The 51651-nt window shown below is 65.7% G+C and carries 44 protein-coding genes; 14 read left to right on the plus strand and 30 right to left on the minus strand.

The annotated features are described in order from the left end of the window. A partial coding sequence (locus tag G3N64_RS17970) for an FAD-binding oxidoreductase (RefSeq protein ID WP_205785140.1) occupies positions 1–601 on the plus strand: 601 nt, incomplete at its 5' end. Between the two features lie 83 nt (positions 602–684). After that, on the plus strand, positions 685–1779 hold the full coding sequence (locus G3N64_RS17975) for a potassium channel protein (RefSeq protein ID WP_205785141.1): 1095 nt from the start codon (positions 685–687) through the stop codon (positions 1777–1779). A gap of 481 nt (positions 1780–2260) precedes the next feature. Here G3N64_RS17975 and G3N64_RS39780 read toward each other — a convergent pair whose 3' ends face one another. From G3N64_RS39780 to G3N64_RS18000, 6 genes are all read right to left on the minus strand, one after another. Beyond that, complete coding sequence (locus tag G3N64_RS39780) at positions 2261–2677, minus strand: hypothetical protein (protein ID WP_241021070.1); 417 nt, start codon at positions 2675–2677, stop codon at positions 2261–2263. 17 nt (positions 2678–2694) lie between these two features. Beyond that, the gene (locus G3N64_RS39785) at positions 2695–2844 is read right to left on the minus strand and encodes a hypothetical protein (RefSeq protein WP_241021071.1); all 150 of its coding nucleotides are present in this window, start codon (positions 2842–2844) and stop codon (positions 2695–2697) included. A gap of 632 nt (positions 2845–3476) precedes the next feature. Then, positions 3477–4073, minus strand: a complete 597-nt coding sequence (locus G3N64_RS17985) for an HAD-IA family hydrolase (RefSeq protein WP_205785142.1) — start codon at positions 4071–4073, stop codon at positions 3477–3479. A 298-nt stretch (positions 4074–4371) separates the two neighbouring features. Beyond that, positions 4372–5286 carry an aminoglycoside phosphotransferase family protein gene (locus G3N64_RS17990; protein WP_205785143.1) on the minus strand — a complete coding sequence of 305 codons (915 nt, stop codon included), beginning with the start codon at positions 5284–5286 and terminating at the stop codon, positions 4372–4374. A 902-nt stretch (positions 5287–6188) separates the two neighbouring features. Next, on the minus strand, positions 6189–6947 hold the full coding sequence (locus G3N64_RS17995; protein WP_205785144.1) for an SDR family oxidoreductase: 759 nt from the start codon (positions 6945–6947) through the stop codon (positions 6189–6191). Positions 6948–8738: 1791 nt separating this feature from the next. Further along, positions 8739–9683 (minus strand): LysR family transcriptional regulator, encoded by a 945-nt coding sequence (locus G3N64_RS18000; protein WP_205785145.1) that lies wholly within the window; start codon positions 9681–9683, stop codon positions 8739–8741. Positions 9684–9848: 165 nt separating this feature from the next. Between G3N64_RS18000 and G3N64_RS18005 the strand changes: the two genes are divergently transcribed. Next, positions 9849–11063: an FAD-dependent monooxygenase gene (locus G3N64_RS18005; protein WP_205785146.1), complete on the plus strand. Its 1215-nt coding sequence runs from the start codon at positions 9849–9851 to the stop codon at positions 11061–11063. A 142-nt stretch (positions 11064–11205) separates the two neighbouring features. Here G3N64_RS18005 and G3N64_RS18010 read toward each other — a convergent pair whose 3' ends face one another. After that, positions 11206–12138 carry an alpha/beta hydrolase-fold protein gene (locus G3N64_RS18010; RefSeq protein ID WP_205785147.1) on the minus strand — a complete coding sequence of 311 codons (933 nt, stop codon included), beginning with the start codon at positions 12136–12138 and terminating at the stop codon, positions 11206–11208. Positions 12139–12199: 61 nt separating this feature from the next. Then, entirely contained in the window at positions 12200–13297 is a 1098-nt protein-coding gene (locus G3N64_RS18015; protein WP_205785148.1) for an OpgC domain-containing protein, read from the minus strand. A 382-nt stretch (positions 13298–13679) separates the two neighbouring features. On the opposite strand from G3N64_RS18015, the gene G3N64_RS18020 reads away from it, so the two are divergent. Beyond that, a complete protein-coding gene (locus tag G3N64_RS18020) occupies positions 13680–14834 on the plus strand; it encodes a porin (protein WP_205785149.1) in 1155 nt (384 codons plus the stop codon). A gap of 38 nt (positions 14835–14872) precedes the next feature. On the opposite strand, the gene G3N64_RS18025 is transcribed toward G3N64_RS18020, so the two are convergent. Next, positions 14873–15784 carry a LysR family transcriptional regulator gene (locus G3N64_RS18025; RefSeq protein WP_205785150.1) on the minus strand — a complete coding sequence of 304 codons (912 nt, stop codon included), beginning with the start codon at positions 15782–15784 and terminating at the stop codon, positions 14873–14875. A gap of 140 nt (positions 15785–15924) precedes the next feature. Between G3N64_RS18025 and G3N64_RS18030 the strand changes: the two genes are divergently transcribed. Both G3N64_RS18030 and G3N64_RS18035 read left to right on the plus strand, forming a co-directional pair. Next, positions 15925–16941 carry an aldo/keto reductase gene (locus G3N64_RS18030; protein WP_205785151.1) on the plus strand — a complete coding sequence of 339 codons (1017 nt, stop codon included), beginning with the start codon at positions 15925–15927 and terminating at the stop codon, positions 16939–16941. A gap of 282 nt (positions 16942–17223) precedes the next feature. Beyond that, positions 17224–17964, plus strand: a complete 741-nt coding sequence (locus tag G3N64_RS18035) for a sulfite exporter TauE/SafE family protein (protein ID WP_205785152.1) — start codon at positions 17224–17226, stop codon at positions 17962–17964. Positions 17965–18069: 105 nt separating this feature from the next. Here G3N64_RS18035 and G3N64_RS18040 read toward each other — a convergent pair whose 3' ends face one another. Both G3N64_RS18040 and G3N64_RS18045 read right to left on the minus strand, forming a co-directional pair. Continuing rightward, positions 18070–20238 carry a hypothetical protein gene (locus G3N64_RS18040; protein ID WP_205785153.1) on the minus strand — a complete coding sequence of 723 codons (2169 nt, stop codon included), beginning with the start codon at positions 20236–20238 and terminating at the stop codon, positions 18070–18072. Between the two features lie 487 nt (positions 20239–20725). Continuing rightward, positions 20726–21622 carry a LysR substrate-binding domain-containing protein gene (locus tag G3N64_RS18045; RefSeq protein ID WP_205785154.1) on the minus strand — a complete coding sequence of 299 codons (897 nt, stop codon included), beginning with the start codon at positions 21620–21622 and terminating at the stop codon, positions 20726–20728. 535 nt (positions 21623–22157) lie between these two features. On the opposite strand from G3N64_RS18045, the gene G3N64_RS18050 reads away from it, so the two are divergent. The 3 genes from G3N64_RS18050 (at position 22158) to G3N64_RS18060 (ending at position 25106) form a co-directional block, all read left to right on the plus strand. Continuing rightward, entirely contained in the window at positions 22158–23018 is an 861-nt protein-coding gene (locus tag G3N64_RS18050) for a peptidoglycan DD-metalloendopeptidase family protein (RefSeq protein WP_205785155.1), read from the plus strand. Positions 23019–23227: 209 nt separating this feature from the next. Next, positions 23228–24127, plus strand: coding sequence for a class A beta-lactamase (bla, locus tag G3N64_RS18055; RefSeq protein WP_205785156.1), 900 nt, complete (start codon positions 23228–23230; stop codon positions 24125–24127). A gap of 106 nt (positions 24128–24233) precedes the next feature. After that, positions 24234–25106 carry a LysR substrate-binding domain-containing protein gene (locus G3N64_RS18060; protein ID WP_205785157.1) on the plus strand — a complete coding sequence of 291 codons (873 nt, stop codon included), beginning with the start codon at positions 24234–24236 and terminating at the stop codon, positions 25104–25106. 68 nt (positions 25107–25174) lie between these two features. On the opposite strand, the gene G3N64_RS18065 is transcribed toward G3N64_RS18060, so the two are convergent. The 13 genes from G3N64_RS18065 to G3N64_RS18125 all read right to left on the minus strand — a co-directional run bounded on the left by G3N64_RS18065 (position 25175) and on the right by G3N64_RS18125 (position 38787). Beyond that, positions 25175–25510, minus strand: coding sequence for a type 1 fimbrial protein (locus tag G3N64_RS18065; RefSeq protein ID WP_205785158.1), 336 nt, complete (start codon positions 25508–25510; stop codon positions 25175–25177). Between the two features lie 380 nt (positions 25511–25890). After that, complete coding sequence (locus G3N64_RS18070; RefSeq protein ID WP_205785180.1) at positions 25891–26145, minus strand: GlsB/YeaQ/YmgE family stress response membrane protein; 255 nt, start codon at positions 26143–26145, stop codon at positions 25891–25893. Positions 26146–26305: 160 nt separating this feature from the next. Further along, positions 26306–27304, minus strand: coding sequence for a fimbrial protein (locus G3N64_RS18075; protein WP_205785159.1), 999 nt, complete (start codon positions 27302–27304; stop codon positions 26306–26308). 9 nt (positions 27305–27313) lie between these two features. Beyond that, on the minus strand, positions 27314–29911 hold the full coding sequence (locus G3N64_RS18080) for a fimbria/pilus outer membrane usher protein (RefSeq protein WP_205785160.1): 2598 nt from the start codon (positions 29909–29911) through the stop codon (positions 27314–27316). A 208-nt stretch (positions 29912–30119) separates the two neighbouring features. Then, positions 30120–30860 carry a fimbria/pilus periplasmic chaperone gene (locus G3N64_RS18085; RefSeq protein WP_205785161.1) on the minus strand — a complete coding sequence of 247 codons (741 nt, stop codon included), beginning with the start codon at positions 30858–30860 and terminating at the stop codon, positions 30120–30122. A 111-nt stretch (positions 30861–30971) separates the two neighbouring features. Then, positions 30972–31523, minus strand: coding sequence for a fimbrial protein (locus tag G3N64_RS18090; RefSeq protein WP_089489451.1), 552 nt, complete (start codon positions 31521–31523; stop codon positions 30972–30974). A 395-nt stretch (positions 31524–31918) separates the two neighbouring features. Continuing rightward, the gene (locus G3N64_RS18095) at positions 31919–32695 is read right to left on the minus strand and encodes an ABC transporter ATP-binding protein (protein WP_205785162.1); all 777 of its coding nucleotides are present in this window, start codon (positions 32693–32695) and stop codon (positions 31919–31921) included. Next, the gene (locus tag G3N64_RS18100; RefSeq protein ID WP_205785163.1) at positions 32692–33606 is read right to left on the minus strand and encodes an ABC transporter ATP-binding protein; all 915 of its coding nucleotides are present in this window, start codon (positions 33604–33606) and stop codon (positions 32692–32694) included. Before G3N64_RS18100 ends, G3N64_RS18095 begins: the two co-directional genes overlap by 4 nt. 1 nt (position 33607) lies before the next feature. Then, positions 33608–34522 carry a nickel transporter permease gene (gene nikC, locus G3N64_RS18105; protein WP_205785164.1) on the minus strand — a complete coding sequence of 305 codons (915 nt, stop codon included), beginning with the start codon at positions 34520–34522 and terminating at the stop codon, positions 33608–33610. 66 nt (positions 34523–34588) lie between these two features. Beyond that, the gene (locus G3N64_RS18110; RefSeq protein WP_205785165.1) at positions 34589–35659 is read right to left on the minus strand and encodes an ABC transporter permease; all 1071 of its coding nucleotides are present in this window, start codon (positions 35657–35659) and stop codon (positions 34589–34591) included. A gap of 10 nt (positions 35660–35669) precedes the next feature. Then, positions 35670–37271, minus strand: coding sequence for an ABC transporter substrate-binding protein (locus G3N64_RS18115; protein ID WP_205785166.1), 1602 nt, complete (start codon positions 37269–37271; stop codon positions 35670–35672). A 46-nt stretch (positions 37272–37317) separates the two neighbouring features. After that, positions 37318–37881 carry a D-alanyl-D-alanine dipeptidase gene (gene ddpX, locus G3N64_RS18120; protein WP_205785167.1) on the minus strand — a complete coding sequence of 188 codons (564 nt, stop codon included), beginning with the start codon at positions 37879–37881 and terminating at the stop codon, positions 37318–37320. Positions 37882–37905: 24 nt separating this feature from the next. Next, positions 37906–38787: a MurR/RpiR family transcriptional regulator gene (locus G3N64_RS18125; protein ID WP_205785168.1), complete on the minus strand. Its 882-nt coding sequence runs from the start codon at positions 38785–38787 to the stop codon at positions 37906–37908. 257 nt (positions 38788–39044) lie between these two features. Between G3N64_RS18125 and G3N64_RS18130 the strand changes: the two genes are divergently transcribed. The 4 genes from G3N64_RS18130 to G3N64_RS18145 all read left to right on the plus strand — a co-directional run bounded on the left by G3N64_RS18130 (position 39045) and on the right by G3N64_RS18145 (position 43690). Next, positions 39045–39293, plus strand: a complete 249-nt coding sequence (locus G3N64_RS18130; RefSeq protein ID WP_205785169.1) for a helix-turn-helix transcriptional regulator — start codon at positions 39045–39047, stop codon at positions 39291–39293. A 3-nt stretch (positions 39294–39296) separates the two neighbouring features. Continuing rightward, complete coding sequence (locus G3N64_RS18135) at positions 39297–40631, plus strand: type II toxin-antitoxin system HipA family toxin (protein WP_205785170.1); 1335 nt, start codon at positions 39297–39299, stop codon at positions 40629–40631. 410 nt (positions 40632–41041) lie between these two features. Then, a complete protein-coding gene (locus G3N64_RS18140) occupies positions 41042–42298 on the plus strand; it encodes an oxalate decarboxylase family bicupin (RefSeq protein ID WP_205785171.1) in 1257 nt (418 codons plus the stop codon). Between the two features lie 84 nt (positions 42299–42382). Beyond that, on the plus strand, positions 42383–43690 hold the full coding sequence (locus tag G3N64_RS18145) for an Nramp family divalent metal transporter (RefSeq protein ID WP_205785172.1): 1308 nt from the start codon (positions 42383–42385) through the stop codon (positions 43688–43690). A gap of 18 nt (positions 43691–43708) precedes the next feature. Here the strand turns inward: G3N64_RS18145 and G3N64_RS18150 are convergent, their stop codons facing one another. The 6 genes from G3N64_RS18150 to G3N64_RS18175 all read right to left on the minus strand — a co-directional run bounded on the left by G3N64_RS18150 (position 43709) and on the right by G3N64_RS18175 (position 50791). Next, positions 43709–44962, minus strand: a complete 1254-nt coding sequence (locus tag G3N64_RS18150; RefSeq protein ID WP_205785173.1) for a hypothetical protein — start codon at positions 44960–44962, stop codon at positions 43709–43711. Positions 44963–45108: 146 nt separating this feature from the next. Then, positions 45109–46698, minus strand: a complete 1590-nt coding sequence (locus tag G3N64_RS18155; RefSeq protein WP_205785174.1) for an ABC transporter substrate-binding protein — start codon at positions 46696–46698, stop codon at positions 45109–45111. Positions 46699–46834: 136 nt separating this feature from the next. After that, complete coding sequence (locus G3N64_RS18160; protein ID WP_205785175.1) at positions 46835–47170, minus strand: sugar ABC transporter ATPase; 336 nt, start codon at positions 47168–47170, stop codon at positions 46835–46837. Positions 47171–47426: 256 nt separating this feature from the next. After that, positions 47427–47756 carry a hypothetical protein gene (locus tag G3N64_RS18165; protein ID WP_205785176.1) on the minus strand — a complete coding sequence of 110 codons (330 nt, stop codon included), beginning with the start codon at positions 47754–47756 and terminating at the stop codon, positions 47427–47429. Between the two features lie 175 nt (positions 47757–47931). Then, entirely contained in the window at positions 47932–49491 is a 1560-nt protein-coding gene (locus G3N64_RS18170) for a DHA2 family efflux MFS transporter permease subunit (RefSeq protein ID WP_205785177.1), read from the minus strand. A gap of 397 nt (positions 49492–49888) precedes the next feature. After that, positions 49889–50791 carry a LysR family transcriptional regulator gene (locus G3N64_RS18175; RefSeq protein ID WP_205785178.1) on the minus strand — a complete coding sequence of 301 codons (903 nt, stop codon included), beginning with the start codon at positions 50789–50791 and terminating at the stop codon, positions 49889–49891. A gap of 145 nt (positions 50792–50936) precedes the next feature. Between G3N64_RS18175 and G3N64_RS18180 the strand changes: the two genes are divergently transcribed. After that, on the plus strand, positions 50937–51651 hold a 715-nt coding region (locus tag G3N64_RS18180), incomplete at its 3' end, for an FUSC family protein (protein ID WP_205785179.1).

Genomic DNA, 51651 nt, shown 5'->3' on the forward strand with positions numbered 1-51651 from the left:
TCGCACCAATGTGGTGCCGCCGGTGTCGGCGTCGACGGTCTGGGGGCACGGCCTCGGTATCCGGCAGCGCAAGAACGGCGCGATCAATCTCGCCGACGACATGCAGGTCGACGTCGACCTGACGCTCGGCCACCTGCGCGGGTTGAGCCTGTTCTGGCCGGAGTTCTGGTCGCACCGCGACAAATTCCGGCTGCACGTGAACGGGGCTGCCTGGCGCGATGCGCTTGCCCGCATCAACGGTGCGACCGGGCCGATCGAGCCGCGCGATCCGCAGCCGCAGCCGAATCGCGCACATGCGCCGCGTGCGCTCGCAAAACTCAAGGCGATCTTCCCCGCGCTGAAGGACGTGCAGATCGTCGAGGCCTGGGCCGGCCTGATCGACGTGCTGCCCGACGGCATTCCGGTGATCGATGCGCCGGGCACGCCGTCCGGGCTCGCGATTGCGACGGGGTTCTGCGGCCACGGGTTCGCGATGGGGCCGATCGTCGGGCGGCTGCTTGCCGAATGGATCGACACGGGCGCGCCGTCGCTCGACCTGTCGGCGTTTCGCGCGCAGCGCTTCGTCGACGGGACGATGGTGCGGCCGCGCAGTATGTTGTAACGGACGAATCGTCGTGATGACGTCGGCCGGTCGCGGCCGACCCATCGTAGAATCGAGCCCGCATCCTTCAGGAGATTTCCCCGTTGGCTTCACCCTCCGCCCAGCGCCGCTCGTTGCGTTCCCGCCTGCGCCGCGCCCGCAACCCGTGGCAGGCGCCGCGTACGCGCACGCTGTTCACGCGCCCGGCGACGTCGCCGCGCCGCACGCTGCTGTTCCGTATCGGTGCGGTCGTGCTGCTGTGCATGCTCGCATTCCTCGTGCTGTATCTCGATCGCGACGGGTTGCGCGATTCGACCAAGAGCACGCCGATGACCGTCGCCGATCTCGTGTACTTCACGATGGTCACGGTCGCGACGGTCGGCTACGGCGACATCGTGCCCGTCACCGCGCGGGCGCGCCTGATCGATGCGTTCTTCATCGTGCCGATCCGTATCGTCATCTGGTTCATTTTCCTGGGCACGGCGTATCAGTTCGTGATCCAGCGCGTCGTCGAGGAATTCCGCATGAAACGTCTGCAGAAGCAATTGTCCGATCACATCGTCGTGTGCGGTTACGGGTTGTCGGGCTCGATCGCGGTGCGCGAATTGCTCGAGAGCGGCGTCGATCCGGCTACGGTCATCGTGATCGATTCGCAGCAGCAGGCGCTCGAGGCCGCGACGTCGCTCGGCGTGACGGGGCTGCTCGGCGATCCCGCGCACGAAGACCTGCTGCAGCAGGCGCAGGTGCGCTCGGCGAAGGCCGTGATCATTTCGGTGACCGACGATCCCACCGCGATCCTGCTGACGCTGTCGGTGCGCAGCATCGCGCCCGACACGAAGATCGTCGTGCGGATCCAGGAGAACCTGTACCAGCGGCAACTGCGGCAGGCGGGCGCGGACGTGATCGTGTCGTCGACGAAGATCGGCGCGCTGCTGCTCGCGGACGCCGTGCATAGCCGCTACATCGTGCCGTTCGTGAACGACATGCTGTCGACGCGCGGACGCGCGACGCTGCTGGAGCGCGAGGCCATGCCGCAAGAGATCGGCTGCATGACGAACGTCGTGCCGGGTGCGATCGTCGTCGGGCTCGATCGGTGCGGGAAGATTTTTTCGTTCTACGAGGATCCGCCGTGCAGGATCGAGGCGGGGGACACGCTGGTCGTGATCCAGTCGGCAAGGATTCCGGATCCGGATATTTGAGCACTTTTAATCTGAATGTTCGAAATGCTTCAAAGTATTCGTGGTAAAAATTTTCACCCCCGGATTCGGCGGTTGCAGCGCCGGCTAAATACAGATGTCGCATGTTTCATCGGTCTTTCGGTCATTCAGCGTTGAAGCACCGAGCTTGAAGCAGCAGGGGCGCTACCGTTCATCCGCGAGTCTTGGGGACCGTTGATTCGATTCCGCTTGATGGGTTTGCGAAGGGACCTGCAGGATGGCTGCTTCGATAGCGGCTTCCGTGGGCGCTGGCCGTGTCTTGGCACCCGGCAGCGATGCTTTGGCCCACCTCGGCAGCCACCGATTGGCGTGTGACGATGATCCTGAGATTCACCGGTCGTCGCGCTGTGTGTGCCTGGATCGCTTTAGCCACCTTCAGCGCGCGACTCGGGCGCTTGTGTTCGATGATCGCGCCTTGATCGAGTCCACCAGATTGTCGTAAAGGTGGCATCGCGATACCTCGTCATTGGCTCGTATTTCGATCCGCCCGTCCGTCCGGATACTGCCAGACGTCGATATATCGGTGCATCGGGTTGCGGTTGGTCAGCTTATCGTCCAGCGGATACGGCACGCAGTCGTACAACGCAGTCGGCGACCGCGATACGCGGCGCGTTTCGCGCCGGGTCATCAACCGATCCAGATTCTCGTCGTCCCGCAGTGACCGGTGCGCATTGAAGTCGCTGCGCGGCGGCTTCGTGAAGCGAGCATTATAGGTAGCGGTGAGGGAGGGCGTAGAAGCGTTGGCGTTGGCTACCGTGCTGATCCCGCGTAATCTCAATGCCTTGACGAGCCGGGCCTGCAGCATGAGATGCATACGCTCGAGACGCCCCTTGGGCGAACCGCTGCTTGCGCACAACGTGTCGTTATTCAGTTTATACATGGCCCGACCAACCTGCGTCACGCTTCTGCCCCGGTCATGCCCGCGTACGAGCTGCGGAACACGTTGTACTTGTCGCTGTAGAACGCCACCGGCCGCACGTATCGCTCCAGACACCCCCGCATTGTCTCGACGTAGATAGATTCCGTCGCCGTAAAGTGCAGATGCATCAGCCGGCTCGTCGCGTCGTTCACGTACACCAACAATGTGCAGGCCGGCACCCGTTCCTCGAACCACCGATGGTCGTTGCCATCGATCAGGATCAGTTCGCACGGGGAGGCTCGACATGCTCGCGACTGATAGATATTCGGCGGTCATTGCCGGCGTGGGATCCAAAGCCCGGCCTCTGTCATCATTTCCGGCGTCCGCGTCAATAAAGACATGGGTGGCGTCATCTTGTTAGGTTTCTAGCATCGCAGTCTTTGCAGGGCGAACGGATTGGCCTGCAACAACGGTGGCAAGTCTCGGCATGCACGTTACGGACGGCGTCGGATATCCCGGCCAAACCCCTATCAGCGATTACCAGCCACCCACCAGGCCCGATGACAGCCCTCCGGATCATGACTGCGACTGGTGGCGGGAATCATGCAGGGCCCGGCTGGCCAAAGCCCCGACTATTGGGACGTGAGGATGGTAACGGTGCGTGGGCGGAAAGTCGCAAACATAACCGGTGGTCCTGGTAAAGTCTGCGTGATGCCATATATTGCCATTGCCCGCCCACGTCTCTGCGGTGAATCAGGCTATGACGGAGCGTTAATTTCTATTGGTATGCTAATTTTTGAAAAATTAATAGTCATATATTTTAATGTGTTGGTTTGGGAGTGTAACCCAAGATCCTTGCCAAGTGTTCCATGATTTCGGCGAAATTCATCGCAACGGTAGTGCTGTTTGGAGGGATTTGCGGTTCGCGGACGCGCTGGCAAAGTCCGGCAGCAATGAAATTGCAACCTGCTGCACTCGCGCTGGTTTGATCGTCTAGCGAATTTCCGATAAATATTAGTTGTTTCGCGTTGAGATTTTTCTTCAGTATGTGAAGGCCTGCTGGGTTTGGTTTTGAAGGGGCTTCGTTACGGAAAATGATGGATGAAAATTTGTCGATTAAAGATAAATTTTCCAACTTTGAATGTAGGGATGCGCGATCTCGGCCTGTAAAAATTCCTAAAGGAATATTGATTTCGCGCAGTTGAATGATCGACTCGTGTGCGCCGTCGAAGAGCAGTGCTTCGCTCTCAAGCCTGCGGAATTCTGCGGCGATTTCAGAAATTATTTCGGATCGCTGAGTTTCAGGAAGAGATACCTGCTCCAGGAGAGATCGACCTCTGCGAACGGAGTAGTATCGGATCGATTCTGGTGATCGATGGTATTTTCCTGCGCTGTAGCACTGTTTCGACTGCTGCATCGATAAGGAAATCGCTATTTAATAATGTGCCGTCCCAATCAAATGCGACTGCAAACTCGTGATCGAAATCTTGCATGAATACTCCGCTGTTGATGTGTTTGCTTTATTTCTATAAATACTAATTGTAATGTAGGGCTTATAAAAATTCAGCTCATGGGAGCGGGATCTTGTTTCATATAGGGTTGCTGCCTGCATCTCTGACTTGGGGGCGAGGCGCTCTCCTTTTAATATGCATACCTATTTATATTGACTTCGAGTGGAAATGGCTTGATCATTTCCAATCGGAAATTTAATGAAATTAAAGAATTTCTGTCACGATGCGCAGTGTCTGGATCGCGGCGGATCTGAACGCATTTGCTCCATCAAGAGGTTTATTTTTGTCTGTCCAGGCAATTGCTGCCAAGCATTGTACGCCGACATAGTATAGGAATTCTCTTCTGGGTACTTGTTCCCCGTATGCGTCTTCCCAGCCGGAGAGGAAGGAGTTGCGCAATTCTTCATCGGAAAAATCTATGTCTACCCAAACTAGCTTCGCCAAATCGTAAGCAGCATCTCCAATACGTGCTGCTTCAAAATCTAGAATTCCAGAAACGTGACCTTTGGAGGTTGCTAAGATATTTCTGCCGATGTAGTCGCAATGAAGCAGTTTAAGGTTTGCTGGTTCACGCAAATCGGTGCGCAGTTGAAGAAGCTGATCTAGCTGATTGCTATATTCTAGATAATCCGTGGCTGCTTTATTTAAGCGAGATTTCCACTTCGATACCATTTCTTCAAGATGGGCATTCCACTCGACAGGGCGCTCAGAAACTCCGTCACGCTGTTGCCAGAATTTCATCTCCAACAGACGGGTGGGACTGATCGTGCGGTGAAGCTGCCCCAGCGCAGACCCAGCTGATGAAACTAGTCGCAGTTTTTCTTCACGGTTGACATTTTTTAGTGTGTGGTCGAGTCTGCTTCCTGAAATCGCGCTTAGAACAACAACGGAATAGTCTTCCCAGGCCAGTTTATTCAATATCTTGGGAACCAGAAGGCTTGATTCGAGCTCTTCTAGAATTTCACAATGTCGATCGAAAGCTGCTCTATTCGTCGTGGCTTTGACGAAAAATCTCCCGAGTTGCGAGCTAGCCTCGTACACGACCGTGCCTTCTCGCTCAACAATCGGTCTAAGGTCGTCAGCTCCGACGAGCTTCTTCAATGTGATCGGATCTTTCATCTTTGGAACTCTCTGTTTAAAGGTTGCAGTGATTGCGAGTGCGCCTGTCGCGGAAGTCGATCATTGACCGGGTCCACGGGCGGGATAGTTAAAAACAATTAATATTAAAAATTCCATCAAATATTTTGATTGAATATCGCTCTGTGGGCGATGATGTTCGCCTTGAGGCGCGTCTGCGGGGCTTGCACCTCGTCCCGGGTTGCCTTTTCCGGGCTGGTACCGAATCGCGTGAGTTCCTGGCAGAGTCAGATTGCATTCGATGAAATGTGTAGACATCTTGTCTGATGCGGAAGTTAGGTATGGAGATTCGAGCGGCGGCTGCGATTGTTAGTCACGGGTTATCTAAGTGCCTGTCCAGATCGGTCGGATAGGTTGCTAGTGATATGAACTACCGTTGAAGCCTGAACGATCGCCTACGGTGTGCGGACGGACAGCCCTTGTTGCTGATTAGCGTACAGATCAACGTCAGTTCGTCATAGTCAAGCCGCCGTCGACCGGCAAGAAATCCAAGGCCGGTTGACGGCGCGTGACGGGCGCGTCGCGAGAGACCATGACGACACCGGTTTCGGCTGGGCTTGACCCACCGGCGTCAGCACCGCGAGCAGCGTCGCGCCGTCAGGTGACCGCGCCACGTATGCATGCGGCCGATGCGACGAGAACAATGCGCCGTCGCTGTTCGCGAGCTGGCTCGATACGCCGCGGAACGGCTCATCTGGCGGCCCCTGAAATGGGTGTTCGGCTGCGCGACTGGGTATCGACCAGCGCGCGGTCAGGCAGTGTACGCCGGCATTGGCGCAAGCAGCGCGAAGGCGCACGTCGATCTTCGGGGAGACATCGCGCGCCGGCCTAGCGCGGGTGATGTCTCCCGGCGCGTGTCGGGCAGTCTCCTGCGCGGCGCGCGCTTATCCCCGGCCGACGAACGGCATCGCGGTCGCCATGATCGTCATGTTCAGGATGTTCGTGTCGAGCGGCAGGTTCGCCATCTGGACGATCGCGTTCGCGACATGCGTGACGTCCATGCGCGCCTCGGGCGCGAGGCTGCCGTCGGCTTGCGGGACGCCTTGCGTCATCCGTTCCGTAAGCGACGTCGCCGCGTTGCCGATGTCGATCTGGCCGCACGCGATGTTGTACCGGCGGCCGTCGAGCGCCAGCGACTTGGTGATCCCGGTTACCGCATGCTTCGTGGCCGTGTACGCGATCGTTTCGGGACGCGGCGCGTGCGCCGAGATCGAGCCGTTGTTGATGATCCGGCCGCCCTGCGGCGTTTGCGCTTTCATCAGGCGCCATGCGGCCCGCGCACACAGAAAGACGCCGGTCAGGTTCGTCGCGACGACGCTGTTCCACAGATCGAAATCGTATTCGTCGAGGGAAACCGGGGGCGCGTTGCGGCCGGCATTGTTGAACAGCACGTCGAGCCGGCCGAACTGCTGCGCGATCTGCGCGAACGCGTGGTCGATCGATGCTTCGTCGGTGACGTCTGCAGGAAACACGTGTGCGTCGCCGTTGGCGGCGCGGATCGCGTCCTGCGTTTCGCGCAACGATTCTTCCGTGCGTCCGAGCAGCGCGACGGTGAATCCCGCCTGCGCGAGCGCGATGGCCGCTGCGCGACCGATGCCGGATCCGGCGCCCGTGACGGCTGAGAATTTCTTCGAGACAGACATTAGGTGAATCCGGAGCCTTATCTGGTTTGGCTTCCGGCCATCGTCAAAAACTCTTTCAAAATACTACAGAAGCTACCCTGCCGCAGCGATCTTGATGTCGGTCCAGCCTTGATCGCGACTGTCTCGGTAACGTGCCGTCATCACGGCCGACTCGTAGCCGAGCAATGCTTGCGCGAAATCAGCGTCAAATTGCTCGGTATAGCTTCGTGCGGACAGCGAGCGGATTTCATGCAGTGACGGCGGCTTGCCTCCGCATTTCTGAAAAGACCTGACTCATTCTTGTCAGAGATTCGAGGTCGCCGGGTTTCGACTTTTCCTGCGTCGAGAAGCAACCTCTTGACGCGTCACATCGCGGAAATTCGATTTCATCGTGTCTCCCGGTGAGCGCGGTTGTTACTGGTCCTCACTCCAATACGACATATCGGTGTCCGCCACGTCTTCGGGCGATTCATCGCGCTCGCAATTCTCAAATGCAGCTATCGCCAGTTGGCGCGGGCTTTCTGCTGTGTATCCGCCGCGTTCGACGTAGCGTTTCTCTCAACGGTCAGTCCATTCTCGTTAAGTAAGCGTGAAAATCTCCTTGGTGTGATTGCCCTTTAGCGATAGCAGAGGTTAGGCGGTACGCTCGGAAATCGGCGGCGCGATGGCGCTGCCGATTAGGTGCAGGCTGAACAGGGAAACGAGCCGCGCCTATACAGGACCGCTGACCGATCGGGACGCTATATTTTAATTCGTAATGCTTGGCATTAAGGCTTATTCAATGACAGGGAAGAGAATATCAAGATTGGGTTCAGGAAAGGAGTTGTAATCTAACTGAAAAGACTAGAACAACATGAGGGCCGAAATGTTTTCCCGAGTGATATACAGAGACGACGAGTTGACGCTTGCCGTACGGTGGTTCGGGCTGGGGCGTGTCTATGCCGAGTCTCGCGGATATGCAATGAGCGCACATCCGGCACAAGCACGCTTCTTGACTCGAGTGACGATGCGGTTGCGGCAGCATGGCCACGAGGTGAGGCCACCTGACTGCGTGGCACGTCTGTTCTATCGCTCGTACGCCGACGTGCTGATGAAAGGGCAATCCCACAGCTATCCGTGGATAAACTGGTTCGAGCGCGGTTCAGAACGTGTTGCGAATGACTTCATCGCACAGAGCCGGACAATGTCCGCGCGCGCTGAGCCGTAGGGCGGTGCCACGGTTCCTTTCCTGAATCCCGTCTCGTAAAAGAGCGAGCCCGACCTGGCTGCGGCTGGCAGCGGGCGTTCGTGTGCTTCCGTGCCCGTCAGTTGCATGACACGAATAATCCATTCGCGTATTTCCAGTTTCAATAAATAGCGATCACCTGCAAGGCGTCGCGGCGGATTTCCGCTGTCCGGACTATGGGCCTGCGCTCGCGGTGTGCCGGCGCCTTGCCGCGTCGGACCTGCCGGTCAATCAACTTATCAACGAAGGGATGTGGACGCACATTGGCATTGCGCCGCGGGGAACGCTCGCGCGCCGTGAAGTGCTTGCCGCGCACTTTGCGAATGGTGAGTCAACGTATACGCGCGGTCTGCCGGCGCTGCCCTGATTGTGTTCAACGACCTAACGCCACTCGCGCGGGTGGGCGTTGCGTCAACGATAGGGGGCATGGGGCAGCAGGCGTTAGCAGACCCGTGCAGTGGATCATCGGAAAACCGGCCGACGCCGATGACCAGGGATCATCGCCACATTCGGCAATGTAGTCGAAATGCGCGGCGCACATGTTCAAGCGACATCGTAAGGCACGCTCGATGGCGCGATGACCTCGACTACTTCTTCCGGCCAGGTGCGGCCTTCCGCGCCCGCGTGCCCGTCTCCGCAAACAGATCGACCACCACGTCGCGCAGCCACTTGTTCCCTTCGTCCTGATTGACTCGCGTATGCCAGAGCATGTGAATCGGCGCGCCCGGCAGCGTGACGGGCAGCGCGCGCCAGCCCAGCGAGAACGGTGCGGCGAGCTGCTGCGCGAGATGCTCGGGCACCGTCGCGATCAGGTCGGTGCGCTGCAGGATGTAGCCAACGCTCATGAAATGCGGCACCGTGAGCCGCACCTGGCGCGTCACGCGGCGGCGCTTCAGCCATTCGTCCACCTGCCCGTGGCCGGTGCCGGCCGACACCACGACCAGATGCTCGGCATTGCGCCACGCGTCGACCGTCAGCGGCGCCTCTTCGAGCGGATGCCCGCGCCGGAGCAGGCACACATAGCGCTGATCGAACAGCCGGCGCTGATAGAAGCCGCCCTTGAGCTGCGGCAGCAGGCCGATCGCGAGATCGACGCGGCCGTCGGCCATTTCGTCGCCGAGATTGACGCTGGTATTGCGCACGGTATTGAGCGCGATGCCCGGCGCCGCTTGCGACAGGTGTTCCAGCAGCGCGGGCAGGAACACGACTTCGCCGATATCGGTCATGCCGATCGTCAGCGTGCGCGTGGCGCGCAACGGATCGAAACCGGTCTCCGGGTTCAGCGCGGCGTGCAGCGTCGCGAGCGCGTGCGACACGGGTTCCGCCAGGCGCAGCGCGAACGGCGTCGGCACCACGCCGCCCGGCCCACGCACGAACAGTGGATCGCCGAGCCGGCGGCGCAGTTTCGCGAGTGCGTTGCTCACGCCCGGCTGGCTCATGTTCATCTGCTCGGCGACGCTCGACACGCGCCGCTCCTGCATCAGCTGCTGGAAAAGCAGCAGCAGGTTGAGGTCGATATCGCTCAGTTCCATGGATTGCGCCTTGCCTGGTTCATTGCATCCAGTGATGATGCAGATTCATTTCATTTTATTGCGGGATGAAGGTCCGCTCCAGAAAATACCGATACGGCACATGCAATCGACATGACCGCTGCGCAAGCCGCAGACCCCACATCGGTACATCGGAGACACTTCATCATGCAGACGAACCTGAAGATTGCGATCGTCGGCGCCGGGATCGGCGGCCTGACGCTCGCGCTCGCCTTGCGCGAGCACGGCATCGACGCGCAGCTCTACGAACAGACGGACGTGTTGCGCGAAGTCGGCGCGGCCGTCGCACTGTCGGCCAATGCGACGCGCTTCTACGAACGCATGGGATTGCGTGCGGCGTTCGACGCGGTGTGCGCGGACATCCCGGGGCTCGTCTATCGCGACGGCCGCAGCGGCGCGGTGATCGGCCATCATCGCGGCGCCCCCGACTATCGCCGGCAATTCGGCGGCGCGTACTGGGGCGTGCATCGCGCGGACCTGCAGGCCGTGCTGTCGAAGGCGGTCGGCCTCGAATGCATCCATCTCGGCCATCGGCTGACCGATCTCGCGCAGCACGCCGATCGCGTCACGCTGTCGTTCGACAACGGCGTGCGTGTCGACGCCGATCTCGTGATCGGCGCGGACGGTGCGCGCTCGATCACGCGGCGCTGGATGCTCGGCTACGACGATGCGCTGTATTCGGGCTGTTCGGGGTTTCGCGGCGTGGTGCCGGCCGCGCGGCTGAGCCTGTTGCCCGATCCCGAAACGCTGCAGTACTGGATCGGGCCGCACGGGCATCTGCTGCACTATCCGATCGGCGACAACGGCGACCAGAATTTCCTGCTGGTCGAGCGTCATCCGTCACCGTGGCCGTCGCGCGACTGGGTGATGCCGTCGGAAGAAGGCGAGCAGTTGCGCGCGTTCAGGGATTGGCATCCGGCGGTGGTGCAGATGATCACCGCCGTGCCGATCAGCCAGCGTTGGGGGCTGTTCCATCGGCCGCCGCTCGGCCGCTGGAGCCGCGGACGCGTGACGCTGATCGGCGACGCCGCGCACGCGCTGGTGCCGCACCACGGGCAGGGCGCGAATCAGTCGATCGAGGATGCGGTGGTGCTGGCCGCGCAGCTGGCGCAGGCCGGGCCGGGCAACTGGCGCGAAGCGCAGGAAGCGTACGAGCGGCTGCGCCGCGGCCGCACGCGCAAGGTGCAGTACGCGTCAATCTCCGTGGCCGATGTGCTGCACCTGCCCGACGGGCCGGCTGCGCAGGCGCGCAATGCGCGTCTCGCCGAGCGCGACAGCGTGCAGCATCACCTGGACTGGATTCACGATTTCGACGCGCTGGCCGGGGAGCCGAGCGAACGGCAGGGCGGCACGTGGCTTTGAGCGTGCCATCTTGAGCCCGCCATCAGGCGCGACAGGTGTGCCGGGGTGGCGTTCGCAGGGCAGGTGATTCGGGGCGACGGCCTGCGGCCCGCCGGTCACCGGCCGGCCTGACGAAAACGGGCGGGGCAACACCCGCCCGCCGTCACTTCACGCAGTCGAGCGCGTACTTCAACCCCTGCCCGAGCAGCCCGCGCCACACGTCCCAGGTATGCCCACCGTCGACGATGCGCAGTTCGGCAGGGTTCTGCGCGCGGCGCAGGTGCGTGTACAGCACGCTCGATTCCGCCTGGATCGTCAGGTCGTCGTCGCCGGCCGCGATGAACATCGGAATGCGCCAGCTGCGCGCGAAATAGCCGCGCATCAGCGCCGGGTAGTTGAGCTCGTGCCACACGCGCGGGTCGAACTGCCGGTCGCCGAACACGCCGACGTAGCGCGCGGCGGAATTGAGCGGCGGCTCGTTCGCGTAGATCGCGGGGCTCAGCAGCATCGCGCCGCAGAACAGGCCGGGTTCGAGCAGCGAGAAGCGCAGCGCGCCGAAGCCGCCCATCGACACGCCGCCGATCGCGCGGCCCGCACGCTGGTTCGATACCGCGAAGTGCGCTTCGACTTCGGGCAGCAGGTCGTTGAGGAATGCGCTCTGCATCTTCTCCTTGCGGTCGACGTACCAGTCGGTGCCGCCCTGCGGCATCACGATCACGACGGGCGGGATCTCGCGGTGCTCGATCAGCGTGTCGGCGGTGGCCTGCAGCCGGCCCTGCGTGACCCAGTCGTTCGCGTTGCCGGCATTGCCGTGCAGCAGGTACATCACCGGGTAGCGCGCGCCTTCCGGGTTGTAGCCCGGCGGCAGGTAGACCGTGTACGACCAGTCGCGCTTCAGCGACGCCGACCGGAACGTGCGCAGCACGACGCTGCTGCCCGGATTGAGCGCGGGCTCCTGGGCGGTCGACGGGGTCGTCGCGGTCTGGACGGCCGGCGGCTGCGCGGGCGATACCGCCGGCACGGGCGGCGTGGCGCCGGCGGTGGCGATGGAGCCGGCGATCAGGGCGAAGGCGAACGGAAGGGCGAGTCGGCGCATGTCGAATCGTTTCAGGAGAGGCGCCGGCTATCGTAGCAGCGGCGCATGACGGCGCGGCGCGTCATCGCCGCGAACGGAACGGCAGCCGCGCGACGAGCGGCCCGTAGAGTTTGGCGACGAGATACAGCAGGCCTATCGCGACGACGTCGGCGGTCAGGCCGAGCTTTACGTCGAGATAGCCTTCGGTCGCCTGGTAAAGCAGCGAATCGACCGCGAGCGAGATGCCGGTGCCCGCGACGAAGCACAGCAGCCCCTGCCGGCCGATCGTGCCGATCCACGGCATCGCGTGCGCGACCTTCTTCATCCACCCGAGGTGCACGAGCTTGGCCGCGAGCCATGCGATCGCGAGGAAGTTCGCGAGCCGCAGCGCGCCGAGGTTCTGCTTGATCGACGGATCGGTCGGGAACGGTTCGATGCGCAGCCGGTAGTACGCGCCGGCCGCGACGATCGCGAGCGAGACGGCCGTCAGCAGCCAGCCCTGCGGCTTCGGCGCGAGGGTCTGGTAGACGGGCTGGCAGCGCGCGATCACGCCGAGCACGAACAGGAACTGCCACGCGAACGGGTTGAAATCCCACGGCGCGCCTTCCACGGTCGGCAAAAAGCGCGCGACGTGCGGCGCCGCGTACCACAGCGATCCGCTGAACGCGAGCAGCAGCCACGGCTGCGTGCGGGCGAGCGGCAGCGCGAGCGGGACGAGCAGTGCGAAGAACGCGTACATCGGCAGCACCGACGCGAGGTACGGCTGGCGGCGGAACAGCAGGATGTCGCGCAGCGCGGCGAGCGGCTTGTGGAGCAGGCCGTCGAGATCGTTGGTGGGCATGTTCGGGCCGTCGATCGCGAACGCGTTCAGCGCGGCCGTGATCAGCAGCATCAGGCCGGCCGTCACGAGGAAGGCGCGGTAGATCTCGAATGCGCGCCGGATGAAGCGCTGGCGCGCGGCAGCTTCGTCGTGACGCTCGGCGAGCGAGTTGTACGCGATCGCGGTGGCGAAGCCGCCGAGGAACACGAAGACCTCGGCCGCGTCGCACAGCGCGTACGCGTGCAGCGTCACGCGCGACAGGATGCTGCCGCCGATGTGGTCGACGACGATGACGAGCAGCACGAGGCCGCGGAAGAAATCGAGCTCGGCATAGCGGCCGGCCCGGGCCGGTGCGGTCATCGGACCGCCTCCCGGCGCGGGCCGCTGGCGCGGCCGGCACGCGCCGCGCATGAATCGGGGGGAAGCATGACTTCGTGAAGAAATGACGAACGGATGCGCATTGTGCCACCGATGCGGTGCACATCGGGTTTACGCGAATGGTCGGCCGTCGTGCCGCTGCCGTTAAGCCGGGTCAGGCAGTCTGCGCAACGGAGCAGTTGGACGAGCGCAACGGATTGCGCAGGGTTCAGCTACCCCAATGGACGGACGGTTTGCGACGTGACACCATTTTGACCTCACGCGGCCGCACACCGCGTCGTCCGCCCTGCGGGCCACACATACAACAGACCAAACATTCGCCGGGCGCACGACCATGCCCGGCCCCCGGCTCCGGAGATCCGTCATGAAGAAGCACGTCATTTTTACCGCCGCGCTGGCCGCTTTCGCCGCGCCGGTCTTCGCCCAGAACAGCGTGACGCTGTACGGTGTGATCGACGAAGGCTTCAATTACACGAACAACGTGAACGTCAATGGGGTCGGAAAATCGAATTACCAGCTCGCGAGCGGCTATGCGCAGGGCAGCCGCTGGGGCCTGAAGGGCAGCGAGGATCTCGGCGGCGGGCTGAAGGCGATCTTCACGCTGGAAAACGGTTTTGACGTGAACAACGGCCGGCTCGGCCAGGGTGGCCGCATGTTCGGCCGCCAGGCGTTCGTCGGGCTGAGCGCGCCGCGCTTCGGCACGCTGACCTTCGGCCGCCAGTACGATTCCGTCGTCGACTATCTCGCGCCGCTCACGGCCAACGGCAACTGGGGCGGCACACTGTTCTCGCACCCGTTCGACAACGACAACACGGACAACTCGTTCCGCGTCAACAACACGGTCAAGTACGCGAGCGCCGACTGGAACGGCCTGACGTTCGGCGGCACGTACAGCTTCAGCAACAGCACCGGCTTCTCGAACAACCGTCAGTACAGCCTCGGCGCGCAGTACTCGCTGGCCGGGCTGCAGGTCGCGGCGGCGTACCTGCAGGCGAACAACCCGGGCGTGGGCAGCGCGGGCGCGATCTCGGCGGATGACGCGAACTTCGTCGCCGACCGCCTGCGGATCTTCGGCGGCGGCGTCAACTACACGTTCGGCTCGGCCACGGTCGGCTTCGTCTACACGAAGACGGACGTGAAGAATCCGGTGTCGACCGTCTACCTGCCGGCTTCGACGTTCGCCGGCCTCGGGCTGACCGCGACGAAGTTCCAGAACTTCGAGGTCAACGGCAAGTATCAGCTCACGCCCGATTTCTATCTCGGCGCGCAGTACGTGTACACGGACGGCAAGTACGATGCCGCGGCCGGGACGTTCAAGCCGAAATACCACACGGTCGGCCTGATGGCCGACTACAGCCTGTCGAAGCGCACCGACGTGTACCTGCAGGGCGCATGGCAGAAGGTGGCCGGCGACAAGACCGGCACGGCGGCCGACGGCGGCTACGTGGTCGGGACGGACGGCCCGTCGGCGTCGTCGAACCAGTTCGCGGTGCGCGCCGCGATTCGCCACAAGTTCTGATCGGGCGGCGCCGGGGCCGAGTGCGCCGGCGCCTGCCGTCAATCCGCCCGGGGCGTGGCGCCGAGCGTGTCCGCGAGCCAGTCGACGAAGATCCGCACGCGCGGCGCGAGATGCCGGCCGGTCGGGAACACCACCGACACGGGCAGCGGCTCGGCATTCCATTCCGGCAGCACCTCGACCAGCGAGCCGTCGGCGAGCAGCGGCCCGAGCCCTTCGCGCGGTGCCTGGATCAGCCCGAGGCCCGCAAGACAGCACGCGAGATACGCCTGCGAGCTGTTGACCGACACGACGCTGCGCATCTTGACCGCGTGCAGTTCGCCCGAATCCATGTCCGCATATTCCCAGTCCAGCTCGCGGCCCGTGCGGCTCGAGAAATAGCCGACCGCGACGTGGTCCGGCAACTCGTCCGGCGAGCGCGGCGTGCCGTGCCGCGCGAGATACGCGGGCGCCGCGCAGTTGATCTGCGCCAGTTCGCCGATGCGCCGCGCGACGAGCGACGTGTCGGACATCGCGCCGACCCGCACCGCGCAGTCGATGCCGTCGGCGACGAGGTCGACGAAGCGGTCGGTCGTGCCGATCACGACGCGCAGGTCCGGGTAGCGCGCGTGGAAACCCGGTAGCGCCGGAATCACCTGGTTCAGCGCGAAGCGCTCGGGCAGGTCGACGCGGATCGCGCCGCGCGGCGTCGTGCCGGCGTCCTCGAACAGCGTTTCTGCGTCGTCCAGATCGGCCAGCAACCGCACGCAGCGCTCGTAATAGGTCGCGCCTTCGGCCGTCAGCGCGACGCGCCGCGTCGTGCGCTGCAGCAGGCGGATCTTCAGGTGCTTTTCCAGATACTGGACGGCGTTGCTGACCGTCGGGCGTGGCAGTTGCAGTTGCTCGGCGGCTTTCGTGAAGCTGCCGAGATGGGCGACGCGCGCGAAGATGCGCATTGCTTGCAGATGATCCATGCGGGGCGAGTGCGTGGGTGGAGGGGAGCAGGCTCCATTGTTAATCAGCGTCGAATGGTTTGGTTGAGTGTTTCGCGTTTATCGCGCGTCGCGAGGCGTCCAGAATCCGGCCTGTTGATTCATCACTCAAGGAAACGGACATGGATACGCGTGAACTGGGCCGTACGGGCCCGCGGGTGTCGGCGCTCGCACTCGGCTGCATGGGGATGTCGGACTTCTACGGCCCGGCCGACCGCGACGAAAGCATCGCGACGCTGCACGCGGCGCTCGACCACGGCATCACGATGCTCGACACCGGCGATTTCTACGGCATGGGCGACAACGAGATGCTGATCCGCGATGCGCTGCGCGGCCGGGCACGCGACCAGGTGCTGATCAGCGTGAAATTCGGCGCACTGCGCGATCCGGCCGGCGGGTTTGCCGGCTACGACGCGCGGCCCGCGGCGATCCGCAACTTCGTCGCGTATTCGCTGAAACGGCTCGGCACCGACTACATCGACATCTACCGGCCGGCGCGTGTCGATCCGGCGGTGCCGATCGAGGAGACGATCGGCGCGATCGCCGATCTCGTGAAGGCCGGGTACGTGCGCCATATCGGCCTGTCGGAAGCCGGCGTCGACACGATCCGCCGCGCGGCGGCCGTCGCGCCGATCTCCGACCTGCAGATCGAGTATTCGCTGCTGTCGCGCGGCATCGAGGCCGGGATCCTGCCCGCGTGCCGCGAACTCGGGATCGGCGTGACGGCCTACGGCGTGCTGTCGCGCGGGCTGCTCGGCGGGCGCTGGAGCACGGCGCGGCAGGGCGAGCGCGATTTCCGCGCGGCGAGCCCGCGCTTCCAGGGCGAGAACCTCGCGCACAACCTCGCGCTCGTCGACGCGCTGCGCGCCATCGCCGACGAGAAGGGCAGCAATCCGGCGCAGGTCGCGATCGCGTGGGTGCTGTCGCGCGGCGGCGATATCGTGCCGCTGATCGGCACGCGCAAGCGCACGCAGCTTCAGGACGCGCTTCAGTCTGCTGAAATGCAACTAACGGTCAATGACGTTGCTCGCATCGAAGCGGCGGTTCCCGCCGGGGCGGCTGCCGGTGAGCGTTATTCGGCCGCACAGATGGCGCACCTCGACAGCGAACAGGGACGGGGGGCATCTCACGGGGACTGATCGGCCCGATTCGGCCTTTGTTTCCGAACGGGCCCTGTATTCGGCCCGGATTCGGGTGCCGGGGCGGGATTCGCAACGCAGATGGCGGTGCATCGTCCGGCCCCGCCCGCCTTGACGCCGGCGGCGCGATTTTCGCAGGCCCGAGGCGCGATAGCACATCGGCACAATCGCGCCGCCGGCTTCGTCCGGCAAGCCCTAGCCAGCCTCAGGCAAAACCAGATGGCGGGCGGCGCGATCGGGGTTCACCATCGGCGCCGTACTCAACCGGACGGAATGCCTTTCATGCACATTCATACGCTGACGATCATCGCGTTGGTTTTCCTGCTGGCCGGCGCGGTCAAGGGCATGATCGGGCTTGGCCTGCCGACGATCGCGATGGGGCTGCTGACGCTCGCGATGCCGCCGTCGGCCGCCGCGAGCCTGCTGCTCGTGCCGTCGTTCATCACCAATGTGTGGCAGTTGTGGCTCGGCCCGTCGTTCGGGCCGCTGCTGCGCCGGCTGTGGCCGCTGCTCGCCGGCCTGACGATCGGCACGCTGACGGGCGGGCTGCCCGCGCTCGCGGCCGGCAGCACCTGGACGCATGCGGCGCTCGGCGTGGTGCTGATCCTCTACGGGCTGTGGGGGCTGGCCGCCGCGCGGCTGCCCGCGCCGGGCCGCCATGAAAAATGGCTGTCGGCCGTGGTCGGCTACCTGACGGGTGTCGTGACGGCCGCGACCGGCGTGTTCGTCGTGCCGGCTGTGCCGTACCTGCAGGCGCTGCGGTTGTCGAAGGACGACCTGATCCAGGCGCTCGGGCTGTCGTTCACGGCATCGACGATCGTGCTCGGCCTGCAGTTGCGCGTGACGGGTGCGCTGCAGACGGTCGATCTCGGTGTGTCGGCGCTCGCGCTCGTGCCGGCGCTGGCGGGCATGGCCGGCGGGCAATATGCGCGGCACGTGATGAGCGAGAAGGCGTTCAAGCGCTGCTTCTTCGTCGGGCTGATCGCGCTCGGCGGGTATATGGCGGCTTCGGGGTGGCTGTGAGCGGGCATGGCCGACGAGCGTGATGCCCGCTGTCCGCGACGATCCCGAAGCCGGTTTCGACAACAACCGGCTTCGGGGGCGTTCACCCGACGTGGGTCACACCGCTCAGGCCGGGTCGGCGTACTTCAGCGTCCACCCGAACGTGCGGGTCGCGCCCGCGCCGAGTGCAAACGGATTCGTCGTGCACGCGAAGTTCGAATGCAACTGGCCGATCGGCGTCGTCGACAGCGGATTCGTCGTGCCGTTCACCGTGTCGAAGGCGGACAGCGCGCAGTTGTCGAACCCGGTCGCCGCATAGCCGGTCGCGGCGCTGTTCGCGTACGTCACCGATGCGCCGTCGCCGTTGGCCTGCGTCGACGCGAAATCCGCGAACGACGTGAAGTCCGTCTCGACCGACAGGTTGCCGGTGAGCGTGCCCGTGCTCAGCGTATCGCTGCGTGCGACCGAGCCGTGCGCGAACGTCAGCACCGTGTGTACCTGCAGATCGAGATCCGTCGTGTACGCGGCGTTTTTCGACGCGAGCCGGAACTTCGTGGTGTCGAACGACACGATCACCTGGCCGTTGCTTTGCTGGACGTTCAGGTTCTTGTAGTACGTGACGGGAATATAGGTCTTCCCGTTGTACGACACCTGCGGCACCAGCAGCGCGTAGCCCAGATCGGTCGTGCCGTAGATCAGCTTGTCGGAGAACGGCACCGGGTAGTACGGCGTGTACGAGTTGTAGTCGGGCGCCTGGCTGAGGTTCAGGTTGATCACGCGCCGGCCGTCGCGCACGGTGAGCAGTGCCGCACTGTACGGATGCGCGGTGTCGCCGGGCTGGTTGTACCCGGTGAGCGTGTAGCGCGGCAGCGCATCGAGCCATGCGCCGTAGTCCGCATCGGCCATCGGCGCCTTGCCGCCGAAGCCGAGCTTGTTCCACCACGCGTTCACGTACAGGTACTGGTGCAGCAGGCTGAAGTTCTCGCCCATCACGCGCGGCTTGCCGCGATACGCGTCCGTGCCGCGGCCCTTGACCCACATGTTCACCGACGGCGTCGGCAGCGACGGGTCGTACCAGACCGTGCCGAACCGATGCGCGGCCTGATAGATGAACGCATACGCAACCTGTTTCTCCTGGTCGGTCAGCACGCCGGCATTGGCCGCGGCCGTCAGCACTTCCATGAACGCGGAGTCGCCGTACGGGCCGATCGAGCGGCCGTAGTTGAAGCCCTGGCCGTTCGCGTTCAACTGCGGCAGGATCAGGTCGACCGACTTGCGCAGGTAGCCCTTCAGTTCGGGCGTGAGGTTCGCCTCGTTACCCATCTCGAACGTGCGCTCGGTCACTTCGCCGATCAGTAGCGTGCTGTAGCGGTCGAAGCGCGCCTGGTCGTAGTAGGTCGTGTGCGTGTTCGACGCTTCGTCCGAGAACCCGCCCGACGAGTCGTTGCGGATATGGTTCGTGAGCGTGTACAGCAGCGCGTCGCGTGCGCCCATCGTCGCGACCGACGGATCGGTCTTCGATGCAAACGACGGGCTGCTCCAGCCGAGCTTCTGGCGCAGCCCGGCAATTCCGTAGGACACCGCATAGTAGTTCTGTGCGGTGTTGAGCGACGCGATGTCGATCGGCGTGCCGGCCGCGGGGCACGTATTGGTCTTGCCGCTCGCATCGGGGCCGAACATGTCGCAGAAGGTGAGGCGCTGCTGCAGCGTCGCGAGCATCGCGTCGCTGAAGACTTCGTTGAGCATCCCGTGCGCCTTCAGGTTGTTCAGCGTAACGAGGTAGTAGTACTCGCCCCACGACGTATTCGCATACACGTAGTTGCTGCCCGACTGCGCCATCATCGCGGTCGTGATCGTCTGGTACGTCGCGAGGTAGCTCGCGTATTGCGGATCGTTCTTCGACTTCATGTCGATCAGGATGTACGACAGGCCGAGCGCGAGCTTGCCCGGCAGGAATTTGTCGCCGGTGTTCGTGTCGAGCACGTGGACCGGCGTGCCGTCGCCGAGATCCATCACGACCTGCGTGAAGTCGGGCGATTTCCGGATCAGGTCGAACAGCGCGCGCATCTGGCCCATCATCGTGACCGGAACGTTCGTGCCGGCCGGCACGCTGGTGTCGGGCGCGCCGTAGACGAGCGCCTGCAGCGAATTCGACGCGAGCGACGGTGTCGTGGACGGGGGCGGCGAAGACGACGGCGGCGTGTCGGTCACGTCGTTGCCGCCGCATGCGCTGACGAACAGGACGGAAAGGGCGCTGAGCGCGGCGCCGAGCGCGAATCTGCTGCGCGGATGCATTGTGTCTCCAGTTTCGAATAGTGATGAAGGACGGGCGGGTGTGGCCGTTGCCGTTGCCGTGCTCGATGCCCGTACCTGGCCGCCGCCTTGAACCCTGATCCCTGAAGACGGACGGCCTGAATCACCACTCGAGCGGGCAAGCGTTCTCCCTGCACGGGCCGTGACCGGCGTCGCGCGGATGCAATGGAAAACGTTTTCCAAATTTAGGCAGCGATCGGCGTGATGTCAATGAACTTTCACGCCGGATGCGCCGGGATAAACCCGGATAGTGGGAAGGCGGGAGTGGTGCGCGAGATCCGAGTGACGCGGAAATTACCGGGATTTCTACTGGTTGAGACGGGATGTAGTGCGGGACATCGATGAGGAAGCGGCGATCAGAATGGCTTTCTGGCGATGCATGATCGCCGGACTGTGTGAGAAAACGTTATCCATAAGGATTGAAGTGAATCGAGCCGTGCAGCGCGGCATCAATCGCGAATGGCGCGCGTCACCGCGGCGTGGTTTCGCCGGACAGGAACGCAACGAACTCGCGCGTGTACTTCGGCAGCGCGTCGAACGACCGCGCGCACAGCTTCAGCCTGCGGTGGCTCCACGGATCGGACAGTTCGACGAGCCGCACGTCCATCGTCTGCATCGCACGCTCGGCCGCATGGCGCGACACGATGCCGATGCCCACGCCGCTGGCGATCACGCGGCAGATCGCATCGAAGCTCTTCAGTTGCACGCGATAGCGGATCCGCTTGCCGAGCACGCGCGCCTGGTCGGCGAGATGCACCTGCAGCGCGCTGCCGTCGGTGAGGCCGATGAAGTCGGCATCGGCAATCGCGTCGAACGCGACCTTGCCGTGCGATGCGAGCGGATGTGCGGCCGGCACGACGACGATCAGCCAGTCCTCGCGGAACGGCTTCTGTTCGAGCCCGCCGAGCCCGACCGAATCGGCGACGATGCCGACCTCGGCCGTCTTGTTGCGGATCGCATGCACGATCTCCTGGCTCGAGCGCTCCTCGACGCTGATCGACAGCTTCGGATGATGCGGCAGGTAGTCGGCCAGCGCGTCGGGCAGGTATTCGCTCAGCGACGCGGTGTTGCACAGCAGCCGGATATGCCCGCGCAGCCCCTGGCCGTATTGCTGCAGTTCGCCGCGCATGTGGTCGATCTGCTGCAGCACGGTGCGCGCATGGTGTTCGAGCGCGCGGCCCGCATCGGTTGCCTGCGCGCCCGACTTGGTCCGGTGCAGCAGCGGTACGCCGAGCTCGTCCTCCATGCCGCGGATGCGCTCGCTCGCGGCCTGCAGCGTGATGTGCGTACGCTCGGCGCCGCTCGTGATCGTGCCGGCCTCGCAGATGTTCAGGAAGAGCCGCAGGTCGGTCAGGTCGAAGCGCATGATGGGTGGGGGCGATCGTGTTGGAATGGCCGATAAGTTAGCAGGGAACCGCCGCCGCGGTCTCAGGCGCAGCCTGAGGCCCGATTCGCCGGTTCCGCATTTTCGGGGCGCGATCGATGGCGGATCATGGCCGCACATCAACCGGGGAGCCTGTCATGCAGATCGATCCGTCGTGGGGCGTGTCGTTCAAGATCGCGCTGCACGTGCTGTTCCTGTGCATCGGCATCGCATGGGCCTGTTCCGAACTCGCCATATGGTTGCGTTGAGGCTTGCGGCGGGCGCGCACCGCAGCGGGCGGTTGTCGCCGCTCCATGCCTATCGAAAAAAGGTCTTCATAGTTTTCTGAAACGAAAATTCTTCCGTTTTCCTGAAAAAAGACCATCAAGTTTTTCCGGATCGGGCCGTATTACCGGTAGCGAATGCCGGCCGGCGTCCGGTTCGTGATCGTTTGTCATCATTGTTTGCATCCGGTTACACGTCGGCCGTTCCGTTTTTGAGATGCTTGAAAGATTGTCAAACCGGAGTTGGATCGTCCATGAAAACGCGCGAGATTCACCGCAACGCGGCGTGGCTGCCGGGCCTGGCCGCCGTGCTCGTCATGGCCGGTTGTGCAAGCACGCAGTCCGTCCCGCCGAGCGATACGCAGGCGGGATCGTCGTCGCCGTCGAGCCAGGCCGCCGCGGCGCCGCCGGCCGCCACCCTGCCGCCGGCGCCGATTTTCGTCGCGCAGAAGTACGTCGTGAAGCGCGGCGACACGCTGACGGGCATCGCGTCCGCAAACGGCTGCAGCGTTGCCGACCTGCGCACCTGGAACAAGCTGGGTGACAACGGCAGGCTGCGCATGGGGCAGGTGCTGCGCATCGTCAAGCAGCAGCCGTTGCCGCCGCCGGGCGCGGCCGGCGCGCAGGTAGCCGCATCGTCGGCGTCGGGCAATGGTGCAGGGAGCAACCCGGCGGCCATGCAGGCCACTGCGTCGAATGCGAGCGACCGTCAGGTCGTCAAGGAAACGAAGCGGCATGCAGGCGGTGTCGCGCTCAAGTGGCCCGCGAACGGCAAGATCGTCGACGGGTTCCGGCCGGGGCAGAACCGCGGCATTCAGATCGCCGGCCGGCCGGGCGATCCGGTCCGCGCCGCGGCCGACGGCCGCGTGATGTACGCGGGCACTGGCCTGAACGATTACGGCAGCCTGATCATCGTCCAGCACAACGCGGATTTCCTGACCGCCTATGCGCACAACCGCAAGCTGCTCGTGAAAACGGGCGACATCGTGCGCCAGGGCGACGAGATCGCCGAGATGGGCGACCTCGACAACTCGCGTGTCGCGCTGCTGTTCGAAGTGCGACGCGACGGCAAGCCGGTCAATCCGATGCCGTACCTGCCTTCGTCGCAAGGGTGAAGCGGGGCCATTTCGCTGGAACGTGGCGGCGCTCGCTGCTACGCTAGGGTCTGTTCATGCGAGTCCCGCGCTTCGCGGGGCCGACGGTCGTCTTCCGGGGATGCGCGGCGAATGCCGTCGCGGGCCGGCCGCCGGCGTGACCGGGCGCGCTTCGCCGATGCGCGCCGCGTTGCTTCGTGCCACCGTTTCCGACAGAACCCACCTCATTCATGGAACACTCTCCGACACGCCGCTCGCTGTTGCTTGCCGCCGTTGCCGCGCCGTTCGTCGCCGCGTGCACGTCCGCGCCGGTCGCCGACCAGGGGCGCGCCCACGCCGCCCAGGCCGAATTGACCGCGCTCGAGAAGGCCTCGAATGGCCGGCTCGGCGTCGCCGCGCTCGATACGTCGAACGGCGTGCGCATCGCCCATCATGCGCGCGAGCGCTTCCCGCTGTGCGGGGCCTATGCGGTCGTCGCGGCCGCCGCAATGCTCGCGCGCAGCGCGCTCGACGCGTCGCTGCTGCCGCGTCGCATCCTGTATCGCCGCTATGAAGTCGTGGCGGGCTCGCCGATTACGGAAAGCCACGTCGACACGGGCATGACGATCGAGCAGCTTTGCGTGGCGATGCTGCAATCGGGCGACAAGGGCGCCGGCAACCTGCTGATGGGCGTGCTCGGCGGCCCGCAGGCCGTCACGTCGTTCGCGCGCGCGAGCGGCGACATGTCGTTCCGCCTCGATCACTGGGAACCCGAACTGAACAATGCCGCGCCCGGCGACGAACGCGACACGTCGACGCCGGTCGAGCTGGTCGACACGCTGCAGCGGCTGCTGCTCGGCAATACGCTGCACGAGCCGCAGCGCACGCAACTGACGGAATGGATGACCGGCGGCGCGCGCAGCGCGACCGGCATTGCGGCGGGCGTGCCGCCCGGCTGGCGCATCGCGGACAAGGCCGGCACGGGCGGTTACGGCACGACGACCGACGTCGCGGTGCTGTGGCCGCCGTCGCGTGCGCCGATCGTGATGGCCGTGTCGTTCACGCAGCCGCAGGCCGCTGCGGCTGCCCGCGCAGACGTCGTCGCGTCGGCGGCGCGCATCGTGGCGGGCGCGCTCACCGCGGCGGCCTGAGCTTTTCGCGCCTCGCGCAAAGCCGGCGTTTGGCTTATCGTGTCGGACAGCGCGCGCCGGTGTCGGCGCGCGGTTCTTCCGCGCCGTTTTTCCGTTTGCCTTCTTCATGCGCCGACTTCCCCCGCTGCACGCGCTGCAGATCTTCTCGACGGTGGCTCGCCACCGCAGCTTCACGCGCGCGGCCGAGCAGCTGTGCATCACGCAGGGCGCGGTGAGCCGGCAGATCCAGACGCTCGAGGCGCATTACGGTTTTCCGCTGTTCAAGCGGCATGCGAAGGGCCTCACGCTGACGGCGGAGGGCGAGCAGTTGCTGCCGGTGGTCAACGAGAGCTTCGCGCGGATCGAAGATATTTCGATGAGGCTCACGCGGCAGCGCACCGATCTCGCGCTGAAGGTGCCGACCTGCGTGATGCGCTGGATGCTGCCGCGCATCATGCGCTTCCAGGGCGAGCATCCCGATCTCCATGTGCAGATCACGACCGCCTGGCAGCACGTCGTCGATTTCTCGACCGAGCCGTTCGACGCGGCGATCGTCTACGGCACGTCGCCGGGCGCGGGCGTGTGCGCGCTGCCGCTGTTCGACGAGCGGTTGACGCCCGTATGCGCGCCCGAGTTGCGGCAAACGTCGCCGCTCGACGCGGTCGGGGATCTTGCGCGTCATACGTTGCTGCATCCGACCCGCGACCATCGCGACTGGCGCGCGTGGCTCGAACACGCGGGCGAGCGCAGCGTCGATCCCGCGCGCGGGCCGACGTTCGACACGCTCGATCTCGCGACGAACGCGGCGATGCAGGGCTTCGGCGTCGCGATCGGCGACGTGACGCTCGTCGACGACGACGTCAGCGCGCGCCGGCTCGAACGGCCGTTCGACATCGTGCTCGAGACGGGCGCGCGCTACTTCTTCGTGTATCCCGAGAACATCGGCAACCAGCAGAAAATCCGCGCGTTCAGCGACTGGATCGCACGCCATCGCGACTGACCGGCGCAGCGCGTGCGTGCGCCGAACCGCCGGCGCGGAACCCGTCGGGGGCCGCGCTGGCGCAGGCTTTACTGGTACGTCACGACGGCGATCATCGGTGCCTGATTGTTGCCCGGACGGTTCGGTAAAACGATTGCGCGCGAGGCCTGAGTAAAGGTCGTGGTCTTGATGGCCTGCTGGCTCGCGGCGTCGACGAACGCGATCTGGCCGCTAGCCGGGCGCGGGCAGTCGGGGCGCACGCGCGCATGCGCGGCGTCGGCTGCGTCGAGCGCGAACGAGCAAGGCGGTTCGACGATCATGCCGGTGAAGTGGATGATGCCGGACGCGCCGGCGGCGAAGGACGAGGACATGCCCAGAAGCGAGGCAGCCAGGACGAACGAGGCGGCGAACAGGCGATGCTTCATGACAGGCTCCAGAGAGGAAGCGCATCGCAGCGGGGCCGCTCGGGTGGCAGTCCGTCAACGCTGCGATGCTAGGTGCGTAAACGGCAAATCCATCTGTTCTCTTGAATGAAAAAATCGCAATTTTTGGATATAAGCAAATGACGCGACAATGCTGAATTCAATGTATGCCGGATTTGCGAGATAGCAAGTTCGGGTAAAGCCGGTGTAGTAAGCTCAACGGAAGTGCGCTTGTCCAACGCCGGTCGTCACGGCAGGTCGTTGCGGGATCAACGAATTGATGAATGGATAAGGCGATGCGCGGGCGAATTGCCATGCGCCAAAAGAAAACGGCCGCTCGTGAATGAGCGGCCGTTTTTGCATGGAGCGGTGTGGTGGTGCGATTAACCTGCGCGCTTGCGCACCGCGCCGACGACCACGAGCAGCACGATCGCGCCGATGATCGATGCGATCCAGCCTGCGCCCTGGCCCGGCGCATACCAGCCTGCGGCGCGGCCGACGTAACCTGCGACGAGCGAGCCGATGACGCCGAGCGCGATGGTCATCAGGATGCCCATCTTGTCGTCGCCGGGCTTGAGCGCGCGGGCGAGGAGGCCGACGATGAGCCCGACGACTAGGGTTTCGATGAATTGCAGCATGAACGCCTCCCAATTGCTGTTGAGCTGTTGACGAAAGGACATGGACTCGTCCGGCGCACCGGGGTTCCCTGTGGAGCCGAACCGGCGCGCGGCGGGCTGAGTATCTCACGCCGCCGCGTCATGCGGATGTCAGCTTGCTGGATGCGCGCGCCACTGTCGTTCATTGGTAGTCGAGCAGGACCTGCGCCGCGGCATGAACCGAACCGCCGCCGACTTTCGCGTCCGTTTGCAGGTAGGACGCGCGGAGCCGAATCGACGGCGATCCGCCGGTGGCCCGGTTGTAGCCCGTCACCGTGTGCGACAGTCCGAGCGGCAGCGGCTGGCCGGTCGCTGCGTCGGCGATCTGGATGCCGATGCCGCTGGCCGTGGCGTCCGGGCGCAGCTGCATCCCGCCGGGCGTGCTGGCGACCACGTCGTCCAGCGGCGCCAGTTGATAGCCGATCCGGTTGTAGCCGGCCGGGCAGTTGTTCAACTGCACCTGAAAATCCGTCGCGCCGGCGGTCGAACCGACGCCGTTGAACTCGCGATGCTGCACGGGCGGCAGCGTGACGGTCTGGTCGGGAATCGAGCACGTTCCGTTGATGAAGCTGACCTTGGCGGCCAGGTTGACCGGGTTCGACCCGCCGAGGAGGCCGGACTTGTAGTAGATCGTGTAATAGGCGCTGGCCAAGCCCGAATTGAGCGACCCGTCCTGCGGCGGCCGGCTGTCGCGAAACAGCATGATTTCGAGCGTGTTGCGCAGGGTCGTCTTCGTCGACGCGACGGCGACATTGCCGTCGACGATCATGCGCGTGGACAGGCCGGACACGTTGGTTTCCAGATCGGGGCCGTCGGACGCCCACACGCTGCCTTTGGGGTACATCGCGATGCTCGTGATCTGGCAGGTGCTCTTGCCGCAAACGTCCTGCGGTGTGAAGTAATGACGCGCGACGACGGTGCCGGGCGTGGCGTTCCCGGGGCTGGCAACGGTTGCCTGTCCGAACGCATAGAGTGCGGCCGCGTCGGTCGAGAATGCGACGCATGCGAGCAGAAGCGACCAAGCGACCGCAATCTGGCGAAACGGGTGGCGAGCAACGCAGCCACGTGCGTCGCGCCTGCGCGCCATGACTGCCGGGATCGTGAGTCGGGTCAATACGGACGATTGGCGAAAGTGGGACATAGGGATTCCTTACTGAGTGTCGGCGGTCGTCGAATCGGGGCGGCACATGCTCGTCACGGTCTGGATGCCCGGCGCTTGCCGGTGGTGTTTTGCGACCGGCAGGTCGTACGCGATTCGGCAGATCGAGCCGGAATCGGCGCCCCACCGCACGGTCAGCGAGCCGCTGTCGTTGAGTCCGCGCGCGAAGATCTTGCTCGCCTGGCCGACGACGCCGACTTCCTTGCCAGTCTCGTCGTGCACGGCGGCGCCGAACGGCAGCGGCGTGCCGTCGGCCTGGCGCGCCTGAACGAGCGCGGCGCGGCCGGTGTCGGTTGCAAACCGGATGAGCGGCACCGCGCCGGCGCGCGGCGCGATCTGCCGGCTGGTTTCCTTCAGCTCGACATCCATCGAGATGCCCTTCGGATCAAGCGCGACCGTATTGAGGCTATATGGCGTCAGGTACGGCACGACCGCGTAGCCGTTGCCGTCGACCTTGACGCCCGCCGCGTTCGTGATGCGCGCGCCGGCCGCGCCGGGCGCCTCGACGATCGCGAACGTCTCGGATACCGGCTGCGAGAACGTGATGCCGCCGCGGTGCGCAATCAGCGCGCCGCGCACGCCGAGCGAGCCCTGCTGGAAATCCGAGCTCGCGCCCGCGCTGGCGCTGACTTCCGCCAGGCGCGTGCGGTACGTGACGTTGGCGCTGCCGTCCGTGGCCGAATTCGATCCGGACGCGTGGTTCGCGCTGACGCTGTACGACAGCGCGTGGTCTTCGCCGAGCGATCCGGACAGCGTCGACTGCAGCCGGGTGCGGCCGAGCGTGTCGCGCGACACATTGCCCGAGACGGTCATCGGGCGCTCGCGACCGAACGGGATCGTGACGCTGGCGTAATAGAGCGTGCTCATGTCGCCGCCGGCATTGCGCTGCCGCGTGGCCGTCAGGCTGTAGGACACGTTGCGGAACTGGTTCGTATAGCCGACCGAGTAGTTGACGTCCGAGCCGGGGCGGTTCCAGTAGTTGACGGCGGACGCCGTGGCGTTGATGCGCCCGCCGGTCGAGCCGAGGCGCTGCGTCAGCGCCAGCGATGCGCGATGGCGCTGACGCCAGACCGACTGGGTCGAGCGACCGTCGCGCGCGGCATCGCGCGCCTGCATCGCGTCGTCGAGGCCGAAATAGCCGTCCGTCGAATAGCGATACGCGGCGAGCGCGATGTCGGTGCCGGTCGCGTCGACCGATTTCGCATAGCTGACGCGCACGCTCGAGCCGCTGTAGCGCTTCGCGCCGGGGATCGTGGTGAGCGCATGCGTGACGTCCGCGCCGAACGCGCCGAACGACGTGTTGAACGCACCGCCCAGCATCGCCGACACGTAGCCGCCGGCGAGCGTGACGCCGCCATAGGCGGTCAGCAGGTTGGTCAGGCCGCGCTGGTACGTGGCCTGCGTGAACAGCGGCTGGCTCGAGCCATGAGGATTGCGCAGCGTGCCGGCGACGAAGCTGTAGCGGCCGATGCCCGGACGCAGCGACATCGGCACGGCGGCATAAGGCACCGAGAACGAGTGCACGGAGCCGTCGGCCTCCTCGACCGATACCTGCAGGTCGCCGCCATATCCGGTCGGGTACAGGTCGTCGATTTCGAAATTGCCGGGCGCGACCGTCGTCTCGTAGATCGTCACGTCGTTCTGGCGGATCGTTACCCTCGCGTTGCTGTTCGCGATGCCACGTACCACCGGTGCATAGCCGCGCAGCGAGTCGGGCAGCATCCGGTCGTCGGTCGACAGGCGCACGCCGCGGAACTGCGTCGAGTCGAACAGCTCGCCCGACGTGTAGCTTTCGCCGATGACGAGCTGCGACGACAGCGACGGCAAGTCGCGTTGCAGATAGGTCGCGAGGCCCTGGTACCGGCTCTCGCCGCGCGACGACCATGAATAGGACCCTTCGTGGCGAAAGCGCCAGGTGCCGATGTTCACGCCGCCGTTCAGGCCGAGATAGCCTTGCGTTTGCGCGGTGTGGCCGCTGGCCTTCGACGTGTAGAGGTTGAAGTTGTAGCCGAGCAGGCCGACGGTTTCGCCGGAGGTCCATTGATCGGGGCTCACGTAGCCGCGTGCCTTGCGCGCGAGCGATGCCTGCGGGATCGACAGCCGCAGCGTCTGTCGCGTGAAGTCGAATGCGGCGCTGGCGCCCGGCACGACTTCGTCGAGTCGCAGGCAGGCGTCGTCGCCGTCCAGTCGTGCGACGACGTCCGGCGCGAGCTTGCCGAAATCGACGCCGACGCGCTCGAGCAGTGTGCGGTCGAAGCACGGACGCGCGTCGCCCGAATCCGGCGCGGCCACGAAGCGCACGTCGTAGCGGCCGATCCAGTCGGGACCGACATGCACGTCGGCGGTATACACCCCGGGGGCCGTCACGTTGCTCCGGGCGAAGCGCGACACGTCGAAATTCCTGCCCAGGCGATTCTGCATGAACGCACCGTCGAACTCGACTTGCGCGAGCGTGCCTTCCGCGGCAGCCGGTGTCGTCGCGCGGCCATCGGCGGACCACGCGGCGACGCAGGCCGCCACCAGCAGATGGATCGGCTTGACGCGTGGCATGTCGGCCGCGCCGTGGCACGGCGGTCGAGTCGGGGTCATGCGTAGTACTCCACAAAGTTTCGGATCGAGCGGGCGCGTTCGGCGGGTGCAGGCGCACGGGCGTGCGCGTTGCGCGACACAGCGCTGCGGCGGCGCATGGCAAGTTCGGGGGGCGTGCCGGTCGTCGGGACGGCCGAAACGACGGTGGAAGAAAAGGGGTGAAGCGGCCGGCACGCGCCGTTGGTGCGTGTCGACGGCCGCGGTCGCGTTACGGTGCGATGCCGACCGGACGTTCGATGTCGGTTGCCCGGCCCCAGTCGTTGATGCTGCCGAATTCGACCGTTGCGCCCACGGCGGGCGCGCCGGCGAGATCCTTGATCGGGAACCGTTGCGTGCTGCGCGGCAGCACGTAACCCATGCCGGCGTCGTGTTTGCGCCCGGCCGACTTCAGCAGCACGTTGCCGAAATTGACGACGAACGGTGTCGGATTGCTTGCCTCGAGCGCATAGCCTCCGTCAATGCGAACCACGCGCCAGTCGAGCTGCATCGGTGCGTCGTCCACATTGCCGGCCAGCCCGGCGGGGCGATACATGATCTTGATGCGTGAGCGGAACGCCAGCTGGATGCGGTTGCGATCCTCTGCCGCGGACGCCTTCGGCGGCACTTCGAGCACGTTCAGCCAGAACAGCGATTCCCGATCGGCAGGAAGCGGTTCGCCGGTATGCACGAGACGCAGCGCCTGGCCGTTGCCGGCTTCCATCCGGAAGATCGACGGCGTCAGCGTGAACGGCACGTCGATGTTCTCGGGCAGCGCGCGGCTGTCGCCGTCGTCGAGCCACGCCTGCACCAGCGCCGGACGCTTGCTGTCGTTCGTGAGCTGGATCGTGACTTCGCGTTCGCTGGACGGGAAGATGACGCGCGTGCCGGCGATCACGACGCTCGCATCGGCTTGCGACGCGAATGCGGTGACGGCGAGGGCCAGCGTACGGAGGAGCTTCAACAGTTTCATGGGCGTGCGGACTCGGATCGTTGGGGCAGGGAGCAGGCGGATGCGGCGGTTTCCGCGCCGCACGGCGTGACGCATGGAGATCGCCGGGGCGGCGACCTCCATGTCTCGTCCTTACTGGTAGATCAGCGAGTACTCGACACGCGACTTGACGTCGCCGGCCTTCACGGCGCCCGAGGCGTAGTATTCGGCGAAGTAGTTCAGCTTCGCCTTGCCGTCGGCATCGATGGTGGCCATCTCGGTGCTCGCGCCGGTTTGCGCGCCGACCGGAATCAGCTTCTGCTGCGAATCCAGCACGTTGATCTGGACGCCTTCGGCGGCCTTGGCGCCCGTGTCGATCGTCAGTCGGCCGCTCGACTGATCGACGTTCGTGCCGTTTTCGAACATGACGCCGACCTTCACCGGGTTGCCATCGCCGACCGCGCAGCCCTTGAGCGCCAGCGAGAACGCGCTGCGACCGGCGACGGAGCCGACATCGGCGAGCGCGGTGGTGCTGACCGGCGGCAGCGGGACGGAGAGATCCGAACCGCCCTCGACGCTGCATGTCGACGCGATGACGTTGCCGTAGAAGTTGACGGTGCCGTCCGCCGCGTAGGCCGCGGACGAACCGGCTGCGCTCGCGACGGCGAGCAGGAACGGGATTGCGCTGCGCTTGATGATTCGCATATTTAAATCTCCAAATAAACTTCGGTTTTCGAAAGCGCGGGTTGAATTTAAATCTCAGAATGGCGCGTTTCGGATGAAATTATGCGATTTGCGTAAGGATTTTGTAATTTGACTGGTACGAATGGATTAGGATTTCGTCTAGTACACGTACTAATTTTTGACGAAGCCGGCAGGCGGGCGGAGGGACGTGGGGGCCGGCAGGAGGGGCTCGCGTGGGCGGGCATGCCGATGCCGGAAATCGGTCGAGGGGCCGATTTCCGGCGGTCGCGCTATTCGAAGCGGACTGGAACTGGAATGACCGGCCGACGGAGCATGACGGCGGCCGGCCTATCGCGTCGCGTTCGGGTCATGTCATGCGACGCGCGCAGGGTCGTACTTTCGCAGAGCGCCGAGCGTCAGGCCGCCGGCGCGTCGATCGCCGGGTCCAGGCGGCGGTAGCCTTCGGTCGCGTTCAGCAGCGTGTGCGTGTAGTCGCGCGCCACCTGCCCGGCGCGCACGTCCTCGATCCGGAGCTGCTCGACGATCTCGCCATGCTGCATCACCGCGACCCGCTGGCACAGGAAGCCGATCACCGCGAGGTTGTGGCTGACGAGGATCATCGTCAGGTTGCGCTCGCGATGCAGGCGGCGCAGCAGGTTCAGGATTTCGGCCTGCACCGACACGTCGAGCGCGGAGGTCGGCTCGTCGAGCAGCAGCACGCGCGGCTCGACGATCAGCGCGCGCGCGATCGCGACACGCTGGCGCTGGCCGCCCGACAACTGGTGCGGATAGCGGAACCGGAACGCCGGGCCGAGGCCGACCTCGGACAGCGCGCGGGCGATGCGCGCATCGGTGTCGCCCATGCCGTGGATCGACAGCGGCTCGCGCAGCGTCTGGTCGACCGTGAAGTGCGGATGCAGCGACGCGTACGGATCCTGGAACACCATCTGCACGTGACGGCGAAACGCACGATCGGGCGTGCCGCCCACCGGCCGTCCGTCGATCGACAGGCTGCCGGACGCGAGCGGCACGAGACCCGTCAGCGCGCGCAGCAGCGTCGACTTGCCGGAACCCGATTCGCCGACGAGTCCGAACACCTCGCCGTCGCGCACCGCGAAGCTCGCGTCGCGCACGGCGTCGACGTGACCCGTGCGGGTCGGGAAACGGATCGATGCGTGATCGACGTCGATCATCGTGCGGCCTCCTGTCGATCGGCGGGCGTGCCGGCGTGCGACGCGGGCTCGAGCCACGCCGGATCGCGCTGCAGCACGGGCAGTTCGTCCGGCGGGTTCGCGAGCGGCGGGTTCGCCGCGAGCAGCCCGCGCGTATAGGGATGGGATGCGTCGCGCAGGTCGCGCGCGGCGCAGGTTTCGACCACGCGGCCCGCATACATCACTGCGACGCGATCGCAGAACGACATCACGAGCGGCAGGTCGTGGCTGATGAACATCAGGCCCGTGCCATACCGCGCGATCATCGCGTCGAGCACCGCGAGCACCTGCATCGACACGGCGACGTCGAGTGCGGACGTCGGCTCGTCGGCGATCAGCAGGCGCGGGCCGGTCGACACCATCATCGCGATCATCACGCGCTGGCCCATGCCGCCCGACAGCTCGTGCGGATACGCATCGGCCACGCGCGCCGGGTCGCGGATCTGCACGGCCGCCAGCGCGTCGACGATCCGTTCGCGCAGCGCGCGGCCGCGCAAGCCCGGCTCGTGCAGCCGGAACGCTTCGCCCATCTGTTTCGCGACCGTCATCACCGGGTTCAGCGAATACTTCGGATCCTGCAGGATCATGCCCATCTGGCTGCCGCACAGCCGCCGGCGGTCGCTAGGCGGCATCGCGAGCAGGTCGTGGCCCGCGAAGCGCATCGTGCGTGCGGACCAGCGCGCGGCGTCGGGCAGCAGGCCGAGCAGCGCGCGGCCCGTCAGCGATTTGCCGGAGCCCGATTCGCCGACGATGCCGAGCCGTTCGCCGGGGGCGAGCGTCAGCGACAGGTCGCGCACGGCATCGGTAACGGTGCCGTCGTGCCCGCGAAAGCCGATCTTCAGGCCGTCGATCTCGCAGAGCGGCGCGGGCGAGGGGGCGGGATTCATCGGCATGTCACGCTCCATGGCGGGGGTCGAAGACGTCGCGCAGCCCGTCGCCGAGCAGGTTGAACGCGAGGCTCACGAGCAGGATCGCGCAGCCGGGCAGCGTCGCGACCCACCATGCGTCGAGCAGCACGTTGCGGCCCGATGCGACCATGAATCCCCACTCGGGGCTCGGCGGCTGCGCGCCGAGGCCGAGGAAGCCGAGGCCCGCGACGGTCAGGATGATGCCGGCCATGTCGAGCGTCGCGCGCACGATCACCGACGACATGCACAGCGGCATGATGTAGCGCAGCAGGATGCGCGGGCCCGACGCGCCCTGCAGGCGCGCGGCGTGGATGAAGTCGGCCTGCGCGATGCGGATCGTCTCCGCGCGCGCGAGCCGCGCATACGCGGGCCACGCGGTGATCGAGATCGCGACGACCGCGTTGATCACGCCGGGCCCGAGCGCGGCGGCAAACGCGAGCGCGAGCACGATCTTCGGGAACGCGAGCGCGATGTCGGTGATGCGCATCAGCACGCTGTCGACGAAGCCGCCGCAGTAGCCGGCCGTCGTGCCGATCAAGAGGCCGATCGGCACGACGATCACGACGACGAGGATGGCGATGCCGAGCGTGAGGCGCGAGCCTGCGATCAGCCGCGAAAGGATGTCGCGGCCGAGCTGGTCGGTGCCGAACCAGTGCGACGGCGAGCCGGGCGGCAGCAGCCGGTCGGACAGCACCTGGCGCAGCGGATCGTGCGGCATGATCAGCGGGCCGACGATCGCGACGACGATCAGGGCGACGAGGATCGCGAGCCCGAACAGGTTGAGCGGGTTGGTGGCGAAACGGCGCCAGCGTCGGTACGCGAGGCCGAGCGCGGCCTGCGAGCGCGACGCGGGCGCGTCGGACAGCAGCCACGCGCGCAGCGTGAGTTGCTCGGCGTTCATGGTTGGACGACCTTCGGCATGGGCGATGAAAGAAGCAGGGTGGAAGCGGTCATGTCGGGCCTGCCCTCAGCGTGCACGCGGATCGAACACGCGGTATAGCGCGTCGGTCAGCAGGTTGACGGTGATGAACATCGCGCCGATCACGAGCGTCGCGCCGAGCACCGCGTTCATGTCGGCGTTCAGCAGCGCGCCGGTCAGGTACGAGCCGAGCCCCGGCCACGCGAACACGATCTCGGTCAGCACCGAGCCTTCGAGCAGGTTGCTGTACGTGAGCGCGATCACGGTGAGCAGCGGCACCATGATGTTGCCGAACGCATGCCGCCAGATCACGCGCCGTTCCGACAACCCTTTCGCGCGTGCGGTGACGATGTATTCCTGGCTCAGCTGGTCGAGCATGAACGAGCGCGTCATGCGGCTCAGGTACGCGACCGAGTAGTAGCCGAGGATCGCGGCCGGCAGCGCGATGTGCGACACCGCGTTGCGGAACACGTCCCACTCGCCCGCGAGCGCCGCATCGATCAGCAGGCTGCCCGTGCGCGTATCGACCATCCCGTCGTACACGGGATCGAGCCGGCCGGGGCCGCCGACCCAGTGCAGCCGTGCGTAGAACAGCAGCAGCCCCATCAGCCCGAGCCAGAACACCGGCACCGAATTGCCGATCAGCCCGACGAAACGCGCGATGTGGTCGATCGGCCGGTTGTGCTTCACGGCGGCCGCGACGCCGAGCGGCACGCCGATCGCGATGCCGATCAGCGTCGCGATCGTCGCCAGTTCGAGCGTGGCCGGGAACACGCGCCTGATGTCGTCGAGCACGGGGTTCGCCGTCAGCAGCGATACGCCGAGATTGCCGTGCAGCACGTCGCGCGCATAGATCAGGAATTGCGTGACGAGCGGCTTGTCGAGCCCGAGCGCGATGCGCTCGGCCGCGTACGCCTCGGCCGACGCGCGATCGCCGAGGATCGCGAGCACGGGATCGATCGGCACCTTGCGGCCGATCACGAACGTCAGCGCGAGCAGCCCCGCGAACGTGACGGCGAGCGTGAGCGCCCAGCGCAGCACGCGCAGTGCCCAGCGCACGGCCGGGCGTCGCGCGGGCAGCGTGCGCAGTGCTTCGAGGGAGGAGGCGGGAGTCGACATGCGGCGAATCTTATTGCTTCTTCAGGTTGCGGTACGACACGAGATCGTTGATCGGCCCGACGTCGAGCCCGCTCACGCCGGGCCGCGTCGCGACCTGCGCGACTTTCTCGAACATGATCACGAACGGCGAGCGCGCGAGCATGTCCTTCTGCATCGCCTGGTACCGTTGCGCGCGTTTCGCGGCGGTTGGCTCGGCGAGCGCGGCGTCGGTTTCCTTCGTCAGTTGCGGGATGTCCCAGCTGTTGCGCCAGGCCAGCATTTTATAGCTCGACTTGTCGGAGTTGTCCGGATTCCATGCGAAGCCCTGCGCGTTGCTGTGCGGATCGATGTAGTCGGCCGACCATTCGCCGATGTAGATGTCGTGCTGGCGCGCGCGGTATTTCGCGAGCGTCTGCTTGTTGTCGCCGGGGATCAACTGCACCTTGATGCCCGCCTGCGCGAAGTTTGCCTGCACCGCCTGCGCGATTTCGGTGTACGGATAGTCGTTGCGCACGTCCATCGTCACCGAGAAGCCGTTCGGCACGCCGGCCTTCGCGAGCAGCGCCTTCGCCTTCGCGACGTCGAGCCTGTACGGGTTCGCGTTCAACGTGCCGAGAAAGCCTTCGGGCAGGAAGGTCTGGTGCACCTTGTAGGTCGTCTTCACGACGTTGCCCTGAATGCCGGCATAGTCGACGAGCCACTTCAGCGCTTCCTGCACGTCGGGTTTCGCGAGCGTCGGGTTCTTCGTGTTCAGGCCGAGATACAGCAGCGTCGCCTGCGGCGATGCCGCGACCTTCGCCTTGCCGGACTTCACGACCGACGCCAGATCGTCGGGGCTCAGGTCGCGCGCCGCATCGACGTCGCCGTTTTCCAGCAGCAGGCGCTGGCTGGCGGCTTCGGGTACGTGGCGCAGCACGATGCGCTTCATTGCAAGCGGCAGCCGGTAGCCGTCGAAGCGCTGCAGCACGACGCTGTCGCCGGCCGTCCACTTGACCAGCTTGTACGCGCCGGAGCCGGCTTCGTTGATCTTCAGCCATGCGTTGCCGAAGTCGTTGCCCTGCTGGTGCGACAGCAGCAGCTTCCTGTCGACCACCGACGCGGGCCAGGAACCGAGCACGTTCAGCACGAAGGTCGGTGCGTACTTCTGGTCGGTCGTGACCGACACCGTCAGGTCGTCGAGCTTCTTCACGTTGGCGACGACGTTCGCCTTCGTGAGCCCGATGCCGGTCAGCACGGCCGCGGGGCCCTTGTCGAGCAGCACCGTGCGCTGGATCGACCAGGCGACGTCGTCGGCCGTCAGCGGGTTGCCCGAGTGGAACTTGAGGCCGGGGCGCAGCTTGAACGTATAGGTCAGCCCGTCGGGGCTCACCGTCCACGACTGCGCGACGTCGCCGTTGAATTTCGACGGATCGCGCAGGTCGACCCGCACGAGCCGGTCATACGTGTTCGCGACGTATTCCTCCGGCACCAGCTCGTAGATCTCGCCCGGATCCAGCGTCGTGAATTCGTCGAGCAGCGTGGCCATCACGAACATGTCCTTCGGCGTTTCCGCGTGCGCGGCGGAAAGCGGAACGGTGGCGAGAACGGACGCGGCGGCCAGCGCCGCGACGAGCCGGGATGTCAGGAAATTCATGAGCGCTCCATCGGTTGTCGAACGTGAACGGAAAGGGGGGTGTGCATCACATCAGGCGCCACGGGCCGCTGTCGGCATTGTCGATCTGCGGCAATGCGTGCGAGCCGGGCAGTTCGTAGTGCCACCACTCGCTGTCGATGTGCGCGAAGCCGGCCGCGTGCATCACGCCGAGCAGCAGCAGGCGGTTGCGCTGCACGGCTTCGGGCAGCCCCGCGTGGAAGTGGCCCGACGCGGCGACCATCTCGTCGAAGCCGGTGCCCATGTCGAGCGGCTCGCCATTCGCGCCGACGAGCGTCAGGTCGAGCGCGGTGCCGCGGCTGTGATTCGAGCCGCGGCCGAGATCGGCGACGAAGTTCGGATCGGGCAGGAAATCCCACAGCACCTGCTGCGCCTGCGGCGGCCGGTATGCATCGTAGATGCGCAGCGTGAAACCGGCCTGCGCAGCGACGTCCACCGCGCGGCGCAGTGCGGCTTCGGCAGGTTCCAGCAGCAGGCAATGTGCTGCGCGGTAGATCGGCTTGCCGGTCAAATTGCGATCGGTCGCGTAGACGAGATCGATCTCGACGCGATGCGTGGCGGGCGTGATTTCAACGAGGCGGTGAGCGTTCATCGGCGGTTCGGAAGGCACTCGCATTCAGGATTCGAATTGATCGAACGTGCGCTGCAGTTCGCGGTTGCGCGCGACGCGCCGGTCGATCGCAGGGCCGAGGCGGTCGACCACGGCCGTGATCAGCAGGTTGAACAGGCAGGTGAGCGGCGCGAGCGAATCCCAGAACTGGCCGACGTCGGTCTTCACCTGCAGCAGGTCGGCCGGCCAGTCGCGCGCCCACGGGCACGAGAGATCGGTGACCAGCGCGAACGGCTGCCCGCGCTCGGCGGCCGCCTGGCAATAGCGGCGCGCGCTGCGCGAGTACGCGCGCGTATCGGTGACGATGCAGTATGGCCGCTCGAATTCGGAGTTCAGCGAATCGACGTACGAGCCCGACTGGCCGTCCGAATAGAACACGCGCGGGCGCAGGTATTCGAGGTAGCTGCTGAATGCGTTGCTGATCCCGCGCGTCGACTGGATGCCGAGGATGAACACGGCGTCCGCATGCGCGATCCGGTCGGCCACCTGCGCGAACACCGGGCCTTCGGCGAGCCGGTACACGTGGCGGATTGCATCCAGCTCGCGCTCGAGCGACGACGCGAGGGGGCTTTTACTGCCGTTGCCGTCGGGTTCGGCCGGTTGCGTGCCGGCAACGCGGCGGTATTCGTCGAGCCGGTCGGTGATCATCCACGGGCGATCGCCGCCGCCGCGCAGCTCGCGCTTCAGGTCGTCGAGGTTGCGGTAGCCGACGCTGCGCAGGAAGCGCCCGACCGAGATGCCGCTGGTGCCGGCCTGCTGCGCGATCTGGTCGGCCGTCTCGAGCCCGAGCCGGTCGAGGTTCGCGAGCATGTAGCTCGCGATGCGCTTGGCCGTCGGCGTCAGCTCGGCATAGCGGGATTCGACGGTATGGGCGAACGCGCAGGTCATCGGATGTTAGATCGTTGTCGTTTGATGATCGAATGTCATTCATCTAACAAAGCCAAAATCATTCGCGCCAGCGGATAAAAACTATGGTGTGACGATAGGTGATAGGGTCGAATGCGTGCTGGGTGGCTGGGAGGGGGCGTGTGCAGGTGGGAAAATTATTGCTGTCACGCATATTTTGCGTTTATGTCTGACAGAGATAATTTGCGTTTATGCCTGTCAGGCATATACTGCGTTTATTGCCTCCAGGAATCCGCGCCGTGAATTTCATCGTCAATACGCCCGCGCAACTGGGCGAGATCCTGTCGTCCGCGCGTCAGGCCAAGGGCCTGACACAAGCCGAAGCGGCGACGCGGATCGGCGTGGGCCAGTCGCGCCTGTCGTCGCTCGAATCCACGCGTACCGAAAGCCTGTCGCTCAGCCAGTTGCTCGAGCTGACCGCGTTGTACGGTCTCGAACTCTGCATTCGCCCGAAGGATGGGCGCGACGCAGCCGATGTCGAGTGGTAGGCAATGGGACGCAAATCGCACACTCGCGCGTTGTCGATCTGGGCGAATGGCCAGCGGGTCGGCACATGGCGAATTCCCGCACGCGGCGACATGGAGCTGTCGTACGACGTCGGCTGGAAGCAGTCGGCGGTCGGCCGCCCGTTGTCGCTGTCGCTGCCGTTCGGCGTCGGCGATGCCCCGCTGCGCGGCGAACGCATCCATCACTATTTCGACAACCTGCTTCCGGACAGCGATGCGATCCGGCGGCGCTTGGCCGCCCGGTTCGGCACGGCGACGACCGAGCCGTTCGATCTGCTCGCCGCGCTCGGTCGCGACTGCGTCGGGGCGGTGCAATTGCTCGGCGAAGACGATGTGCCGACCGGTCTGGATCGTATCGACGGTACGCCACTGTCGGACGACGACGTTGCGCGCGTGCTCGATCAGGCGAGCGGTGTGGTGACGGGTGGCGGGGACGACGACGATTTCCGGCTGTCGCTGGCCGGTGCGCAGGAAAAGACCGCACTGCTTTTTCACGGCGGGCGGTGGATGCGCCCGCATGGTGCGACGCCGACGACGCATATCCTGAAGTTGCCGCTCGGACTTGTCGGCAACAAGCGCGCGGATCTCACGACGTCAGTCGAAAACGAGTGGCTGTGTCTGGCGATCCTGCGCGCTTTTGGCTTGCCGGCGGCGGACACGCAGATCACGTACTTCGGCGAGCACAAGGTGCTGTCGGTCGCGCGTTTCGACCGCGCGCTGCATCGTGACGGCAGGTGGCTGTTGCGTTTGCCGCAGGAGGACTTCTGCCAGGCGCTCGGCGTGCCGCCGCACTTGAAGTACGAGTCACACGGCGGCCCCGGTGTGCCCGACCTCGCAAGCCTCCTGCGCCGTTCGGAAACGGCGCAGGAAGATCTCGACACGTTGTTTGCCGCCCAGATCGCGTTCTGGATGCTCGCGGCGCCGGACGGGCATGCGAAGAATTTCAGCCTGCGCCTGCTGCCGGGCGGCCGTTTCCGCCTCACGCCGCTCTACGACGTGATGTCGATCTGGCCGGCCGAGGGCGACGGTGCAAACCAGTGGTCGTGGCACAAGGCGAAGCTGGCGATGGCCGTACACGGCAAGCGCAAGCATTACGCGATGCGCGACATCACGCGACGGCACTTCAGCGCGATGGCCGAGCACTGCCTGATCGGCGATATCGCGACGCCGATCGTCGAACGGCTCATCGCCATGACGCCGCAGGTGATCGATTCGGTCGGCGCTGCGTTGCCGCCCGGTTTTCCGGCACGGGTCGCGGAGCGCGTTCTGGGCGGATTGAGGTTCGCCGCGCAACGGCTCGACGAAATGCCGCGGGAGTGATCGGCGTCCCGGCTCGGCCGGGCTGCGTTCGAGGCATCGACAGTTGCGTGTTTCCATTCATGTCATCCGTTATCCGGATCGATTGCATCGCATCGCGGTTGCGCGCTTCGCGTATCCACTTCCTCTTGCCGCCGTTCCTGGCATGACGACCGCGCCCGGTCGCATTCCCGCCTTCACCTGACCCGACCGATTCACCGCCGTCGGTCGCCCGCCCGCACCCCACCGCGCCACAATAATTACAAAATTAAAGCGGATCAGATTAACTCATTAATCCAGATTAATTATTCATTTAAGTTTTTTCCCGATATGGATTTAACTTGCGTCACGGGATGTTCGATTTTCGATAATCCGAAAAACGGCATGTGTTCCGTAATGAAAATCCGATCAATTGCAGGCATGAAGAGGAAATCATGACGAATCTTTCTCGACGCAAGATGTTGGCGGGAACGGCCGGCGCCATTGCCGCCGCGGGTATCGCGGTATCGGCCAAGGCTGCCTCGTTCGGCAATCCGGACAGCCCGCCGGAAGGCGCGGTGAATGCGCGCAATCGCCAGAGCCTGACCGACCCGGGGCCGAAAAATCCGGCCATCGCGAATCAGTTTCCGTCCTTTCAGGATCCGCCGGCCACCGATATCAACGGCATGCCGTTATTCTGGGCTTCGTTCAATAATGCGCATAAACGCATTCAAAATGGCGGATGGGCGCGTGAAGTCACGCAGGACGATTTTGCGATTTCCGAAACCATATCCGGCGTCAATATGCGCCTCACGCGGGGCGGCATTCGCGAGATGCACTGGCACCAGCAGGCCGAGTGGGCCATCATGCTCGATGGCCGTTGCCGGATCACGGTGCTCGACGAACTGGGGCGGCCGTCGGTGCAGGACGTGAAAGCCGGCGATCTCTGGTATTTCCCGCCCGGCCTGCCGCATTCGCTGCAGGGCATCGGCACCGACGGCGCCGAATTCCTGCTCGCGTTCGATAACGGCCGCGCATCGGAATTCAACACGCTGCTGCTGACCGACTGGGTCGCGCATACGCCGCCCGACGTGCTCGCGCTCAATTTCGGCGTGCCGGCCGATTCGTTCAAGAACATTCCGCTCGACAACCTGTGGATCTTCCAGGGCGACGAACCGGGCCCGCTCGCGGAGGCGCAGCGCGCATCGGCGTCGTCGGCAGGGGCGCCGCCGCATCCGTTCATCTTCTCGCTCGGCGGCATGAAGCCGGTCAAGAAGACCCGCGGCGGCGAAGTGCGGATCGCGGACAGCACCAACTTCAACGTGTCGACGACCGTCGCGGCGGCGCTCGTCACCGTGCATCCGGGCGGCATGCGCGAACTGCACTGGCACCCGAACGCGGACGAATGGCAGTACTACCTGCAGGGCGAGGCACGGATGACCGTGTTCGATACGGGGCCGAAGGCGCAGACGGCCGACTTCCGCGCGGGCGATGTCGGCTACGTGAAGAAGAGCCTCGGGCACTACGTGCAGAACACCGGCAACACCGATCTGGTGTTCCTCGAGATCTTCAAGACCGACCGCTATGCGGAAGTGTCGCTGTCCGACTGGCTCGCGCATACGCCGCCGCAGCTCGTCGCAGCGCACCTGAACGTCGCGCCGGACGTGATCGCGCAGTTTCCGCGCAACCGTCCCGATGTCGTGCCGCTGTAACGCCGCCGCCGTGGCCGGCAGGCGGCATGCCGGCCGCGGCCCCCGACCTTCAGGAAGCCTTCCTCATTCGAACGGAATACCACCATGATTCCCGTCACGAACAAACCAGCCGGCGGCTTCGCGCTGCCGGGCCTGTCCACCGGGCACACCGACGGCGCGGCGCGCGCCGCGCTGGAAGGGCGCCGCACCGGTGTCGCCGCGCTGCTGCCGTTCGTCGGCCCGGCCGTGATCGCGTCGATCGGCTATATGGATCCCGGCAACTTCGCGACCAACATCCAGGCCGGCGCCGCGTACGGCTACCGCCTGCTGTGGGTCGTGTTGGCTGCGAACGCGATCGCGATGCTGTTCCAGGCGATGTCCGCGAAGCTCGGCATCGTGACCGGCCGCAATCTCGCGGAGCTGTGCCGCGACCGCTTTCCCGCGCCGGTCGTGTGGGGCATGTGGATCGCGTCCGAGATCGCCGCGATGGCGACCGATCTCGCCGAATTCCTCGGCGGCGCGCTCGCATTCGGGCTGTTGTGCCACCTGTCGCTGTTCGCGGGGATGATCGCGACGGCGCTCGCGACCTGCGCGATCCTCGCGCTCGAAAAACGCGGCTTCCGGCCGCTCGAAGCCGCGATCGCGGCGCTGGTCGGCGTGATCGGCGCGTGCTATCTCGGCGAACTGCTGATCGCGCCGCAGGACTGGCGCGCGGCCGCGTTCCACCTGATCGTCCCGCAGATCCCGGATCACGCGGCGCTGACGATCGCGGTCGGGATCATCGGCGCGACGATCATGCCGCACACGCTGTATCTGCATTCGGGGCTCACGCAGGATCGCACCGCGCCGCGCGACGACGCGGAGCGGCGGCGGCTCGTGCGCTTCTCGAATCGCGAGGTCGTCGTCGCGCTCGGGCTGGCCGGGTTCGTGAATATCGCGATGGTGATGATGGCGTCGTCGGCGTTTCACGTCAGCGCGCCGGGGATGACCGACATCGGCGACGCGTATCACACGCTGATCCCGGTGCTCGGGCCAGCGGCCGGCGCGCTGTTTCTCGTCGCGCTGCTGACGTCGGGCGTGTCGAGTTCGGTGGTCGGCACGATGGCCGGGCAGGTCGTGATGCAGGGCTTCATCCACCGCCGCATGTCGGTCTGGGTGCGGCGCGCGGTGACGATCGCACCCGCGTTCGCGGTGGTCGCGCTCGGCTGCGACGTCACGCGCGCGATGGTCGCGAGCCAGGTCGTGCTGAGTTTCGTGCTGCCGCTGCCGATGATCGCGCTGCTGATGCTGTCGGCGCGTGCAGAAGTGATGGGCGCTTACGCGATGCGGATGCCGCTGCGGATCGTCGCCGGTGCGGCGACGGTCGTGATCGTCGGGTTGAATGCGTACCTGGTGTGGGCAGCGCTCAATTGAACGGCAGCGGGCCGGCGCCTACTGCTGCATGTCCGGCGCCTCGCGCAGCCGCCAGATCGCGTTGCATTGCTGGCCGCCGAGGCTCGTCGAGCGCAGCGTGATGACGGTGCCGGCCGCGATCTGATACGAGAAATGCGCCATCAGCTCGGTGCCTTTGCGCTGGGGCTGCCCGTCGACCCGCACTTCGCACAGCAGCGGCGACGGCGAGCCGGAAGGGTGCGTGACGTAGACGTTCAGCCGCGCGATGTCGCGTGTCGCGGTGAACACGACCTCGTGGTTCCCGCTGCCGATCAGCATCGTGCCGCCGGGTTCGTCGATCGCCTGCAGGTAGGCGCCCGCGCTTCCCTCGATCACGGCGGCCGCAACGGTCAGCCCGGCCGTGCGCACGTAGTCGGTCGCCGCGATGCGCGCGGCGAGCGCATCGGATTGCGCCGGCGTGCCGTCCGACAGCGCGAACGGCGCGCCGTCGCGCAGTGCGGCGTCGACGTGGTTCGCGTAGTAGCGCCACCGGTCGAGGAAGCGGATGTCGCCGGTCATGTGCAGCGCGCGGATCGGCTCGCCGTGATACCGGAGCGTCGTCGTGCCGTTGCTGGCGTCGAACGCTTCGTGAATGCCGTACTTGCTGACGAAGTTCTGGACCGGATCGAGCAGCGCCGTTTCGCCCTGTGCGCCCCACAGGTGCAGGAACGTCGTATCGATTCCGAAGCATTCCTGGAAATCGGTGCCGATGCGGGCGATGCAGTCGCGCAGGTGGCTGGCGTAGCGTGCCCAGGCATCGGCCGTCCCGGCAACGAGCCCGGCCTGCAGTGCGCCGCCGTGGCGTGCGGAGACTTCGTCGACGACGAGGCGCCAGTGATGGTCGCGCCGCTCGCCGATCAGCGGCGTGACGACGAACGTGCAGAACAGCGGGTCGGGGCACGCGTGGATCCGGTCGTCGCCGATCTGCGAGAACAGGTCGAACCGCGGCGCGCAGAACCAGATGTCGGCGTCGTACAGCGCGAGCTTGCGGATCTGCGGGTTGCGGGCGCAATACCCGGCGGCTTCGATGAAGCGGCCGACCGGCAGCGCATATGTACCCGACGCGTCGATCACGTCGACCGACCGGCTCGCCAGGATCTGCCGCTTGCGTTCGGAGAGCCCGTAGCCGATCACCGCGATCCGGCCGTCGTAGCCGGTGTGCCGCAGCGACAGCAGGAACGGCACGAGCATTTCATACCATGCGCGGTTGTTGTCGTTGATCGCCACGCAGACCGCGTGCTCGCTCGGATGCATGTTCTTTCCCCGTTACGTGTGCCCGGCGCGGTATCCCCGCGGCGCCGGCCATTGTAGATCGCCGGCCGCCGCACGGCACAGCGCCGGCGCAACGGTCGCAGCGATTACCCGCGCGCCGGCATGGCCGGCCGCGCGGGCGGCTGCGATTACTTCGCGAGCGTGCGGTATGACACGAGGTCGTTGATCGGCCCGATTTCCGGCCCGGTCACGCCGGGGCGCGTCGCGACCTGCACGACCTTCTCGAACATGATGATGAACGGCGAATTCGCGAGCACGGCCTTCTGCAGCGCTTCGTAACGCTGCGCGCGCTTCGCGGGCGACGGCTCGACGAGTGCGGCCTCGGTGTCCTTCGTCAGTTGCGGAATGTCCCAGCTGTTGCGCCACGCGAGCATCTTCGTCGTCGACTGGTCGGAGTTGTCCGGATTCCACGCGAAGCCGCGCGCATTGCTGTTCGGGTCCATGTAGTCGGGCGACCATTCGCCGACGAAGATGTCGTGCTGGCGCGCGCGATACTTGCCGATCGCCTGCTTCGCATCGCCCGGAATCAGCTTCACGCGGATGCCGCCCAGCGCGAAGTTCGCCTGCAGCGCCTGCGCGATCTCGAGGTACGGATAGTCGTTCGGCATGTCCATCGTCACGTCGAAGCCGTTCGGCAGGCCGGCCTTGGCAAGCAGCGCCTTCGCCTTCGCGACGTCCTGCTTGTACGGCCGCGCGTTCGACGCACCGAGGAAGCCTTCGGGCAGGAAGGTTTCATGCACCTTGTAGGTCGTGCTGACGATGTTGCGCTGGATGCCGTCATAGTCGACGAGCCATTTCATCGCCTGCTGCACCTCGGGTTTCGCGAGGTTCGGGTTCTTCGTGTTCAGGCTCAGGTACAGCAGCGCAGACACCGGCCACGACGCGACCTTGATCTTGCCGGCCTTCGTCAGCGCGGCGAGGCTGTCGGGGCTCAGGTTGCGCGCGGCGTCGGCGTCGCCGTTCTCCAGCAGCAGCCGTTGCGCGGACGCTTCGGGCACGTGGCGCAGCACGACGCGCTTCATCGGGTAAGGCGTGCGGTACTTGTCGAAACGCTGCAGCACGATGGTCTCGTTGGGCGTCCACTTGACGAGCTGGTATGGGCCCGAGCCCGCGTCGTTGGTGCGGAGCCAGCCGCTGCCGAAATCGTTGCCCTGCTGGTGCGACAGCAGCAGCTTCTTGTCGAAGACCGATGCCGGGCACGCGCTCAGCACGTTGAGCACGAAGCTCGGTGCGTATTTGCGGTCGGTTTCGAGCACGACGGTCTGCGGGTCGACCACGCGCACCTTCTGCATCACGTTCGCCTTCGTGAGACCGAGATCGGCGAGCACGCCGGCCGGCCCCTTGTCGAGCAGGATGGTGCGCTGCAGCGACCACGCGACGTCGTCGGCGGTCACCGGGTTGCCGGAATGGAACGTGAGGCCGGGGCGCAGCTTGAACGTGTAGGTCAGGCCGTCGGCGCCGACCGTCCACGATTGCGCGATCTGCCCGTCGAAGCGCGTCGGGTCCTTCAGGTCGACGCGCACCAGGCGTTCGTAGGTGTTCGCGACGTACTCGGACGGCACCAGCTCGTAAATCCCGCTCGGGTCGAGGGTCGTGAATTCGCCGAGCTGCGTGGCGACGACGAAGATGCCGGGCGGCGTGGCCGCCTGCGCCGGCAGCGCCGGAACAAGCGCGACGAGCGCGGCGCTGACGAACAGCCGGGACAGCAGGTGCTTCATGCGGGCTCCGTTGAAAGGGAATCGTGGGTGCGATTCTCTCATCGACGGCCACCCGGATGAAAATATTCGGCGTGCGCGCAGGCGGGGTGGCGCGCACAGCGAGCCGGGCGGGCGCCCGGCATCGGCAGGGTCCGGATCAGATCACGCAGCGCGCGATCGCGAAGCGCATCGCTTCCTCGGCCGGCTCGTTGCCGGAGCCGCGCACGACCTTGACGACCGAACCGTGGCCCGACGGCGTCAGCGTGACGAAGTACGAGTTCGAGCCGATGGCGATATCGGTCACGCCGTTGTGCTGCGATTGCTCGGTGCCGGACAGGCGGTTGTCGAGGCAGTTGGCGATCGCGTGGGCCGGACGTTGCGACGACACGTAGATCATCGGCGCTGCGCCGGACGAGGCGGCCGAGTCGGACGAGGGGGCGGAACCGCAGGCGGCGAGCAGGGCGGCGGGAAGGAGCAGCAGGAATCGTTTCATGGTGGGTCGTCGTGTGTCTCGTATCGAGGCTGGGGCGCGGGGTAGGCGAAACGCGAAGCTTCGCGACGAAACCGCCCGGAATCGGGCCGCTTTTGACGGACGACGATGCGACAGGCGGCTGACGCGGAGTATACCCGCAGCATTTGACGGCGTTGGCGCGTTGAAACGATTCGATACACAACAAGCACCCGCTGCCGCGCGGTGGCAGCGGGCGATTCAGGGGATGGCGAATGGGCGGTTGCCGGCGTTGTCGATCTTAATGGCCGGTCTGGTGGCTGACCGCATTTTCCTGCTGGTTCGGCACGTGCTTTTCGCTCTTCGTGATGTGGCTGCGATCCTGCGCAGCCATGTCCCGCTCTTCCCGGCGGATCTTGCGGTCGTCACGGTGCAGGCGCGCGGCCTGTGCGTGCGACATCTCGCCTTCCTTCACTTCGTGATGGATCCGGCGATTCTGGTTTGCGAGGCGCTGGTTCGCCGCTTCGCGGCGCGGATGCGTCTGTTGCCACGGCGTGTCGGCGAACGCGGTACCGGTCAGCACCGACATCAGTGGGGCGGCAATCGCGAGATGGCGGGCGACGGCTCGCATGGTGGTTGCTCCTGTCGTTGCGCGCCCGGATCGTGGGCGCTTGACGAAAAAACGCGGAACGGGCACCGGCTGTTGACGATTCTGCCTGTATCGATTGCAAGTCTTTATTACGTCTGCGCGTTGCGGCATGGGCCCCGGCGTGCGCGGCACGGGGCCCGGCCGTCGCGCATGCGGATCAATGCGCGCCGGCCGCCGCCGCATCGGCGTCGCCGCCGCCCGAACGGGCCGGCTTCGTGATCCAGATCAGCGGAATGATCGCGATGAAGATGATCGCCGACACGTAGAAGATGTCGTTCAGCCCCATCACGGCCGCCTGCGAATCGACCGATGCGTTGAAGAATGCGAGCGCCGAATCGGGGCCCAGGTGCAGCAGCGAACGCGTCGTGTCGACCTGCTGCGTGAACACCGGGTTGGTGACGCTCGCCTGCTCGGTGAGCCGCACGTGATGCAGGATCGTGCGGTCGTTCCACGCATTGCTGATCAGCGACGTGCCCACGGCGCCGCAGAACGTGCGGCCGAAATTCGACAGGCCGGCGGCGGCCGGGATCTTTTCCGGCGGCAGCCCGGACAGGATGATCGACGTCAGCGGCACGAAGAACATCGCCATCGGGATGCCCTGCAGCAGCGTCGGCAAAATGAGATCCCAGCGCGACACGTCGGTGTAGAAGGTCGTGCGCATCATGAAGACGACCGCGAAGCCGACGAACGCGAGCGTCGCGATGTAGCGCGGATCGGTGCGCGGCAGCAGGCGCCCCATGACCGGCGTGAGCAGGATCGCGAACAGCCCGAGCGGCGCGGTGGCGAGCCCCGAATCGACCGCACGGTAGCCGAGATAGCCCTGCATCCACTGCGGCAGCAGCACCAGTGTGCCGAAGAACATCCCGTACGCGACCGAGATCGCGATCGTGCCGCCCGCGAAATTGCGTTGCGTGAAGAGCCGCAGGTCGACGATCGGGTTCGCCTCGTGAAGCTCCCACACGAGAAAGAACGCGAAGCCGATCAGCGCGACGATGCCGAGCGCGACGACGACGGGCGAGTTGAACCAGTCGAGGTCCTTGCCCTTGTCGAGCATGATCTGCAGCGATGCGACCCACAGCACGAGCAGCAGCAGGCCGACCGTATCGATCGGCATGCGTTTCGTGGCCGATTCGCGATCGCGGAACACGATCCACGTGACGGCGGCCGCGAAGAAGCCGACCGGGATGTTGATGTAGAAGATCCACGACCAGTTGTAGTCGTACGTGATCCAGCCGCCGAGCGACGGCCCCGCGATCGGGCCGATGAGCGCGGTCATCGACCACAGCGCCAGCGCGCTCGACGATTTCTGCCGCGGCCACGCGCCGAGCAGCAGCGCCTGCGACAGCGGCGCGAGCGGCCCGGCGACCGCGCCCTGCAGGATCCGTGCGGCGAGCAGCGTCGGCAGGTTCGGCGCGATCCCGCACAGCCACGACGCGAACACGAACAGCAGGATCGACGCGACGAACAGGCGTACCTGGCCGAAGCGCTGCGTGAGCCAGCCCGTCAACGGAATCGACACCGCGTTCGCGGCCGCGAAGATCGTGATGACCCATGTGCCTTCGTCGACCGACACGCCGAGGTCGCCCGAGATCGTCGGAATGGCGACGTTCGCGATCGACGAGTCGAGCACGTTCATGAACATTGCAAGCGATACCGCGATCGTGCCGATCGCGAGACGGCCGCCTGATAGCGGGGCTGAAGATGACGGAGAGGACATGGGTTTCCTGCGTAAGGGGCGTAACGGATGCGGCCCGTTGCGACGGGCAAGCGCCGCCGCGCACGCGCACACGCGCGCGACTGCGATGCAGGCGCGGCTCGGCTGCTGAACGGAAGGGGCACGGCGCGCGATGCGGCCCGCGACAGGGGGCCGGCGCGTGCGACGTGCGGCTCGATCGGATGCACGAAGCCTTGGCGGGCTTCGGGAGTCGGGGCGTGGCCGGTCAGGAAGGCGGGACGCGCGTGACGCGCCTGCGCGCAGCGGTCAGGCGGCTGCCGTCGCGTGTGGAGTCGGTTTGCATCGCGACAGGCTAACGATGTGGCGAGCCGCCATCAACACGGGCCGGCTCATTAATCGATTTCGCACGCCGCAATAATCGGCGTGCGCGCCGTGCCGGCTACGGGGCGGTCCGCCACGCGGTGAACACTTCCGCGAGGAAATCGACGAACGCGCGCACCTTGCTGTCGAGCGTCGCGCGCCGCGGGTACAGCACGTGCAGCTCGACGTCGTCGGTCCGGTGCCAGTCGGGCAGCACGATTTCGAGTTCGTTACGCTCGAGCCGGCGGGCCGTGTAGTGCGTCGAGGCCAGCGCGATGCCGCCGCCGCTCGCGGCCTGGCGCAGTACCGTCACCGATTCGTTGGTGATCAGCACCGGCCGCACCGGCACGTCGGCCACTTCGCCGGCCGCATTGGTGAGCCGCAGCGTCAGGCCGGGCGCGTCGCGGCCGACGAGCAGCAGGTCGTGCTGCGCGAGGTCCTGCGGCGTGGCGGGCCGGCCGGCGCGGTCGAGATAGGCGGGGCTCGCGGCGAGCTTCGCCTGCGACCAGCCGAGCGAGCGCGCGATGTAGCTGGAGTCGGTCAGCACGCCCGCCCGCAGCGCCACGTCGAAGCCGTGCTCGACGAGATCGAGCGGGTTGTTGTCGTAGATCAGCACGAGCTGGACCAGCGGATAGCGCCGGCGAAACTCGGCGAGCGCCGGCTCCAGTTCGAACAGGCCGATCGAATAGGGCACCAGCACGCGCAGCATGCCCTCCGGCGCCGTGCGCAGCGCGCGGGCCTGACGGTCGGCGTCGAGCAGGATGTCCTCGGCGCGCAGGCAGCGCTCGTAGTAGTCGCGTCCGGCCTCGGTGACGGATACGCGGCGCGTGGTGCGGTACAGCAGCTGGACGCCGAGATCGTCCTCGAGCTGCTTGATCTTGCGGCTCACGCGGCTGAGCGGCATGTCGAGGTGCGTGGCGGCGGCGGTGAAGTTGCCGCGCTCGACCACGCGCAGGAATATCCGGATGCTTTCGAAGTCCATACGGGGTGCTTCAGTGTTCGACCTGCGCGCATCTTACCTTCGCCGGCCGGATCGCTGCGTCCTGCGGCGATTATCCTGCCTGGCGCAATAACGCATCCTGTCCGCACCTCTTAGTGGCGGCGGCGCGCCCCCGTATGCTCGCCGCATGAAATTCGCCTTGCCCCATCTTCCGCCGCTCGCGGCGGTCCGCACCGCGCTGCGCGACGCACGGCCCACGCTGCCGCCCGGCGCGATCGGCTTCGCACTGCGCAACACGGCCGCGTCGCTGCTCGCGCTCTACATTGCCTTCCGGATGAATCTCGACGACCCGAAATGGGCCGCATCGACGGTGTGGATCGTCGCGCAGGGCAGCCGCGGGATGGGCTTGTCGAAGAGCCAGTACCGGATTCTCGGCACCGCGATCGGCGCGGCCGTCGCGGTCGTGCTGACCGGTGCGTTCGCGCAGACGCCCGAGCTGTTCCTGCCGGCGCTCGCCGCGTGGATCGGCCTGTGCGCGGGCGTCGCGACCTTCCTGCGCAATTTCCGGGCGTATGCGGCCGTGCTCGCGGGCTATACGGCGGCGATCATCGCGATGGACGCCGTCTCCGCGCCGTTGCATGCATTCGACATTGCGACCGCGCGCTTCCTGTACGTGGTGGTCGGCATTCTGTGCGGCGCGGCGTTCGAGACGGTGTTCGCGCCGGGTTCGCCGCTGGCCGACGTCCGCACGCGGCTCGCGCGCTATCTCGACCGCGCGGTGGCCGTCGGCGCGGGGGCGCTGCGCCGCGAGCCGAACGGCGCAGCCGTGCACCGGCTGTTCGCGGACGCGCTCGAACTCGACACGGCGGCCGAGTATGCGGCCGCCGGCGCGCCGCCGGGGC

Source organism: Burkholderia sp. Ac-20344, from assembly GCF_017104975.1.
Classification (GTDB): Bacteria; Pseudomonadota; Gammaproteobacteria; order Burkholderiales; family Burkholderiaceae; genus Burkholderia.

Bases quoted from the DNA above. Each gene is read 5' to 3' on its own strand.
- G3N64_RS39780 (WP_241021070.1), bottom strand. From the start codon at position 2,677: ATGTATAAACTGAATAACGACACGTTGTGCGCAAGCAGCGGTTCGCCC.
- G3N64_RS39785 (WP_241021071.1), bottom strand. From the start codon at position 2,844: ATGCATCTGCACTTTACGGCGACGGAATCTATCTACGTCGAGACAATG.
- G3N64_RS17985 (WP_205785142.1), bottom strand. From the start codon at position 4,073: ATGCAGCAGTCGAAACAGTGCTACAGCGCAGGAAAATACCATCGATCA.
- G3N64_RS17990 (WP_205785143.1), bottom strand. From the start codon at position 5,286: ATGAAAGATCCGATCACATTGAAGAAGCTCGTCGGAGCTGACGACCTT.
- G3N64_RS17995 (WP_205785144.1), bottom strand. From the start codon at position 6,947: ATGTCTGTCTCGAAGAAATTCTCAGCCGTCACGGGCGCCGGATCCGGC.
- G3N64_RS18000 (WP_205785145.1), bottom strand. From the start codon at position 9,683: ATGGAACTGAGCGATATCGACCTCAACCTGCTGCTGCTTTTCCAGCAG.
- G3N64_RS18005 (WP_205785146.1), top strand. From the start codon at position 9,849: ATGCAGACGAACCTGAAGATTGCGATCGTCGGCGCCGGGATCGGCGGC.
- G3N64_RS18010 (WP_205785147.1), bottom strand. From the start codon at position 12,138: ATGCGCCGACTCGCCCTTCCGTTCGCCTTCGCCCTGATCGCCGGCTCC.
- G3N64_RS18015 (WP_205785148.1), bottom strand. From the start codon at position 13,297: ATGACCGCACCGGCCCGGGCCGGCCGCTATGCCGAGCTCGATTTCTTC.
- G3N64_RS18020 (WP_205785149.1), top strand. From the start codon at position 13,680: ATGAAGAAGCACGTCATTTTTACCGCCGCGCTGGCCGCTTTCGCCGCG.
- G3N64_RS18025 (WP_205785150.1), bottom strand. From the start codon at position 15,784: ATGGATCATCTGCAAGCAATGCGCATCTTCGCGCGCGTCGCCCATCTC.
- G3N64_RS18030 (WP_205785151.1), top strand. From the start codon at position 15,925: ATGGATACGCGTGAACTGGGCCGTACGGGCCCGCGGGTGTCGGCGCTC.
- G3N64_RS18035 (WP_205785152.1), top strand. From the start codon at position 17,224: ATGCACATTCATACGCTGACGATCATCGCGTTGGTTTTCCTGCTGGCC.
- G3N64_RS18040 (WP_205785153.1), bottom strand. From the start codon at position 20,238: ATGCATCCGCGCAGCAGATTCGCGCTCGGCGCCGCGCTCAGCGCCCTT.
- G3N64_RS18045 (WP_205785154.1), bottom strand. From the start codon at position 21,622: ATGCGCTTCGACCTGACCGACCTGCGGCTCTTCCTGAACATCTGCGAG.
- G3N64_RS18050 (WP_205785155.1), top strand. From the start codon at position 22,158: ATGAAAACGCGCGAGATTCACCGCAACGCGGCGTGGCTGCCGGGCCTG.
- bla (WP_205785156.1), top strand. From the start codon at position 23,228: ATGGAACACTCTCCGACACGCCGCTCGCTGTTGCTTGCCGCCGTTGCC.
- G3N64_RS18060 (WP_205785157.1), top strand. From the start codon at position 24,234: ATGCGCCGACTTCCCCCGCTGCACGCGCTGCAGATCTTCTCGACGGTG.
- G3N64_RS18065 (WP_205785158.1), bottom strand. From the start codon at position 25,510: ATGAAGCATCGCCTGTTCGCCGCCTCGTTCGTCCTGGCTGCCTCGCTT.
- G3N64_RS18070 (WP_205785180.1), bottom strand. From the start codon at position 26,145: ATGCTGCAATTCATCGAAACCCTAGTCGTCGGGCTCATCGTCGGCCTC.
- G3N64_RS18075 (WP_205785159.1), bottom strand. From the start codon at position 27,304: ATGTCCCACTTTCGCCAATCGTCCGTATTGACCCGACTCACGATCCCG.
- G3N64_RS18080 (WP_205785160.1), bottom strand. From the start codon at position 29,911: ATGACCCCGACTCGACCGCCGTGCCACGGCGCGGCCGACATGCCACGC.
- G3N64_RS18085 (WP_205785161.1), bottom strand. From the start codon at position 30,860: ATGAAACTGTTGAAGCTCCTCCGTACGCTGGCCCTCGCCGTCACCGCA.
- G3N64_RS18090 (WP_089489451.1), bottom strand. From the start codon at position 31,523: ATGCGAATCATCAAGCGCAGCGCAATCCCGTTCCTGCTCGCCGTCGCG.
- G3N64_RS18095 (WP_205785162.1), bottom strand. From the start codon at position 32,695: ATGATCGACGTCGATCACGCATCGATCCGTTTCCCGACCCGCACGGGT.
- G3N64_RS18100 (WP_205785163.1), bottom strand. From the start codon at position 33,606: ATGCCGATGAATCCCGCCCCCTCGCCCGCGCCGCTCTGCGAGATCGAC.
- nikC (WP_205785164.1), bottom strand. From the start codon at position 34,522: ATGAACGCCGAGCAACTCACGCTGCGCGCGTGGCTGCTGTCCGACGCG.
- G3N64_RS18110 (WP_205785165.1), bottom strand. From the start codon at position 35,659: ATGTCGACTCCCGCCTCCTCCCTCGAAGCACTGCGCACGCTGCCCGCG.
- G3N64_RS18115 (WP_205785166.1), bottom strand. From the start codon at position 37,271: ATGAATTTCCTGACATCCCGGCTCGTCGCGGCGCTGGCCGCCGCGTCC.
- ddpX (WP_205785167.1), bottom strand. From the start codon at position 37,881: ATGAACGCTCACCGCCTCGTTGAAATCACGCCCGCCACGCATCGCGTC.
- G3N64_RS18125 (WP_205785168.1), bottom strand. From the start codon at position 38,787: ATGACCTGCGCGTTCGCCCATACCGTCGAATCCCGCTATGCCGAGCTG.
- G3N64_RS18135 (WP_205785170.1), top strand. From the start codon at position 39,297: ATGGGACGCAAATCGCACACTCGCGCGTTGTCGATCTGGGCGAATGGC.
- G3N64_RS18140 (WP_205785171.1), top strand. From the start codon at position 41,042: ATGACGAATCTTTCTCGACGCAAGATGTTGGCGGGAACGGCCGGCGCC.
- G3N64_RS18145 (WP_205785172.1), top strand. From the start codon at position 42,383: ATGATTCCCGTCACGAACAAACCAGCCGGCGGCTTCGCGCTGCCGGGC.
- G3N64_RS18150 (WP_205785173.1), bottom strand. From the start codon at position 44,962: ATGCATCCGAGCGAGCACGCGGTCTGCGTGGCGATCAACGACAACAAC.
- G3N64_RS18155 (WP_205785174.1), bottom strand. From the start codon at position 46,698: ATGAAGCACCTGCTGTCCCGGCTGTTCGTCAGCGCCGCGCTCGTCGCG.
- G3N64_RS18160 (WP_205785175.1), bottom strand. From the start codon at position 47,170: ATGAAACGATTCCTGCTGCTCCTTCCCGCCGCCCTGCTCGCCGCCTGC.
- G3N64_RS18165 (WP_205785176.1), bottom strand. From the start codon at position 47,756: ATGCGAGCCGTCGCCCGCCATCTCGCGATTGCCGCCCCACTGATGTCG.
- G3N64_RS18170 (WP_205785177.1), bottom strand. From the start codon at position 49,491: ATGTCCTCTCCGTCATCTTCAGCCCCGCTATCAGGCGGCCGTCTCGCG.
- G3N64_RS18175 (WP_205785178.1), bottom strand. From the start codon at position 50,791: ATGGACTTCGAAAGCATCCGGATATTCCTGCGCGTGGTCGAGCGCGGC.